Genomic DNA, 57,518 nt, shown 5'->3' with positions numbered 1-57,518 from the left:
CGCCGGGCGATGCCGATGTGAGGGCCGATGTGAAGGCTGACGTGAAAGCCGGTGTAAAGGCTGGCGCGAAGAAGGTCAGGGTTGTGACCCGTGGCGCGCCTGCCGATGCGCCTGCCGATCCCCCTGCCAGCCCAGACGCAGCCCCCGTGACCCCAGGCGCAGCCCCTGTCAGACCGGACGCAGCCCCAGCCGCTGCGCTTACAAAAGGCTCTTCCGGCGCAAAGCAGGCAAAGGCAATTGGGGCGGCAGCAAAGCCCGCAGCCCGCAAGTCTGGTGCCAAAGGCGGCAATCCGGGCGCGGGCAAAGGGGCGAAGAAGCCTGCGGCCAAAGCCGCCCCTTCCCGCCCTACCCCTTCCCGGCCGGGCCTGCCCGTCGGCGCGTCAGATATTTTTGCGACCGTGCCCTTTTCGCTTGCCCGTCACAGCAGCCCGCATGGCCAGGTGACCGCTGTCTCGATGATGAAAGACGAGGGGCCCTTTGTCATCGAATGGGTCGCCCATCACCTGGCGGTCGGCTTCACCGATCTGGTGGTTTACACGAATGACTGCTCGGACGGCACTGATGACATGCTGATCCGGCTGGAAGAGCTGGGCCTGGCCCATCACCGCCGCAACGTGATCCCCGAGGGGCTGCGCCCGCAGCCATCCGCGCTGAACTATGCCGAGGCAGAGCCGGTGGTCTGCGGCTCTGACTGGGTGATGGTGTTTGACGCCGATGAGTTCCTCTCGATCCGTCATGGCGATGGCACGCTGGATGATCTGATCGCCTCGGCGAAGGAACGCGGCGCCAATGGCGTGGTGATCACCTGGCGGATTTTCGGCTCGGGCAATGTCGTCGCCTGGAGCCGCGCCCCGGTATCCGAGCAATATCTGATGGCCGCGCCGCCCGACTGGAACAAGGGCTGGGGGGTCAAGACGCTGTTCAAATATGACCCCGAATATTGGAAGCTGGGCATTCACCGCCCCAAGCTGAAGGCCAAACACGTCAAGACCGACTTCCCCGATACGATCCGCTGGATCAATGGATCGGGCCAGGAGATGCCGGAGTATTTCAAGTTTCGCGGCTGGCGCTCGATCGTGCGCACGGTGGGCTATGACTGGGCGCAGCTGAACCATTACGCGGTGAAATCGGTCGACAGCTATGCGCTGCGCAAGCTGCGCGGCAACGTCAACAACAAGAAAGACAAGTATAATTCCGATTACTGGTCGCTGCAGGACCGCAATGAGGTGCGCGATGAGACGATGCTGCGCTATACCGCGCGGCGCAATGCGATCATCGAACAGCTGCTAAGCGATCCGGTGCTGAACCGCCTGCATTACGCCGCGGTCGGGCGGGCCGAGGCAAGGCTGGATGAGATCCGCCAGACCCCCGCCTATACAGAGCTGGTCGAGGGGCTGGCAAAGGCGGGCCAGGTTTCGATTGGCAATGTGGTGGCCAAACCGCCCCAGGCCCGCGACCCGGCAAAGATCGCCGCCCAGATGTCTGAGGTCGAAAAGGCCCGCAACGACCGGGCCCGCGCGGCGCGCAAGGCCGGATCGGATCCCGATGCCGCACCGCCCCCCGCCCTGCCCTCGGAAACCTATGTCGCCAATGCGGCACCGACGCCGGGCTATAGCGGCGAATGGGTGGGCAATCACGAAATCCTTCTGCCCGCCGATGCCGGGGTCTTCACCACGCCCTCGCTGGCGGCGCTGGCAAAGGGCAAGTTCCAGCGCGGCCTTGCGCGGCGGCTGCCGATGGTTCTGAAAAAAGGCGCAAACCTGCTGGAGATCGGCGCGGGCTGCGGCTTTCTGGGCGCCCATCTGGCGAGGGTGCGCCCCGATCTGCGGCTGCATCTGCAAGAGGACAGCCCCGGCCTGCGTCAGGCGATGCAGCTGATCTGGGCCAGAAACGGCCGGGATGCGGACCGCGTTCTGCAAAACTGGTCGCTGCCCGGCCCTCAGGGCAGCCCGGATGACTGGCCCGCACCCCTCGCGGCAGATGTGCTGATGCTGGGCGATGCCCGGATCACGCCTGCGATGCTGGCGCAGCTGCTGGCGCGCCAGCATCCGGCGCAGATCCTGCTTTACGGCCCATTGCTTGAGACGAACCGGGCACAGCTGGCAGACTATGAACGCCTGCTCAGCGCCGGTTACGCCGCAGAACCTGGCTTTGATTCCGCCCTGACATTGTTCTGGGTCAGGAAATAGAATGCGCGGCGGGCGGGGGGATGCTGCAGGTGAAACTCTGGCAGGTCTTGCGCAGAAATCTCCTTCCCGCCACGTTTAAGCCATAGGATTAGCCCGGACATCCTCTATTATCAAAGACGAAGCCCGGGCCATATGTTCTGGGATGTCTGAAAACGCCGCGCATATTCCTGCGCAAAAAGAAACAAAACCAGGTTGAGGTAACGCCCTTGTCCACCCCCGTTCGTCGCCCCGTCGCCTCTCTCTGGATTGGCCCGCGCCTGCATTACCTGAACCAGCTTTGCCTGCTCAGCCATGTGCGCCACGGCCACCCGACCACGCTTTACTGCACCGAAGAGGTGTCGAATGTGCCCGAAGGGGTCGAGGTGCGCAAAGCGACCGAGATCATGGATATCGACATGAGCATTGTCGAACAGACCTCGGAAAGCTTCCTGTCGAACGTTTTCCGCTACAAGATGATCCAGAAAACCGATGCGGTCTGGATCGATTGCGACGCCTATTGCCACCGCCCCTTCCCCGATGAGATGCAAAACATCTTCGCCGGCCACGGTTTTCGTGGCGCGCTGAACTGCGGCGTCGTCTATATCCCCAAAGATGGCGAGCTGATCCATCAGTTGCTGGATTACTACGACAACCTGCCCGAGGCTCCGGCCTGGTTCAACAAGCAGCAGCGCAAACGGATCGACAAACAGGACCGCTCGCTGCCGCAGGCCGTGCGGATCTACAATGCCGAGCGCACCGCCTTCGGCCCCCAGGCCTTTACGTATTTCGCCCAGCAGACCGGCGATTATGAGAAGGCGCAAACCCCGGATGTGCTTTACCCGGTGCCCTTCCAGCTGAATGATGTCTTCTATGACCCCTATGGAAGGGTCGAGGGCCATTTCACCGATAAAACGCTGTCGGTTCATCTTTACACCAATGGCACCCGCCCCTGGTGGCGCAAGAATGTGCCGCTGGCCGGGTCCTATGCGGCGCGGATGTGCGAAGAGATCGGGCTGAACCCGGCGCTGGCACTGGAGGAATAAGCATGGGCTGCACTGAAAGACGGGGGCGCTGAGCCATGGGGATCAGCATGGTTCCCGGCACGTTTCTCGCGCGCAATGCGGGTCATGTGAAGGATTGCAAACGCGGCCTGATTCTCGGTCGTCAGAAGATGCATCTGCGCCAGCGCCGTCTGACCCGGTTCCTGCAGGTGATGAACGGGATGGGCTTTCCCTTTACCGAAAGCACGCTGACCCAGGAGGACGGCTTTTCAGAGGCCTTCTTCAAGGGTCTCGGCTATCCTGAAATCGAGGCGATGGATTTTACCGATGCCGAAGGGGCGCAGCATGTTCACGACCTGAACCTGCCCTGCCCCAAGGCCTTGCATGGCAAGTTTGATCTGGTGATCGACGGCGGCACCAGTGAGCATATTTTCCACATTGGCACCGCCCTGGACACCTGCCATCAGCTGCTGAAGCCAGGCGGGGTGATGATGTCTTTCGTGGCCTGCGACGGCTGGTTCGGGCATGGGTTCTTCCAGACCGGCCCGGATGTGCCCTGGCGCTACTGGCACCATGCGCGCGGCTATGAGATGCTTGAGGTCTCGATTGTGTCGCGCAAAGAGCCGGGCCGGATCATCCCGATCCACGACCCGACCGGCCAGCCGCGTGGCGGCGAGCGGGCACTCTCGGGCCCGCATATGATCGTCTATGCCTGCCGCAAGCCCCTGAAGGCGCCGCCTTACCGGATGCCGGTTCAGGGCCATTATACCGAGGCCGATCACGTCTGATCCAGGTCCTGCCTGCCAGACGAACATCTGGCAGGCAAACATATGGCTGGCGGGGATTTCTCGGGCGGGGGTCTGCCAGGCGGGGGCCAGTCGGACAGGGGCCAGTCGGGCGGGGACCAGCCGATTTCCGCCGCAGATAAATACGCCGCCGGAACCTCTTCGCCGCCAGGTCGTTGTCTTTGCGATATCAGCAACCAGGAGGCATGTAATGCGCCCGACCCTTATCCTTTCGCTTCTCGCCATCTTTGCGACCAGCGCCTGCAATACCATCGCTGGCGCAGGGCGCGACATGCAGGATGCTGGCCATGCGATCACCAGTGAGGCGCGGAAAACCGAAGCCGATATGTAACGAAAGACGGTTGGCCAGCAGGCCCGGCCCGAAATGCCGCCCGGCCTGAAATGCTACCTGGCCAGAAACGTCAGCTGGCCCGAAACGTCACCCGCAACATCAAAGGGGCCGCGCTGAGTACAGCGCGGCCCCTGAAACTAAACCACGACAGTGCGGGCTTAGTTGTCCATCTTAAGCGCCTGGATGAAGGCGGTCTGCGGAATTTCGACTTTGCCGAATTGCCGCATCTTCTTCTTGCCTTCTTTCTGCTTGTCGAGAAGCTTGCGCTTCCGCGTGGCGTCGCCGCCGTAGCATTTCGCCGTCACGTCCTTGCGCATTGCCGAAAGCGTTTCGCGCGCGATCACCCGGGCGCCGATGGCGGCCTGGATCGGGATCTTGAACATATGGCGCGGGATCAGCTCTTTCAGCTTTTCCACCATCACCCGGCCGCGTGCCTCGGCGCGGTCGCGGTGGACCATCATCGCCAGAGCATCGACCGGCTCTTCGTTCACCATGATCGACATCTTCACGAGGTTGTCCTCGCGGTATTCGTTCAGCTGATAGTCGAAGGACGCATAGCCCTTGGTCACCGATTTCAGCCGGTCGTAGAAGTCGAACACCACCTCGGCCAGCGGCAGGTCATATTCGACCATGGCGCGCGGCCCGGCATAGGTCAGGTTCAGCTGGATGCCGCGGCGGTCCTGGCAGAGCTTGAGAATATCGCCAAGATATTCATCCGGCACCATGATCGTCGCCTTGATACGCGGCTCTTCGATATGGTCGATATAGGTCAGGTCGGGCATATCGGCGGGGTTGTGCAGATCGCGCACCTCGCCGTCTTTCATATGCAGCTTGAACACCACGCTCGGCGCGGTGGTGATCAGATCCAGGTCGAACTCACGCTCCAGCCGCTCACGGATCACTTCCAGGTGCAAAAGCCCCAGGAAGCCGCAGCGGAAGCCGAAGCCAAGTGCCGCCGAGGTTTCCATCTCATAGCTGAACGACGCATCATTCAGCGCGAGTTTCTCAATCGCGTCGCGCAGGGCCTCAAAATCAGCCGCATCAACGGGGAAAAGACCACAGAAGACCACCGGCTGCGCAGGCTTGAAGCCTGGCAGCGGCGTCTCGGTGCCTTTGCGCTCATGGGTGATGGTATCGCCGACGCGGGTGTCACGCACCTGTTTGATCGAGGCGGTGAATACGCCGATCTCGCCCGGGCCGAGTTCGGCGATATCGGTCATTTTCGGCTTCAGAACGGCGAGGCGGTCGATGGGATAGACCGCATTCGTTTGCATCATGCGGATGCGGTCGCCCTTTTTGATCACGCCGTCCATGACGCGGATCATGACGACCACGCCCAGATAGCTGTCATACCAGCTGTCCACCAGCATCGCCTTCAGCGGTGCATCGCGGTCGCCTTTGGGCGGCGGCAGGCGCTGCACGATGGCCTCCAGCACGTCGGGGATACCAAGGCCCGATTTCGCCGAAATCGGAATCGCGTCCGAGGCATCCAGCCCGATCACGTCCTCGATATTGGCCTTCACACGGTCAGGGTCGGCTGCCGGAAGGTCGATCTTGTTCAGCACCGGCACGATCTCATGCCCGGCGTCCAGCGCCTGATAGACGTTTGCCAGCGTCTGCGCCTCAACCCCCTGACTGGCATCAACCACCAGCAGCGAGCCCTCAACCGCGCGCATCGAGCGGCTGACCTCATAGGCAAAGTCAACGTGGCCGGGCGTGTCGATCAGGTTCAGAATATAGGTCTGACCGTCCTTGGCCGGATATTCGATCCGGACCGAGTTCGCCTTGATCGTGATGCCGCGCTCGCGCTCGATATCCATCGAGTCGAGAAGCTGCGCCTTCATATCGCGTTCGGCGACGGTGCCGGTCATCTGGATCAGACGGTCGGCCAGCGTCGACTTGCCGTGGTCGATATGGGCGACGATGGAGAAATTGCGGATGTGATCAAGCTGGGTCATGGCAGTGGGATATAGCGGGATCTGCAAGAGCCGGGAAGAGGGGCAATCAGGCTGGAAGCTGCGTTTTTCGTGGTTTATTCAGACCTGCGGCTGACCAGGATGAAGAAGATGCAAAAACCTCGGGAAAAAGCGCTGCTTTGGGGGCTGGCGGGCGGCGCGGCGCTGCTGGCTCTGGCCGGGGCCTTCGGTGGTGCGCTGACATTTTTCACCTCCGGCACATCCGGCACGCCAAAACGGGTTGAGCTGCTGGCGGGCCTGGATAATGCCGCCCTGCAATCGGGGCACTATGCGCTGATCCTGGGGGATTTCGTTACCGCAAGCGGGCCGCGCCTGATCGAAGATCCCGAAACACTCGCGCAACTGGCGCCCTCGCTTTGGTATAACGACGAAAGCGATGCGGGCAGCTATGTCGGCTCGGCCATTGGCCTGATGATGGGGGCGCCGCCCGTCAAAGAGATCGGCGTTTTGCTGAAAGATGGCAGGACCGAAAAGACCTTCACCTGCCTGTCGATCAACTGCCTGAACTGGCTTTCAGCCGGAGAGGATGCGGGACACTGGGGCATGGGGGGGCTGCGCCAGCAGCTGCCGCCCTCGCAGCCGGTCGAGCTGATGACCAGCCATTTTGAGAATTATGACGCCTATCTGATCGCCCATAAGTCAATCGCCGCCGATCCCACGCGCTGGTTCGCCGAACCGACCAATGACGCGCTGCAGCCCCCGGATGACGGGCGGCGTCAGGTCTATATCACCCTGCCCTCGCAGCTGATCGCGCTGCCAGAGCCTGCGGCCGATTCCCCCCCCGGGCAGCCCCTGAAACTGCCCATCGCCGCCGACCCCAAAGAGGTTGAGGCCCTGCGCCAGCACGCCCAAAGCTGGATTGCCGGGACAGACGGCGAGATTCTCAACCTCTATGTCTCGATGCCGATGCCATTCTGGGTGATTTCAGACGGCAATTATCTGTATGACGAGGATGGCAGCCGCGCCCTGCCCGGGCTTGGCTGGCAGGACAGCACGGTCACGCTGAGCCTGCCCGAGGGGCAGATCCCGGCCCTGCTGGAGAAGATCGATACCAGCTTTGCGGCGCCACCGGATATGCTGCGCCTCTCGGATGCGGTCCATCGCAGCTTTGTCGCCTGGGGGCTGGATGCCGATTGCCTGCCTGGCTGCGGTGGCGTGGATACGGCGCGAATCATCCCCGCGACCGATATCACCGTCTCGCCCGCGCCCAGCTGGACAATCGCCAGCTGGCGGCTTTTGCCCTAGCCCGAATGCGGCAGGACAGGGGCCATTCGGCGGCCCTGCCCCCCGATCCTGGTGCCTGATTTAGGGGCAGATGCCGAAGCATTCCGCTATCCTTAGTGGTCAGGCGGAAAACCCCGCAGGGCCCCTGGCAAAAGCCCGCCTGCAGCGATCTGCGGATTGAAAAAAGAGGCGATTTTTGGCAATATCACTGGCAGAAAAATGACCGACGGGCGGAGGGTCTCCCTGCTCGCGGCACCTGAGGCAGAACATCATGAAACTTATCCCCTCTCTGGCGCTTGTCGCCGGTGTGCTTCTCTCGACAATCTCCACGGCTTCGGCTGGCCCGATTGAATCGGCCTGCATGCGCTCTGACCGCAAGGCGGCAAACCGGGCGCTTTGCGGCTGCATCCAGCAGGTTGCCGATATGACCCTGAAAGGCGGCGATCAGCGTCGCGCCGCGAAATTCTTCCGCGACCCGGATCTGGCCCATACGGTCTGGATCTCGCAAAAGCCCGCAGATGATGCTTTCTGGGATCGCTATAAGCAGTTCGGCTCAATGGCCGAGGCTTATTGCGGCGGCTGAAACTGCCCATGCATATGTGAAAAAGCCGGGCCAATCGCCCGGCTTTTGTCATTCTTGCGCTCGGGTCATCCGCCGGGTCAGCGCCCCTGCCCCGCCAGCCCCGCCGCCAGCAGATCGGCGTGATGGGCCTCGGCCACATCAGGATGCGAGCGCAACCGGCTTTTCAGCTGGTTCAGACCCACGTTGCGAAACAGCGGGTTCAGGGGATCAACACTCAGCCCCCGCTCGCGCGATTTCAGATCATCGGGCAAGGGCAGCACCGGGATCACCGCCTCATAGGGGGCGCCCAGGAAGAAGGCGTAGGAATAGCGCTCGACCCCGGCCGGGGGGGCGACCACGTCATGGATATCGGCGCGCACAAAGCCATTTGTCGCCAGCTCCAGCAACTCGCCAGAGTTGATGACGAAAGTGCCGGGAATGGGCGGCACCTCAAGCCATTCGCCCGCCAGGTTCTGCACCCGCAGGCCCGCCACCTCATCTTGCAACAGGATGGTGATGATGCCGCTGTCCTTATGCGCCCCAACGCCCTGATCGCTTTCGGCGACATCGCGGCCCGGATAGCGGATCAGTTTCAGCAGTTGCGTCGGCTGCGGGTCATAGATCGGGCGGAAAACATCGCTGTCCTGGCCCAGCGACAGCGCAATCGCCTGCAAAAGATCGACGCCCAGATCGGTGACCCGCTTTTGATAGTCCAGCGCCACCGGCTTCAGCTCTGGCAGCGCCTCTGGCCATTGGTTCGGGCCGTGAAGGCGGTTCCAGGCCTCGCCCCCGCCGATGGCTTCACCTTCGGTATTGATGTCGATCTGCTCGCGCCAGTCCTGCTGGCCACGGGTGTGTTCCAGCCCCGCCCGGTTATAGCCGCGAAAATGCGGCGAGCGAACCATCTCAATCGCCAGCTTATCCGCCTGCGGCAGCGCGAAAAACTGCCGCGTCAGGGCCTTCAGCTGCGTGATCAGCGCGTCAGGGATGCCATGGCCGGTCAGGTAGAAAAAGCCGTGGTCATGCAGCACCGCCCGCAGATCGGCGACGAAATCCGCGCGGGCCTCAGGTCCGGCGTGAAAGCGGGAAATATCCAGAACGGGAAGCTGGGTGGTCAATTCTGTTCCTCCTGCGGCGGGGGCTGCCCGCCGGTCTTTCCCCAGACATAAAGGGGCGAGGAAGGGGGGATACCTTCCTCGCCCTGCCGATCCTCTGGCCTGTCTCAGGCCGCAACACGCCCTTGCGAATGGACGCTTGCGGCACTGAGGGCCTGGTCGAGATCGGCAATGATATCCTCGGGATGCTCCAGCCCGATCGAGAGGCGCACATAGCCAGGCGTCACCCCTGCGGCCAGTTGCTCGGCCTCGGTCAGCTGCTGATGGGTGGTCGAAGACGGGTGGATCGCCAGGCTGCGGGCGTCGCCGATATTGGCGACATGGTGGAAAAGCTTCAGCGCGTCGATAAAGGCGCGACCCGCCTCGACGCCGCCTTTCAGCTCGAAGCCGACCAGGGCACCAAAGCCGCCCTGCAGATAGGTGTCAGCGCGGCGGCGGGCCTCATCTGCCTGCAGGCCCGGGAAGATGGTCGTCGTCACCTGCGGGTGCTTTGCCAGGTAATCCGCCACTTTGATCGCGTTTTCATTGTGCTGGCGGATGCGCAGCGGCAGCGTCTCCAGCCCCTGAAGGAAGAGGAAGGCGTTTTGCGGCGCGACCGAGGCACCAATATCGCGCAGCAGTTTCACCCGCGCCCGCAGCACATAGGCAATCGGGCCCAGGGGTTTCGCGGCCTCGGTCCAGATCGCGCCGTGATAGGCGTCATCGGGCTGGGTCAGGAGGGGGAAACGCTCGGGGTGCGCGGCCCAGTCGAAAGTGCCGCCATCGACAATCGCGCCGCCAATCGCCGTGCCATGGCCGCCGATATATTTGGTGGTCGAATAGACGACCACCGCCGCCCCATGCGCCAGCGGCCGCGCCGTCAGGGGCGAGGCGGTATTGTCGAGGATCAGCGGCACGCCGATCTCACGCCCCAAAGCGGCGACCTCGGCAATGGGGAAGACCTCAAGGCGGGGATTGGCCAGGGTCTCGCCAAACCAGGCGCGGGTTTTCGCATCCGTGGCGCGAACAAAGTTCTGCGGGTCAGACTGGCTGACAAAACGCACCTCGATGCCGAATTGCTTCAGCGTCTGCGACAAAAGCGTGACCGTGCCGCCGTAAAGATCGCTTGAGGCGACGATATTGTCGCCCGCCTGCGCCAGATTGGTCAGCGCGAAAAAAGTGGCCGCCTGCCCCGAGGCCAGCGCCAGCGCGGCCGCGCCGCCCTCCAGCTGGGCCAGGCGCGTTTCAAAGGCGTCGGTCGTCGGGTTGCCGATGCGCGAATAGATATTTCCCAGCTCTTCCAGCGCGAAAAGCCGCGCCGCATGGGCGGTGTCGTCGAACTGGAACGAGGTGTTCTGATAGATCGGCACCGCAAGCGAGCCGGTCGCCGGGTCAGTGCGCCAGCTGCCGCCATGCAGGGCCAGCGTTTCAGGGTGCAGGCTGGTGGTCGCCATGATCTCTTCCTTTGCTTGTCGCGGGTCCGTCGCCCTGTGCCGCGATCTGCGGCAAAGCGACGGTTCCCCCTCAGCATCCGGGAAATATCACGATTGTTTCAATCGCCTTTTCAGGGGCGGATAGGGAAAGAGATTTCCTTCCATCACCAGCCAACAGCGCGGCTGATCTTTCGGGCAGCGAATCTGCCCCCGGAACAGACCTGCGAACAGATCTGGCCGCGCCTCAGCCGCGCGACTGTTTCTCGGCAATGCCGGAGACGCCTTCGCGCCGGGCCAGTTCAGCCAGCACATCCTCCAGCGCCACATCGCGCGAGGCCAGCATCACCAGCAGATGGTAAAGCACATCCGCCGTTTCAGAGATCAGCCGCGGATTGTCGCCGCGAATGGCCTCGATGATCGCCTCGACCGCCTCTTCGCCGAACTTCGCGGCGCATTTCTCTGGCCCTTTTGACAGCAGTTTCGCCGTCCAGGAGGTGTCAGGATCCGCCCCTTTGCGGGCATTGATGGTGGCGGCAAGCCGGGTCAGGCTGTCTGCGGCACTGGTCATGGTTCATTCCCCGAAAGCTCTGGCCGCGTCTCTTGCGGCGATAGGCGGCCGTTATTCCAGCCGCATGGCAATGCCGGCGGCCGCCATATGCGCCTTGGCCTCGCCGATCGTATAGGTGCCGAAATGGAAGATCGAGGCTGCCAGCACCGCCGAGGCCCCGCCCTTTTTGATGCCGTCAACCAGGTGATCCAGATTGCCCGCGCCGCCCGAGGCGATCACCGGGATCCCCACCGCATCCGAGATCGCCCGGGTCAGCGGCAGGTTATAGCCATCCTTTGTGCCATCACGGTCCATCGAGGTCAGCAGGATCTCGCCCGCGCCCTTTGCCTCAACCAGGCGGGCAAATTCAACCGCATCAATGCCGGTGGGCTTGCGCCCGCCATGGGTGAAAATCTCCCACTTTCCGGGGCTTACGGTTTTGGCATCAATCGCCACCACGATGCACTGGCTGCCAAAGCGGTCGGCGCTGGCGGCAACGACATCGGGGTCGGCGACAGCGGCCGAGTTGAAGCTGACCTTATCCGCCCCCGCCAGCAGCAATGCCCGCACGTCCTCATGGCTGCGCACGCCGCCGCCGACGGTCAGCGGCACATAGATCTGCTCGGCCGTGCGGGTGACCAGGTCAAACATCGTGCCGCGATTTTCATGCGTGGCATGGATGTCGAGAAAGGTGATCTCATCGGCGCCAGCGCGGTCGTATGCTTTGGCGACCGCCACCGGGTCGCCCGCATCCACCAGGTTGACGAAATTCACGCCCTTGACCACGCGGCCATCGGCAACATCGAGACAGGGGATCAGTCGCGTCTTCAGCATAATTCCCAGGGCCCTTTTCGTGATACCGCCAAGGCCCCGCTTTTTGGCGAAGCCCGCCTCATTCAGCCAAGCGCCTGCAGCGCCGCACTCAGATCAATCGCGCCATCATAAAGCGCCCGCCCCGAGATCGCGCCCGCGATCACGCCGGTGTCACGCAGAGCGATCAGATCCTCCATCCGGCTGACGCCGCCGCTGGCAATCACCGGGATCGAGACCGCCCGGGCCAGCGCCTCTGTCGCCTCGATATTCGGGCCGGCCATGGCACCATCGCGGTCGATATCGGTGTAGATGATGGCGGCAACGCCCGCATCCTCAAAGCTGCGGGCCAGATCGGTGACCTGAACGTCGGTCTCTTCGGCCCAGCCACGGGTGGCAACCAGCCCTTTGCGCGCATCAATTCCGACAGCGACCTTGCCCGGGAAGGCCTGCGCCGCCTCACGCACCAAAGCGGGGTTTTCAACAGCAACCGTGCCCAGGATCACCCGCGAGAGGCCCTTTTCCAGCCAGGTCGCAATCGTCGCCATATCACGGATGCCGCCGCCCAGCTGGGCCGGAACGCCGATCCTGGCCAGGATCGCCTCAACCGCCGCGCCGTTCACCGGCTCTCCGGCAAAGGCGCCGTTCAGATCGACCAGATGCAGGAATTTGGCCCCTGCGGCCTCAAATTTCGCAGCCTGCGCGGCGGGATCATCGCCAAAGACGGTGGCCGCCGACATCTCGCCGCGCAAAAGGCGCACACATTTGCCGTCCTTAAGGTCAATCGCAGGGTAAAGGATCATGGCAAGGCTCCGCTGAATATCGGTCTGCGCCCCTTTGGCATGGAGCGCCCGCAAAGGAAAGATCAACCGCCAGACATGCAGCCCCTCAGGGACGCCAGGTCAGGAAGTTTGCGATGATGCGCAGGCCTGTCGCTGCGCTTTTCTCAGGGTGGAATTGCGTGCCGATGATATTGTCACGGCCAACAATCGCCGTCACAGGCCCGGCGTAATCGACCGATGCGATCAGATCCGGGGCGTTCGCGGTGCGAAACTGCCAGGAGTGGACGAAGTAAGCATGATCACCGCTTTTCACCCCCGTCATAACCGGGTGAGCCTTGTGAATTTGCAGGTCATTCCAGCCCATATGAGGAACCTTCAGCGCCGGATCCTGCGGCGCGATGCGTGTGACCTCGCCGCCGATCCAGTCGAATCCTGCGGTCTCGCCATATTCCAGCCCGCGCGTCGCCAGCATCTGCATCCCGATACAAATGCCAAGGAACGGGCGCCCATTGTGCAGCACCGCCTCTTCTATTGCGGCAAAAAGCCCCGGAACCGCATCCAGCGCACGACGACAGGCCGGGAAGGCCCCATCCCCGGGCAGCACGATGCGCGTCGCCCGCGCAACATCCTCGGGGCGGGCGCTGACAATCACCTCACCCGCGCCGGTTTCCCCCGCCATCCGCTGGAAGGCCTTTTCGGCCGAATGCAGATTTCCGCTGTCATAATCGACAAGGACTGTCAGGCTCATATCCACTCCCACAGGCGCTGCCGGAATTTATCAAAATTCCGGGACGGAGTTTTCAAAAACTCCGGGCAAATTTCTGCACAGAAATTTGCGGCGAGCTTCATTGCGCTCACCGCATTGATCACAGGGCGCCCTTGGTCGAGGGCAGCACACCGTTCATGCGCGGGTCAGGCTCAACCGCTTCCCGCAAAGCCCGCGCCACGGCCTTGAAGGTGGCTTCGGCAATGTGATGGCTATTGATGCCATGCAGGCGGTCAACATGCAGGGTGATCCCGCCATGTGTTGACAGGGCCTGGAAGAATTCCCGCACCAGCTCGGTGTCGAAGGTGCCGATTTTTTCGCTTGGGAAGTCAACATTCCAGACCAGATAGGGACGCGCCGACAGATCCAGCGCAGCCGCGACCTGGGTGTCATCCATCGCCAGCCGGAAATGGCCATAGCGACGGATGCCCTTTTTATCGCCAAGCGCCTGCACCAGGGCCTGGCCGATCGCAATACCGCTGTCCTCGACGGTATGGTGATCATCGACATGCAGATCCCCCTTCGCCCGCAGTTCGATATCGATCAGCGAATGACGGGCCAGCTGGTCGAGCATATGATCGAAAAAGCCGACCCCACTCTGGCAGTCATATTTCCCCGTTCCGTCAAGATTGATCGATACCTCGATTGAGGTCTCGGCGGTCTTGCGGCTTACACTGGCTTTGCGCATTTCATCTGCCTCCGGGCTGTCACGCGAGGCAATACAAGCAGCCCCCGCACACGGCAAGCCTGTCAGTGCCAGCCATAGCGCAATCCCTGGACATCAACGCAAAAAGGGCGCCCAATGGCACCCTTTTGCGAACCGATCTGGAGCGGGCGAGGCGATTCGAACGCCCGACCCTAACCTTGGCAAGGTTATGCTCTACCCCTGAGCTACGCCCGCACCGTTTCGGTGTGCTGCATTTAGGCCAAGCCCCGAACCTTCGCAAGAGGAAAATTGCGTTACCCCGCGAATTTCAGATCGCCATCAGGGCATTGGTCAAAACACCCCCGGAAAGGCAGTATCACCCGCAGGTGGCGCAGCCCGCCACAGACCACGTGTGAGGCCACGCCCCCGGGCGGCGGCTCTTTCAATAGGGGATCTGGCGGGTCGGGAATGTCTCAAGCGTGCCGCCGCCGACAAGATGGTCCAGCAGGGCTGTGCGCTGCGCCGGGGGGGCGCTGTTGACGGCCCGCTCTTCCGCCTCTGTCAGATGACGCCGCTTGAAACCTTGTTTTTTCAGACATTTATCAACGGCCCCCGCCTCGCCACGGGCGCGAATATCATCTTCAGTCATTGCGGTTCCGATCATCCCGACCAGGCCGCCATTGTAAACGATATTGCCGATATAGCTGAACCCGACCGCATCCTTGCCGCCCTGGGGCGCTGTATGGGCGCAAGAGCCAATCGCGCTGCGGGCTGACAGGAAGGATTCGCCGGGCTTGGTGGGAACGGCCATTCGCGGCGCCGGAGCGCAGGCCGCCAGCGCCAGAACTGCCGACAGGGTGACCCCGGAAATCAAAGCTCGTTTCATCAAAAATCTACCCTGCTTTGCCATTCGCAGGGCCCGATTGCCCCGCTAAAAATGCAGCCCCGCCATCGCGCGGCACACAGGCAAGGAAAGACCAGAATACTGGGCGTTTTGCGGGCAGACTTACGGTTTTTCTGGTCAGACCAGACCCTGGCCGCAACTGAAGCAGATTATCCGCGGCATATATGGATATATCGGGGATGCCCGCGCCTTTGATCAGGCGCATGCGCGTCATCGCGCGAATTGCCCATGCGCAGCGGGCTGAACCCGATGCGCATGGAGCGTCACAAAAGCCGGATTACTCCAGCTCGACCAGCAGATCCTTGGCTTCGATCTGCGCGCCGGGGCTGACATGGATCGCCTTCACCACCGCCTCGCGGTCGGCGTGGAGGCCCGTCTCCATCTTCATCGCCTCGATGGTCAGCAGAAGATCCCCTGCCCTGACCTTTTGCCCGACAGTCACCGCCACGCTGGCGACAGATCCGGGCATCGGTGCGCCGATATGGGCAGGATTGCCGTCTGCCGCCTTGGGCCGCGCCGCCGTCTTTGCCTTAACCGAGCGATTCGCCACCCGGATCGTGCGCGGCTGACCGTTGAGCTCAAAGAACACTTTGACCTCGCCCGCGTCATCCACCTCGCCCAGCGTCAGGAAGCGGATCTCCAGCGTCTTGCCGGGATCGATCTCGACGGCGATCTCTTCGCCAGGCTCCATCCCGTAGAAGAAGGCCCGGGTCGGCAGGGTGCGAACGGGCCCGTAAAGACGGTGACGGCCCATGTAATCAAGGAAGACCTTCGGATACATCAGGTAGCCGTTCAGATCCTCATCATCGATCTTCATGCCGCCAAGTTCCGCCGAAAGCTTCGCACGGGTCTCTTCCAGATCGACGGGCGGCAGATGGGCGCCGGGGCGTTCGGTATTGGGCTTTTCGCCTTTCAGCACCTTTTTCAGGATGCCTTCCGGCCAGCCCTGATAGGGCTGCCCCAGATTGCCCTTCAGCATATCGACGACCGAATCGGGGAAGGCCACATCGGTGCCCGGATCCTCGACCTGTTTGCGGGTCAGCCCCTGGGCCACCATCATCAGCGCCATATCACCGACGACCTTGGACGAGGGCGTCACCTTGACGATATCGCCGAACATCTGGTTCGCGTCGGCATAGGCCTGGGCGACCTCGGGCCAGCGTTCTTCGAGACCAAGCGAACGCGCCTGAGCCTTGAGGTTGGTGAACTGGCCCCCGGGCATTTCATGCAGCCAGACCTCAGACGCAGGCGCGGCGGTGCCCGATTCAAAGGCGGTATATTGGGCGCGGACATGCTCCCAATAGTTCGACATTTCGCGCACGGCGGCGATGTCGATGCCGGTGTCGCGGTCGGTATGGCGCAGCGCCTCGACAATGGAACCAAGGCAGGGCTGCGAGGTGCCGCCGGAAAACGCATCCATCGCCGCGTCAATCGCATCGACGCCCGCATCACAGGCCGCCAGCACGGTGGCCGCCGCCGCGCCAGAGGTGTCATGGGTGTGGAAGTGCACCGGCAGGCCGATTTCCTGCTTCAGCGCTTTGATCAGGACGCGGGCAGCGGCAGGTTTCAACAGCCCCGCCATGTCTTTCAGGCCCAGCACATGGGCGCCTGCCGCTTTCAGCTCTTTGGCGCGGTCGAGGTAATATTTCAGATCGTATTTTGAACGATCCGGGTCGAGCATATCGCCCGTATAACAGATCGTGCCCTCGCAAAGCTTGTTCGCCTCCAGCACCGCATCCATGGCGACGCGCATGTTTTCCACCCAGTTCAGGCTGTCAAACACGCGGAACACATCGACCCCGGTCTCGGCCGCCTGTTTGACGAAAGCCTGCACGACATTGTCGGGGTAATTGGTATAGCCAACGCCGTTCGAGGCGCGCAGCAGCATCTGCGTCATCAGGTTCGGCATCGCGGCCCGCAGGTCGCGCAGCCGCTGCCAGGGGCATTCCTGCAAGAAGCGGTAGGCCACGTCAAAGGTCGCCCCACCCCAGCATTCGACCGAGAAGAGCTGCGGCAGATTGGCGGCATAGGCGGGCGCGGCCTTGATCATATCGATCGAGCGCATCCGGGTTGCCAGCAGCGACTGGTGGCCGTCACGCATGGTGGTGTCGGTCAGCAGCACTTGCGTCTGCGCCTTCATCCAGTCGGCAACCGCCTGCGGGCCCTTTTGCTCCAGCAGGTTACGGGTGCCATAGGCGGGCTGGCCAGCCTGCGCGACGGGCGCTTTCGGGGCCTTTGCCTCGGCGGGTTTGGCGCGACCATTGGTTTCGGGGTGACCATTCACGGAAATATCCGCGAGATAGGTCAGGATCTTGGTCGCCCGGTCCTGGCGCTTTTTGAAGTGGAAGAGGTCCGGCGTCGTGTCGATGAACTTCGTCGTGTAAGAGCTGTCGAGGAAGGTCGGGTGCTGCAAGAGGTTGATAACAAACTCGATATTCGTAGCCAGGCCCCGGATACGGAACTCGCGCAGCGCCCGGTCCATCCTGGACAAAGCCTTCTCCGGCGTCTGGGCATGGGCGGTGACCTTGACCAGCAGGCTGTCGTAGTAACGCGTGATTACCCCGCCCGCATAGGCCGTGCCGCCATCAAGCCGGATGCCGTTCCCGGTGGCCGAGCGATAGGCCGTCAGCCGCCCGTAATCGGGGATGAAATTGTTCAGCGGGTCTTCGGTGGTCACCCGGCATTGCAGCGCATGGCCGTTCAGTTTGACCTCGGATTGCGACGCCACGCCCGTCGCCTCGGGCAGCGATTTGCCCTCTTCGATCAGGATCTGGGCCTGGACGATATCGATGCCGGTCACTTCTTCGGTGACGGTGTGCTCGACCTGGACGCGGGGGTTCACCTCAATGAAATAGAACTCCTGGCTGTCCATATCCATCAGGAATTCGACGGTGCCCGCGCATTCGTAATTCACGTGTTTACAGATGCGCCGCGCCATTTCGCAGACCGCTTCGCGCTGTTCCTGCGTCAGGTAGGGCGCCGGGGCGCGTTCCACCACCTTCTGATTGCGGCGCTGGACAGTGCAGTCCCGCTCCCACAGGTGCCAGACATTGCCCTGTTTGTCGCCGAGGATTTGCACCTCGACGTGGCGGGCGCGGAGAATCATCTTCTCAAGATAGCCCTCGCCATTGCCGAAAGCGGCCTCTGCCTCGCGGCGGCCCTCCAGCACTTTGGCCTCAAGCTCTTCCTCGCTGTTGATCGGGCGCATGCCGCGACCGCCGCCGCCCCAGGAGGCTTTCAGCATCAAAGGATAGCCGACCTCTTTCGCCTGTTTGCGAATGACGGCCATGTCATCGCCCAGCACTTCGGTCGCCGGGATCACCGGAACGCCCGCCTCAATCGCCACCTTCCGCGCCGAGGCCTTGTCGCCAAGCGCCCGCATGGTTTCGGCCCGCGGGCCGATGAAGGTGATCCCTGCCGCGTCGCAGGCATCAACAAAATCGGGGTTTTCCGACAAAAGCCCATAGCCCGGATGGATCGCATCCGCGCCCGACAGCCGCGCCACCCGGATGATTTCCGGGATCGACAGATAGGCCCCCACCGGGCTGAGGCCCTGGCCGATCAGATAGGCCTCATCTGCCTTGAAACGGTGCAGCGAGAGCTTGTCCTCTTCGGCATAAACCGCGACGGTCTTTTTGCCCATCTCATTGGCGGCACGCATCGCGCGAATGGCGATCTCACCGCGGTTGGCTATCAGGATCTTGTGGAACTCGGGCATGGCAGACCTCCCCGGAATCTGTTGCTTTGCGGGGCACTGTATTTCTGCTGCAGTGCAGCGCAAGGCCAGAGCGGGAAAAACCTGCAAATTTTGCGAAATATGCAGGCCGGGTTTGCAGCTGCAAACTGGACGCAACCTGCCTCACCAGACGCCATGCCCGCCTGCACCAGTCGATGATGCAGACCGCACCCGGAGACCACCCAGAGTTGTTTCCGGGTGATCCGGCGCAGCACCCCGAGGCGGGCCCCATCCCGCCACCGCCATCAGAGGGCCGCTCCGGCCCCCCAAAAATTCACGGTCACAATGACCGCAGCAATTGGCTCAACGCGGCAATATAATGTATGCCATATGCGCCATTCATGTGAATGCCGTCGCCGGATTGAAAATCGGGATATCGATCATCGCCCCGTTTCGCGCCCTGATTGAATTCAGACTTTGTGAATACACCGCCTGTTACGGTTTCTTCCGGCTGGAAAAAGGCATGCAGCTTATGCATTGCCCGAAATCTCTCGTTTATATACGCTCTGAACCGATCCCTTGCCACAACATCCCTGGGCGTATCAGTCGGCTTAATCGCCAGATATGGCCTGGCAGAAACAATAATATCCGCATCGCTGACGGTTCTGATCTGCCTGTATATCCTGGATGAAATCGTTTTGTTAAAAGGATCAAGCTCATTCAGGACGGCCTGCGAATAAAAAGTCGCCCCTTTTTCAGCATCCATCAGAGCCCGAAAAGCCCCCTCATAGACAAATACCCCATGCACGACAAAGGCATCATAGTCGGAAATAACAATCTCATGGAGACCGCCGGATGAAATCTCGAACGATTTTTTGACGGTATCGGTGGTGGGAACGATTTTCCCATCCAAAAGCGCTGTATCTTCAAGCGTATTTGCGGGTGAAGCAAAGAAGTGCAGATCAAGCCCATCAATGATCTGACGCGATTCCAACTCGTCAATGCCCTGTTTCAGCGCTGCCGCATGGCTATTGCTGATGATACAAACTCTCATTTGTTTTTCTCTTTTCCAAATGCATTCAACAGCTCTTCCTCACAGACAAGAGCCTTGCTGTCTGCCTGGGCCTGCGCCGCAGATTTGATCTCCGCTGCGCCGGATCCCCCGAACTTTCCATTGAGACATGCGAAGAAATTTTTCATCACAAAATCAACGCCCGCATGGTTCACATTGCGCTGATTGGGGTCAAAGAACACCCCTTTGAAAACCGGGCTGTTGATAATTTCATATGATGGAAAATAATCAACAAAATCATGCATCTTGCTGATTTTAGCGGCCACCGCACGCAGGATCGATTTGGATTCCATAGTGGCCACGATAACATTGTTATCCGTATAGGTCGCAGTCAGTGGCACCGGCGACACTGTAACAAGAAACTTCAGGTTTCCATTCACCGAGCGCATCAGATCTATGGCCTGGCTCAGGTTGGACAGTGCCATTTCATAGTCATGATTTACGAACTGGTGATTTTTGGCATCGAATGTGCCGCCTGCAGTTCCAGGGCACATCGGATATTCATATCCCAACCCGCTGTTGACCCAGCTTTCAGTCAGACCAAGCGTAAAGACAAACACATCAGAGCCGGTAATAGAGTCCCGGAATGACTTTATGACCTGTTTGCGTGAAAGCCTCATCTCTTCATCTGAGACGAACCCGGCAGGCTCTATTTTGGGACGGAACGGGTCGACAGATCTGCCCTTGTCGTTCCACACCTCAGCGGGCGGGCTTTCTGCCTCAATCGCCCATTTCACCCATTGCAGCAAAAGCGATGTCGTATAAATATTCGCCGTTCTGGAAGAAAATACATTATAGCCGAACTTCTCCGGGTCAGACAGGCCAACCGGGGGTTTTTCAGTAATATGCCACTGATACCCATTGGCCTTCAGCGCTCTGCCGATATGCTGGGCAAAGCAGGATCCATAAGTCGCAACCTTATCCTCGGGGCGGATCTGGAATTTTGGATCCCACAGCTCGCTGACATCAAACATATGACGGTCAGCGACCGCGCTGCGCCAGAATTTCTTAGCTGGCAATGACGAATAGGGATTGCTCATAACTCTCTCCGGAAACTGCGGGGATCTGGGCTGCCAATATGGTCAGATCTCATTATAAACGTATCAATTACACATCTATTGATACTGCCCTGTAACACTCAGATCCCGATTTTGGGCCGATTCCAATTCTGCCTCTCGTCTTTTGCCAGTCAGGCTGCTTTTGCCATGCGGGCTACCTCTGCTCGGGCCGCAGCCCGCACCGCAAGATGCGACGATAATCTACCGCCAGGCCGGTGGGTTGTCCATGCGCTGCGCAAGAAGGCGCGCATGCCCCCCCCTCTCCCTGTCGCAACTGCCTGGCATTTCAGCAAAGCCCCAGACAGGGCGATAATGCGCCGCATCAGCACAGCGCCCCCTTTGCAACTGAGGCAATCGTGACCGCCCTGGCGTTACCCTGGCAAAACTCTCAGCTTTACTTTCCCGATTAAATTTGTCATCCATTCTGCAAGCCAGACAGCGGTTTCTTTGCGCTTCCGCTGCCCAGTGAGTGCCCATGAGAGGCTACGTGACCGCAATGTGCAGCGATTTCCTGTCCCGCTCTGCCCCACCCCATTGCGGGTGCCTGCAGGCAGGGCTTGTGGATGCATCAGGCGCATGGTCCGGCCCCATTATCCAAAGCTCTTCCGGTTCGGAGTAAACCCTTGAGAAACTTGCGCTTTGCAGCTGCAGCCCTGATGACCACCGCATTGACAGGCCCGGCCTTTGCCGCAGAGCCTGCCGGGGTCGTCGCCCATTACGCAGATCTGGCCGAGGCGGGCTATAGTGACAGCCTCGCCACCGCCCGCGTGCTGCGTGAGTCGCTGGGCAACCTGGTGGCGCAGCCCTCGCAAGAGACGCTGGATGCGGCGCGCTCGGCCTGGCTGGCCTCGCGTGTGCCCTATCAGCAGACCGAGGCCTTCCGTTTCGGCAATGCCATCGTTGACGACTGGGAAGGCCGGGTGAACGCCTGGCCGCTGGATGAGGGTCTGATCGATTACGTCGATGCGGCCAGCTATGGCGAAAGCGAAGAGAACCCGCTGGCGACGCTGAATGTGATCGCCAATCCGAAATTCACCCTCTCGGGCAAAGAGATCGACGCCAGCCAGATCACGCCCGCGCTGATCGCCGATGTGCTGCAAGAGGCCGACGGGATCGAGGCCAATGTCGCCTCGGGCTATCATGCGATTGAGTTTCTGCTCTGGGGCCAGGACCTGAATGGCACCGGCCCCGGCGCCGGCAACCGCCCCTGGACCGATTACGCCACGGGCGATGCCTGCACGGGCGGCAATTGTGACCGCCGCGCGGCCTATCTGCTGGCGGCCTCGGATCTGCTGATCGCCGATCTTGAGGAAATGACCGGCGAATGGGGCGCCGAAGGCGAGGCCCGCAAGGCGGTGACAACTGACCCGCAGGCAGGCCTTATGGCGATCCTGACCGGCATGGGATCCCTGTCCTATGGCGAGCTGGCGGGCGAGCGGATGAAGCTGGGCCTGATGCTTTCAGACCCGGAAGAAGAGCACGACTGCTTCTCTGACAACACCCACAACAGCCATTATTATGATGGGGTTGGCATTCGGAACGTCTATCTGGGCCAATATACCCGCATCGATGGCACCGTGCTGAGCGGCCCCTCGGTCTCGGATCTGGTGGCGGCCAAAGACGCCGCAGTTGACACCCAGCTGAAGGCGGAACTCGACAGCTCGGTTGCGGCGCTGAATGCGATCAAGACCGCCGCCGAAGAGGGCTTTGCCTATGACCAGATGCTGGAGCCGGGCAGTGAAAAGGGCGAGCGGCTGATCATGGGCGCGGTTGATGCGCTGGTGACCCAGACCGCCTCGGTCGAGCGGGCGGTCGGCGTGCTGGGCCTCTCGAAGATCGACTTCGAGGGATCTGACAGCCTCGACAACCCGAACGCCGTTTTCCAGTAAGTGCAGCCCGCCTGAGAAAGAGCCGCCGCCATGATCGTCTGTCACTGTATGAGCATCTCGGATCACGAAATCCGCGCCGCCGTTGACTGGATGCGGGCGGCGGATCCCTCGACGATCATCACGCCGGGCAAGGTCTATCACGCGCTTGGCAAGAAGGCCGATTGCGGCGGATGCATGCCGGTGTTCCTTGACACGATGCGCAGCTGCGACAGTTTTGGCGTGGCCGATGATCCGGCGAAGCCCGCGATCCCGATGCTGAAACGGATGCGGGCACGGCGGCTGGGCTAAGGCCCCCGCCCCGCCCCCGCGCCCCGCCCGAAAAGCCCCCCGGTTTTGCTGATATATCCGGGTGTTTTGGTCGGATTTAGAATTATTCTAAAAAACTTCATTCCCCCCATGGACAAGCGCCCATGGGGGGATTTACCTTTGTTCCATACGCAGCAAGGCGGGCCATGGGCCCCGCGCAACGAATGGGGTCTGCCATGAAGGGCGACAAGAAGGTTATCGAATATCTCAATGCTGGTCTGCGCTCTGAGCTGACCGCCGTCAGCCAGTATTGGCTGCACTATCGTCTGCTCGACGACTGGGGCTATGGCAAACTGGCCGCCAAGGCCCGCGCCGAGTCGATCGAGGAAATGCAGCATGCGGATAAGTTCATCACCCGCATCATCTTCCTCGAAGGCCATCCGAACCTGCAAAAGCTGGACAGCCTGCGCATCGGCCAGAATGTGAAAGAAATCCTTGAGGCCGATCTGGCCGCCGAGCATGGCGCGCGTGACCTCTATATCGAGGCACGCCGCTATTGCGACGAGGCAGGCGATTACGTCAGCCGGGCCCTCTTTGACGAGCTGATCCAGGACGAGGAAGGCCATATCGACTTCCTCGAAACGCAGCTGGGGCTGTATAAAGAGCTGGGCGACAAGAATTATGGCCTGCTCAATGCCTCGCCCGCGAATGAAGCCGAATAAGCGCTGATTTTGCAGTCAGATAAGGGAAAGCGCGGTCCGCCGGGGGCCGCGCTTTTTCATTGGCGGGGCGGATTTCAGGCGCGGCACTATGCGATTGGGGTTTGCGCAGATCACTTGCCCCGGGCATGAACACTGGCGCGGCGGTTGATGGACAGGGGGCTTTGAGATGGCAACAGGCTGGGTGATTGCGCATCCCGACGGGGCGGGATGGCTCTGTCAGATCATTGCGGCCTCGGGCGAGACAGAGGTTGTGGCGGGGCTCAGCCCGGCGCAGGCGGCATCGCTTTTGACAGATGGGCCGCGGATCGGCCTGGTTCTGGGCCATGACGAGGCCCCGCTGGTTGCCCTGCCCTGCGACCCGGTTGCGGCTTTGCGCGGCGCGGTTGCGGTGGATGACGGCGCAGCCTGGCGCGTCCTGCCACGGTTTTCGCAGGAATCACCCCTGATGCTGAGCGCAGGCGAAGAGGTGCTGCTAGTTGGTGCCCTGTCGATTGCGCCGAAATTTGATGGCGCGATGCTGATCCGGGGGCAGGCCCGTGCGCTTTGGGCGCAGATCAGCGCGGGCGAAGTGGTCAGTATTCTGGGCAGCATAGCGCCGGATCTGCGCCGCCAGCTTGCCCCCCAGCTGCCCCCGGGCGTGGTTGTCGCGGATGCGGCGTTTTTGCAGGCCCTGGCCGAGACCTTATCCCGGCCCGAGCGGCTGTCGGCCCATCTGGCCGCCCTGCCCGCGCTGCGGCGGTTGCGCGGGGCGGATGAGGGCCAGATCCGCGCCTCTGTCGCGGGCTGGCTTTTGGGGGCCGAACTGGCAGCGGCCAGGCCCTGGTGGCTGGGCCAGCAGGTGCTTTTGATCACCGATCAGGATGACGGGGCCTCGGCTGCGCTGAAAGAACAGGGGATCACCCCGCATCATTTGCCCATGCAGGCCGCGCTGATGGCCGGGCTGCAGGCCATCGCGCCGCTGAACGCGGCCTGAGTTTCACCGCAGTTCCGGCCTAGCCGCCGACAGGCGCAGAGAGCCGCAAAAAGCCAAACCCATTCGGGCCCAGCCGGATCTGGCTTCTGTCGGGCGCAAACTCTTGCGCGGGGCCGATCTGCGCCCCCTCGGCGGCCAGATCCAGCGTCACCGCGTCGGGGCCAAGGTTGAACAGGCACAAAATGCCGCCCCGTCCTGCCTCGCCCCTGACAAAACCCAGCACCGGATCCGGGGTCTCCAGAAAGCGGGTCTTGCCGTGGATCAGATCATCTTCGCCCCGGCGAAACTGCAGCATCTGGCGGTAGCTTTCCAGCACGCTGCCCTGATGGCGCTCTTGCGAGGCGACATTGCGGGCCAGTTGCGGCGCTTTGACCGGCAGCCAGGGCGTGCCGGTGGTAAAGCCGCCATTGGCGCTGTCATCCCAGACCATCGGCGTGCGGGTATTGTCGCGCCCGACGGGGGCGGGCCAAAACGCAATCCCCTGCGGATCGGTCAGTTCCTCATAGCTGAGCTGGGTATCTGTCTGGCCGATCTCCTCACCCTGCCACAGGCAAATCGAGCCCTCAAAGGCCAGAAGCAGCGCCCCCGCCTGTTTGGCCAGCGCCTCTGGACTGGCGGCATGGGGCAGCCAGCGCGTCACCTGACGCGGCACGTCATGATTGGCAAAGGCCCACATCGGCCAGGCCTGGGGGGCTGCGGAAAAGAAGCCCTCAATCCGGCTGCGAAAGAAATCGGGAGTATAGCTGCGGCCCAGCATCTCAAAGCTATAGCATTGGTGCAGATGGCCGGGGGCAGAGTATTTCCCCATCATCTCAATGGCATGATGGGTCTCTCCGACCTCGCCCACGCTCATCGCGCCATATTCATCCAGCAGGGTTCGGATCCGCGCCAGCCAGGCCAGGTTCTCGGGGCGGTTCTTGTCAAAGAGGTGGTACTGCATGTCATAGGGATTGTCGGCGGGCGTTGAGAGGTCACGCCAGTCGGCCGGATTGTCGCGCAGTTTAAGGTCGTGGAAATAGTAGTTCACGGTATCAAAGCGGAAGCCGTCAACGCCCCGCTCCAGCCAGAAGCGCAGCACGGAAAGCGCCCAGTCCTGCACCGCCGGATTGTGGTAGTTCAGATCCGGCTGACTGCTGAGGAAGTTGTGCATATAGAACTGGCGGCGGCGGCCATCCCAGGTCCAGCCAGGGCCGCCGAATACCGACAGCCAGTTGGTGGGCGGTGTGCCGTCATGGCGCGGATCGGCCCAGACATACCAATCAGCGCGGGGATTGTCGCGCGAGGCACGGCTTTCAGCAAAAAACGGATGCTGGTCTGACGAATGTGAGAGCACCTGGTCGATGATCACCTTCAGCCCCAGCTCATGCGCCCTTGCGATCAGCGCGTCGAAATCCGCAAGGCTGCCGAAAACCGGGTCGATGTCGATATAATCAGAGACATCATAGCCCATATCTTTCATCGGGCTTTTGAACACCGGCGACAGCCAGACCGCATCCACCCCCAGTTCGGCCAGATAGGGCAGACGCGCGGTTATCCCCGGCAGATCACCGATGCCATCGCCGTTCGTGTCCTGAAAACTGCGCGGATAGACCTGATAGGTTACCGCCCCCCGCCACCATTCACTCACATGCGCCCCCTGCCAGATGATGCCCCATCATGGCGCGGTTTTATCCCGATGGCGATGGGGATCACGGGGCGGCGCCACAGGTCGCCGGGCGAGGGCAGTTGTATGCATCACAATTCATCATTTGACGCGATCCGGGGGCTGGCCCAGGGTCGGGCACGCGAAGAGAAGGCACCTTTATGACCCCGAACACTGCCAGCCCGGCAAGGGCCCCCCTGATGACGCCGGTGCTGATCGCCGGCTCTTTCATTCTGATGATCGGCTTTGCGATCCGCGCCTCTTTCGGGGTGTTTCAGATCCCTGTCGCTGCCGAGTTCGGCTGGGCCCGCAGTGAGTTCAGCCTGGCCATTGCCATCCAGAACCTGGCCTGGGGGATCGGGCAGCCGCTGTTCGGGGCGGTGGCCGAGAAATTCGGCGACCGTCGTGCGATCATCCTTGGCGCGCTTCTTTACGCGCTTGGCCTGGTGCTGACGGCGCTTTCAACCGAGCCATGGCAGCATCAATGGCTGGCCATCGTGATCGGCTTTGGCATTGCGGGCACCGGGTTTGGGGTGATTCTGGCCATCGTCGGCCGCGCTGCCGCGCCCGAGCATCGCTCGATGGCGCTTGGGATCGGCACGGCGGCAGGCTCGGCGGGGCAGGTTTTCGGCGCACCCATGGCCGAATTCCTGCTGCAATTCTATTCCTGGCAATGGGTCTTTGTGATTTTTGCCGGGGTGGTTTTGCTGACGCTGTTCGCGTTGCCCTTCATCCGCTCGGCGCATGTGGCCAGCAAGGCCGAGCTGGAGGAAAGCCTCGGCACGGTGCTGAAGCGCGCCTTCAAAGACCCGTCCTATACGCTGATTTTCCTGGGGTTCTTCTCTTGCGGCTATCAGCTGGCCTTTATCACCGCGCATTTCCCGGCCTTCGTGACCGATTTTTGCGGCGCGATAGACCCGTCAGGTTTTCTGGCGATGATCGGAATCACCACGACCTCAGCGCTTGGGGCGGTCTCGATTGCGGTGATCGGGCTTTTCAATATCGTCGGCACGGTCCTGGCGGGCTGGCTGGGCAAAAGATGGAGCAAGAAATACCTGCTTTGCGGCATCTATGTGCTGCGCACGATTGCGGCTGCGGTGTTCTTCCTGCTGCCGATCACGCCGCTCTCGGTGCTGGTCTTTTCAGCGGTGATGGGGTCGCTGTGGCTGGCGACGGTGCCGCTGACATCAGGCCTGGTCGCGCATCTTTGGGGGCTGCGCTATATGGGCACGCTTTACGGATTTGTGTTCCTGTCCCACCAGATCGGCGGTTTCTTGGGCGTCTGGCTGGGCGGGAAGATGTATGATCTGAACGGCAATTACGATCTGGTCTGGTGGATCGGGGTTGGGGTTGGCGCCTTCTCGGCGCTGGTGCATCTGCCGATCCGTGAGCCGAGGCTGAGCCCCCAGGCGGCGTGAGCCGGAACTGAGCCTCAGGCGGCGTGAGCCGACACTAAGCCTCGGGCGGCGTGAGCCGGCACTGAGCCTCGGGCGGCGTGAGCTGTCTCTGAGCCTCGGGCGGCGTGAGCCTGGTCTGACGTAAAAAGGGGGCTGCTCGCCCCCTCGCTGCGATGCAGCTCACCCCCCGGGATATTGTCAGACAGGAGAAAAGGCTGCCGCAGGGGGGGCATCGCCCTGTCACATGACAAGGCGATGCTGCCGATTTTCCGGATAGGGATCAGGCGTTAAAGAGGAAGTGCAGGACGTCGCCGTCCTTCACCTCATAGGTCTTGCCTTCGACCCGGAACTTGCCAGCCTCTTTTGCGCCGGCCTCGCCCTTGCCTGCGATATAGTCTTCATAGCCGATGGTTTCGGCGCGGATGAAGCCCTTCTCGAAATCGCCATGGATCACCCCGGCGGCCTGGGGCGCCAGCATGCCCTTCAGGATCGTCCAGGCGCGGGCCTCTTTCGGGCCGATGGTGAAATAGGTCTGCAGGCCCAAAAGCGCGTAGCCCGCACGGATCAGACGGTCGAGGCCCGCCTCTTGCAGGCCCATTTCCTCAAGGAAGGCCGCCGCATCCTCATCGGGAAGCTGCGCGATTTCCTCTTCGATACGGGCCGAAATCACCACGGTACCCGCCCCCTGCTTTGCCGCCATCTCGGCGACACGGGCGGATTGGCTATTGCCGCTTTCGGCCGAGGTTTCCTCGACATTGCAGACGTAAAGCACGGGTTTGGCGGTCAGCAGTTGCAAAAGGCTCCAGGCGCGGGCGTCATCTTCCGAGACTTTCACCACGCGGGCAGGCTGGCCATCTTCCAGCGCCTTTTGCGCCAGCGCCAGCAGGCGGTCCTGGTCGGCGGCGTCTTTGTCATTGCCTTTGATCTTGCGGGCGAGATTGGCGCGGCGACGCTCGATCGATTCCAGGTCGGCCAGCATCAGCTCGGTCTCGATGGTCTCGGCATCGGCCACGGGGTCAATCCGGCCCTCGACATGGGTGATGTCGCCATCCTCAAAGCAGCGCAGCACATGGGCGATGGCGTCACATTCGCGGATATTGGCCAGGAACTGATTGCCCAGCCCCTCGCCTTTCGAGGCGCCGCGCACGAGGCCTGCGATATCGACAAAGGTCATCCGCGCCGGGATGATCTGCTTTGAACCCGCAATCGCCGCCAGTTTGCCCAGCCGCGCATCGGGGACCGCGACCTCGCCGACGTTCGGCTCGATGGTGCAAAAGGGGAAGTTCGCCGCCTGGGCGGCCGCCGTTTTCGTCAGCGCGTTGAAGAGTGTGGACTTCCCCACATTCGGCAGGCCGACAATTCCCATCTTAAAGCCCATATCGGCCCTCCATAAGCTGCTGGCCGCCAGTTAGACGGTTGCGGGCGCGGGATCAAGGAAGATGCCGGGGATGGGGCGGTTGCGGTGGCATAATCCGCGCTTTCGCGGCGGTGGGCTGGCGGTGGGCTGATGCAAAACTGGCATCAGAGACATCCGGACATGCAAGGACAGGCGCGTCTTGCGTCTATATCTGCATCTGATTTCATCAGGGAAGAAAGTGGCGCGGTTGACGGGGCTCGAACCCGCGACCCCCGGCGTGACAGGCCGGTACTCTAACCGACTGAGCTACAACCGCGCTGGCGCAACGGATCAGCAGGAAAACAAGTGGCGCGGTTGACGGGGCTCGAACCCGCGACCCCCGGCGTGACAGGCCGGTACTCTAACCGACTGAGCTACAACCGCGCTTTTGGTCTCTTGTTTTCCCGGCGAACCGGGCGTGGGGGCTAGATAGCGGGGGGATCGCCCCCCGTCAAGCGCCACAATGCGGAATTTTCACATCCTTTTTACGCGCCACCCAAACCCGGTTAATTTGCCCCTGTAATCGGCCCCATAGTTCCCCCCGACAAGGATGTATCGGGGGGCGTTATTGGGGGTGCTATCGGGCCCGGTTCTCCGCTCAGGTGTCGGGGGCGGGGATGAACTCGTGATTGTCATCGGGCGGCAGGCTGAAACGGCCATGCGCCCAGTCGCCCGCCCGCCAGGCCTCTTTCGCGGCGGCGATGCGGTCTTTCGACGAGGCGACGAAATTCCACCAGATATAACGCGGCCCATCCATCGTCGCGCCGCCCAGCAGCATCAGCCGCGCCCCCGCTTCGCCCGCTTTGACCGATACCTGGTCACCGGGGCGGAACACCAGCATCCGGCCCGCCTCATAGCTTTGGCCGCCCGAGATCACCGAGCCGGTCAGGATATAGACGCCGCGATCTTCATGATTGTCGGGCAAGGGGATGGAAGCGCCGGGCTGCAGGATGGCATCGGCGTAGAAAACCTCTGACGGCATCGCCAGCGGCATCCGCGCGCCCCAGGCCTCGCCGAGGATCAGCCGCACCTGTTTGCCCTCGCCCTCCAGTTCGGGCAGCTCGGGTTTGCCGACATGAATAAAGGCGGCGGGATCATCCTCGCGGTCTTTGGGGACTGCAAGCCAGGTCTGCAGGCCGAACATCGTCAGCGGGGCCTTGCGGGCCTCGCCATCGGTGCGCTCGGAATGGGTGATGCCATGACCCGCCATCATCCAGTTGACCGCGCCCGGCTCGATCCACTGGTCGGTGCCAAGACTGTCACGGTGATGCAGCTTGCCCTTCATCAGATAGGTCACGGTGCCCAGCCCGATATGGGGGTGCGGGCGGACGTCTATCCCCTGCCCTGTCAGGAATTCTGCCGGGCCCATCTGGTCGAAAAAGATAAAAGGGCCAACCATTTGCCGCTGCACCGAGGGCAAAGCGCGGCGCACCTCAAATCCGCCCAGATCACGGGCGCGCGGCACGATCACCGTCTCGATCGTGTCAACCTGGTCACCGATCGGAATCGAGGGATCGAGGGCGGGGTTCCAACTCATGCTATTCTCCCTGGCGAGACCCGGCCCCGATGCATCCGATGATCGGGCGGGCTTGCTGCTATGGCATGAAGCTAACCGCAATCCCGGCGGATTTCATCCTTTGCAACCTGCGTCGCGCCTGTTCAGAAATGCACAGACCCGCCTGGCCTGCCCTGCCGCCCCACAGATCAGCCCCGGACCAGCCCCCCGGACCAGCCCCGAAAATCAGCTGGCCTGACCGGATGCCACAGGGGGCTGCACCTCTTCAAAGAAGGTCCAGGTATTCTGGAACCCGGGCTGCGACGCGCCGAGGCGTGCCCGGCTCTGATCGTTGCGCGAAAACACCGAATGGCTGTGTTTTACCCGCAAAAGCAGCTCTTCGAGAATGGGCCCCGCCACCGGATCCATCTGCGCATAGCTCAGCGCCAGCGCATTGGTGTTCAGCAAAAGATCCGTGCCGCCCAGGGTATAGCGGTCCATGCCGCGAAAGCCGCTTTTCGTCTGCGGCTCGGGCCCGGCATAGGTCGCATCCGCGTCGATGCCCTCAATGGCCCGCTCGCCCTCATAGATCTTCATCATATTGGCGTAGAAATAGCCGATGCCGCCGATCAGCCGCTGCGCCTCATTGCGGCCGTGGTCGAGGAAGGTCTGCAGGTTGGAAATCAGCCAGCGGGTGCTGAATTCGGCCACCAGGTTTTGCCCCTCTTCGCGCCAGATCCGATGGAAAAGGTCGCGGGCCTTCTCGGTCAGCTGCGTGTCGCGGCGCAGATAAGAGATGCAAAGCGCAGTGGTCCAGGCCAGCTCGCTGCGGCCGCGCAGGTGATAGCGCAGGATCCCGGCCTGGTCGCGCATATCGGCCCGCCCGGCGGCAGGCATCTGCGCGTCATCGGGCAGGCTGCGCGCCCCCATTGCCGCCAGATCGACAGCCGGATCGGGCAGCATATCGGCAACGTCGGTATGGGTACCAACCCGCTCTGCCGCCCGCTTTGACAGCGCCTCAAGGCCCGGGGCGGTGCCGCCTGGCGCGGGGGGCCATTGCGGATTACGCCCTTCCGGGACAACAGGCGCGTTTTCTGTTGCCGTCGCCGCCGCCGCCAGCAGACGCTCTTTGTAGACCGGCAGCAGTTTCGGGATATCGGCAAAGCGGTTCAACCGCTCGAATCGGCGCAGCATCGCCGGCGGCAATGAGGTGTTGCGGGCCTTTGCGCTGGTATCAAACCCCTGCGGCAAGGCGGTGAAACCCGCATAGGACAAGAGCCGGGTGACGCCATGTTCGGGCTCTTTCCGATAATCCTCGACGAAAAAGCTGTCCGGGAAATTTTCCTGAACCTTGCCCAGAATATCATCCCAGGAAAACCCCTGCACCGCTGCGGCGAATGTCTCAAAGCTTGAGAATTTGTTGCGATAGCGCAGATGCTGGGCATAGCAGCTTTGCAGCCACTCGGTCTCATCACGGCGAAAGAACACGAAAACCGGGCGATGGCGGGCGAAGATCCGCGACATGATGCGGATGTTTTTAACCAGCGTCGGATAGATCTGGGTCGCATTGCGCCGCCCGAACATATCGCCGGCGAAATCCTCCTGCGAGAGGATGGTGACCGGGGCTGTGCTGCGGGCGATCTGATCCTCGATCAGCGACAAAAGCCCTTTGGCAGAGTCGAAATCCCTGGATTCAACGGCTTTTCCGGCTTTTGAGGGCAGCTCGCCTGCCAGGGTAACGACCCCGGCCGATTTCAGCAGCGCCGCATTCTGATGCAGCATGCCCTGGATCGAGGTCGAGCCGGTCTTATGCGGACCGATATGGATGATCAGCGAAGGCTGACCGGCGGGAAAATCTGCCACGATACACACAACCAATGCGGAACTGGTTACAACAGGACGGCCCGCCCAGGCGCGCCGCAGAAACAGGATACAAACGGCTTCGGGCCGCGATTCGCGCCCAAAGTTAACAAAAGGTTAATACGAATCCGCCTGGTGCAGAATACAAGAATTGGTCACTGGTTAATTCAGCCGCTGGCTGCGCCGCAATTCTCGCCTGGATTGGCCCACTTGCGAAGGCGTGGAAACAATGCCTAATCAAAGCCGGGCCTCATCCAGACCAGGCCCCGAACCAGGCCCCGCGCGGCGCCTGCAGCAAACCAGAGGGACCATGGCATACGATTTCATCATCATCGGCGGTGGCATTGCAGGCATTTCCCTTGCGGCGCGGCTGGCGGAAAAAGCGGCCGGGCGGGTGCTGGTTCTTGAGCAGGAAGAGAGCCTCGCGCATCATGCCTCGGGCCGCTCTGCCGCGCTATACGAGCCGAATTACGGGCATCCGGCGGTGGTCGGGCTGTCAAAGGCGTCAGAGGCCTGGTTTCGCGGCCAGCCTGGCATCCTCAGCCCGCGCGGGCTGTTGATGGTGGCCGGCGAGGCCGAGGCCCAGGCCTTTCATCACGACCGCGAGACGATGGAGATGCAGCAGATCCCCCCCGATGAGGCGCGGCAGATGGTGCCGATCCTGCGCGGGGAGCGGGTCACACTGGCGGCGCTTTCAACGGCGGCCGAGGATATCGACACCGATCTTTTGCTGCAGAACTTCGCCCGTGAGGCCCGGGCTGCGGGCACAGAGATCCGCGTAAAGACCAGGGTCAGCCAGATCAACCGCGTCCCCGAAGGCTGGCATGTCAGCTGGCCAGGTGGCGAGGCTGAGGGCCGCATCCTGATCAATGCCGCCGGGGCCTGGGTGGATCAGGTGGCGGCCCTGGCGGGGGTCTCCTCGCCCGGATTTGCGCCGCTGCGCCGTTCGATGGCGCGAATCCCGGCGCCTGAGGGCCTGGATGTCAGCAAATGGCCGATGGTTTTTGGCCCTGCGGAAAGCTGGTATATGAAGCCCGATGCCGGGGCGCTGATCGTTTCCCCCGCCGAAGAGGATGCGGTTGACGCGCCCCATGACGCCTGGGCCGATGACATGGTTCTGGCCGAAGGCCTTGCCCGCTATGAGGAATTCGTGACCGAGCCCGTTACCCGCCTGCTGGCGAACTGGGCCGGGCTGCGCACCTTCGCGCCCGACCGGGTGCCGGTGATCGGCTTTGCGCCGGGGGATGCGGGCTTCTTCTGGCTGGCAGGCCAGGGGGGCTATGGGTTCCAGACCGCACCAGCCGCCAGCCGTCTTGCCGCTGATCTTTTGCTGGGTCAGACACCCGATCTGGCGCAGCCGCTGGTCGCGGCGCTTTCGCCGGATCGCTTTCTCTGAGGCGCAAACGACTTGCGGCAAAAAGGCACGCAGGCCAGGCATTGCCCAGGTGACAGCAGGGCCAGGATCGGCGACGATCCGGCGCATGAAACGCACCATGATCAGCCTTGCCCTCAGCCTGACCCTTGCCGCCTGTGGCGGCCAGGTCTCTCGTGAAAAACCTGCGGCCCGCCCCGCTGGCCCCATGGCCGCGACAGTGGTTGCGGCCCCCAATTTCGGCGACGCAAAGCCGATTGAAAACTGGGGCGGCCGCCCGCCGCAGGCCTATGCCGTGCACGGGATTGACGTGGCCCGTTATCAGACCGGGGTCGACTGGGCGACGGCACGCGCGAATGGGGTGAATTTCGCTTTCATCAAAGCGACCGAGGGCGGTGACCGCGTCGATCCGATGTTTGAGGATCACTGGCGCGGCGCAGGCCAGGCGGGCGTGCGCCGTGGGGCCTATCACTTCTATTACCATTGCCGGTCCGCCGCCGAACAGGCCCGCTGGTTCATCCGCCATGTGCCCAAAGTTCCAGGCGGCTTGCCGCCGGTGCTGGATATGGAATGGACACCGTTCTCGCCCACCTGCACAACGCGGCGCGAGGCCTCGGTCATCCGTGAGGATGCGCGGATATTCATCGACATCCTGACCCGCCATTACCGCCAGAAACCGATTCTCTACACCTCGATTGACTTCTTTGAGGACAATCAGATGTGGAAGGTCTCAGGTGCCGATTTCTGGCTGCGCGCCGTCGCCAAACATCCGCAGGATCTCTACAACGGCCAGCATTGGCTGTTCTGGCAATACACCTCGACGGGGCTGGTGCCGGGGATCCCGGGTCAGGTCGATATCAATGTATTCGAGGGCAATGCCAGTCAGTGGAACGCCTGGCTGGCCGCGCGCGCGCCGTAACCTTGTGAGGCGGGGGCCAGCCCCCGCACCCCCGGGATACTTAAGGACAGATGAAAAGGCCGCCCAGATCTTACGGGGCGGCCCTTTGGGTTTTCATCTGTCTGAAAATATCCCGGGGCCCGGGGCAGAGCCCCGGACGCCAGTCACAAGGCTCAACCGTCGACGCGGATGCGCATATTGGTCGGGTCGTGGGGGCTGTCCTCGACCACGACAGCATCCCACTCTTTCAACAACATTTTCACCTTCAGCTTTGTGCCGACCTCAGCCAGATCGGGGCGGACATAGCCCATCCCGATCTGTTTTCCGAAGACCACCGACCAACCACCCGAGGTCAGGCGGCCCACCTTCTCGCCATTGAGCAAGATAGCCTCTTTGCCCCAGGGATCGGTATCCGAGGGGCCGTCGATCAGCACCGTCACGCACTTGGCACGAATCCCGGTGTCGAGCATCGCCTGTTTGCCGCGGAAGTCTTTCTCCAGATCGACAAAGCGATCCAGCGCGGCCTCAAGCGGAGTGGCATCACGGCCAAGTTCGGTGCCGAAAGCGCGGTAGCTCTTCTCCTGGCGCAGCCAGTTCTGGGCGCGGGCGCCGACCGGGGTGAGGCCGTGCTTTTTGCCCGCCTCGATCAGCAGATCCCAGAGGTAGCGGCCAAATTCGATCGGGTAGTGCAGCTCCCAGCCGAGCTCGCCGGTATAGGCCACACGGATCGCGCGGACCGGGCACATGCCCAACTCGATGTCGCGGTAGGAAAGCCAGGGGAAGCGCTTGTTCGAGAGCACCGTTTCCGGGGTCGCGTCTTTCACAACTTCATTGAGAATCGCGCGGGCGGTCGGGCCTGCCAGGGCAAAGACACCCCATTGCGTGGTGATGTCATGGATGTCGAGGTGGCCGCCGCCCCCGGCGATGAAATCCTCGGCCGCTTTGTGCAGGAAGTCGGCGTCATAGGCGGTCCAGGCGCCGGCGGAGATCAGGTAATACTCGTTCTCAGAGAGCCGCACGATGGTGTATTCGGTGCGGGTGGTCCCGGCCTCGGTCAGCGCATAGGTCAGATTGATGCGGCCAACTTTCGGCAGCTTGTTGCAGGTGAAGTGGTCAAGGAAGGCGGTCGCACCCGGGCCGCGCACCAGGTGCTTGGTGAAGGCCGAGGCGTCGATGATGCCGCAGGTCTCGCGCACGGCTTTCGCCTCGCGTTCGGCATATTCCCACCAGGCGCCGCGGCGGAAGCTGCGGGAGTTGTGGTCGAAATCGGCGGGGGCATCCAGGGGGCCGTAGTAATTCGGGCGCTCCCATCCGTTCACCTGGCCCATTTGCGCGCCAAGCGCCAGCTGGCGGTCATAGGCGGGGGCGGTGCGCAGGGGGCGGGCCGCTTCGCGCTCTTCATCGGGGTGGTGAAGGATGAAGACATGCTCATAGCATTCCTCATTCTTCTTCACCGCATATTCGGTGGTCATCCAGGACCCGTAGCGTTTGGGATCAAGGGACGCCATGTCGATCTCGGCCTCGCCATTGACCATCATCTGCGCGAGGTAATAGCCGGTGCCGCCTGCTGCCGTGATCCCGAAGGAAAAGCCCTCGGCCAGCCACATATTGCGCAGGCCAGGGGCCGGGCCGACCAGCGGGTTGCCGTCAGGCGTGTAGCAGATCGGGCCGTTGAAATCGTCTTTCAGACCAACCACTTCTGAGGTCGGCAGGCGGTGGATCATCGACATATATTCCGCCTCGATCCGTTCAAGATCCAGCGGGAAGAGGTCAGCGCGGAAGCTGTCGGGCACGCCGTAGGGGAAGCGGGCGGGCGCGCCGCGCTCATAGGGGCCAAGGATCCAGCCGCCGCGCTCTTCGCGGACATACCATTTCGCATCGGCATCGCGCAGGACCGGGTGTTCCGGGTTACCGGCCTCGCGCCATTTGACCAGCGCGGGGTCTGGCTCGGTCACGATGAACTGATGCTCGACCGGGATTGCCGGGATCTTGATGCCCAGAAGGCGCGCCGTGCGCTGCGAGTGGTTGCCGGTTGCGGTGACGACATGCTCGGCGTGGATCTCATATTTCTCTTCGGTCGGCACCAGATTGCCGCCGACATCGGCCATTTTGGTGACGGAAACGACCCATTCCGAGCCTGTCCAGCGATAGCCATCAACCTGGATCTTGCGCTCGATCGTCACGCCCAGCTGACGCGCCCCTTTGGCCATGGCCTGGGTCACATCGGCGGGATTGATATAGCCGTCCTGCGGATGGAAGAGCGCGCCGATCAGATCCTCGGTATTCAGCAGCGGCCAGCGCTCTTTCATCTGCGCGGGGCTGAGGAATTCATGGTAAACCCCCGCCGTTTCCGCGACCGAGGAATAGAGCATATACTCATCCATCCGGTCTTTGGTCTGCGCCATGCGCAGGTTGCCGCAGACCGAAAAGCCTGCGTTCAGACCCGTCTCAGCCTCAAGCCCTTTGTAGAAATCGACCGAGTATTTGTGGATATGCGTGGTGGCATAGCCCATGTTGAACAAAGGCAACAGCCCCGCCGCATGCCAGGTCGAGCCAGAGGTCAGCTCGTCGCGCTCGACCAGCATCGTCTCCCATCCGGCTTTCTGCAGGTGATAGGCGATTGAGGTGCCTACGGCACCGCCGCCGACGACAAGGGCTTTGACATGGGTTTTCATCAGGGCTTCTCCGGCGGAGTGATTTGGCAGGGCAATTGTGCAGGGTGACTGACGCGGGATCTGCCGCAGCCTGTCGCTTGCCAACCTTTGTGCCAGAGACAGGCCGCGCAGGGCTACGCCGCGCGACCGATAGCGTCAAAAAACGACATGGGCGCAAATCCTTTGCAAACAGCCTGCCAGCCCTGGTCGCCAGGCTTTGGTCTCGCGGACCAAGCGGTCAGGCAGAGCAGAGGGGCAGCGCGGGCATCACTCTGCCACGCGCGGGATCACGCCACAAACTTTGCGCCCGCCAACCTCTTCGCAGCCGCTGTTAAAACCAGTGCTGCCATTGGTTTTCAATGTGCTGCGACCCGAGTCGTCGCCGATACCGCGCCGGATGCCGACGCCGGGGGCCTGGTCTTCTGCGCCCTCGCCATTTTTGGCGGCGGCAGCGGCGGCCTCATCCCTGGCATTTTTGACGATGGCGGCCCGCAGTTCTGCGATCCGCGCCTCTTCACGTGCAAAGCCCTCTTGCGCCTCGGCCAGTGCAAGCGCGGCCTCGGCCTCGCCCGCCCCGGCTGCAGCATCAGTTGCGGCGGGATCGGTCAGCAGCGCCACCTTCTGCCCGGCAACCGCCACCTCGCCCATGCCGGAAATCGGGCTGACCAGCAGCGCATTCAGCCCCGCAACATTCAGCGTCGAAAGGAAATCGCGCAACTCCTGGTCGCTCATCGTTTTCGGGGCCACCAGCCGCAGCGTGATCTGCTGCCCAAGATCGGCCAGCAGCAGACGCGCGGGCACCTCTGGCGATACCGTCACCTCATTGATCGCAAGTCCGGCGATATTCAGCAGCGGCTTTTGCGCGATCCGGGCCAGCGCTTCCTGGCGCAGGGCCAGCGTCTCAAGCCCGTCAGGCGTGGTGAAAAACGTATCGTCGAGGCGCGACAGGCCAAGGATAACCACCCCTTTGGGGCCGCCCCAGCCGCTGCGCAACTCGCTCAGCTGACCCGGGGGCACCTTGCCGTCAACCTCAAGCGGCTCTGGCAGCAGTTTTGGCAAAAGCAGATCAAGGCCGCTCTCTTCCGTCAGGGCCGCAACATCGGCATTGCTCAGGGTGCGGGTCGTCCAGCCATCCGGCGTCGCGGGCAGCAGCGTCTCAAAGCCGGTTTCACTTTTGGTAAAGCTGCCCAGCCAGCCCAGGGCATATTTGCCAAAACTGTCCTCGGGCAGGCCAAGGGCGGTATTGGTCTCATTGGCCTTTGTATGGGCGAACCAGAGCCAGGCGATAAAGGCAGCCGCTGGCAGCACGACGCCGACGAGGAAGTTGATGACCCGCATAGATATCTCTTGTGAACAGCCAGACACCAATCGCCTGGCCGCATAAGATTAAGCGGCAATTTGGGCAGGTCTCGGGCAAAGCTGCGGCAGCATTCGGGGATCTGACCCAGGGATCTGAAAGGGATCAGGTGAAATCTGCCCCACCCAATTGCCCAATCACCCCCGGCTGCGGCCGAAAACCAGCCCCAGCACGGCGAAAATCCCCGCCGCCGCCACGATGACCGAGGGCCCGGCCGGCGTGTCCTGCCAAAGCGACAGCTGCAGCCCCAGCACCACCGAGATCACAGAGATCAGCACCGCCAGCAGCGCCATCGCCTCTGGCCCGCGGGAAAGCCAGCGCGCCGCCGCCGCCGGGATGATCAGCATCGCCGCGATCAGCAATGCGCCCACCAGCTTCAGCGCCACGGCCACCACCACCGCCAGCGCGATCACCAGTACCAGCCGCTCGCGGGCGGGGTTCAGGCCCGACGACTGCGCCAGATCCTCATTCAGCGTCGCCGTCAGCAGCGCCTGCCAGCGCCAGGCGATCAGCGCCGCCACCAGCCCGGCGCCGATCCAGATCCACATCAGATCCCCGCGCCCGACCGCAAGAATATCGCCGAAAAGCCAGACCGAGAGATCACTGCGCACCGTCGGGAAATAGCTGACCGCCACCAGGCCAAAGGCCAGCGCCGAATGCGACAGCACGCCCAGGGTGGTATCCATCGCCCAGCCGCGCGTCGCCAGCCCCGCCACCGTCGCCGCCATCGCCAGCGCCACAACCAGCGTGCCCAGCGTGACCGGCAGATCCATCGCCAGCGCCAGCGCCACACCCAGGATCGCGGCATGCGCGGTCGCATCGCCGAAATAAGCCATGCGCCGCCAGATCACGAAACAGCCCAAAGGCCCCGTCGCCAGCGAAAGCCCCGCCCCCGCCAGCGTGGCGCGGGTCACCAGATCGTCAAACATGCGGGGCGCCTTTATGGTCGTGGTGGTCGTGATGATGGTGGTCATGGCTGCAGTTGTGATCCTGCGGGCCGGCGTGTTCATGGTCGTGATCATGGCGATAGAGCGCCAGCGCCCCTTTGGTGCCCAGCCCGAACAGCGCCCGGTATTCCGGCGCGCCCGAGACCACCTGCGGCGTGCCCTGGCAACAGATATGACCGTTCAGACAAATGACCCGGTCGCTGGCGGCCATGACCACATGCAGATCATGGCTGACCATCAGGACCGCAGCCCCGGTCTCGGCCCGGACCTCTTCGATCAGACGGTAGAACGCGGCCTCGCCGGGTTGGTCCAGGCCCTGGGTGGGCTCGTCCAGGATCAGCAGCTGCGGCTCGGCGAGCAAGGCGCGGGCCAGCAGCGCCCGCTGCATCTGCCCGCCCGAAAGCGCCGCCATCTGCAAAGCGCCCTTGCCCTCCAGCCCGACCCGCGCCAGCGCCCTGGCGGCCTGCGCGTCACTGACCCGCATCGGCAGCGACAGGAACCGCCGCAGGCTTAGCGGCATGGTGCGCTCGATCATCAGCTTTTGCGGCACATAGCCGATGCGCAGACCCGGCGCACGGCGGACCTCGCCATGGGTCAGGGCCAGGATCCCCAAAAGCGCGCGCAGCAGCGTTGATTTGCCAGAGCCATTCGGCCCGAGGATGGTCACGATCTCGCCCGGCGCGATAGAAAGCGCGACGTTGTGCAGGATCTCTGTGCCAGCCAGCCGGACGCAGATGTTCTGCGCCTGCAAAAGGGGGGTGTTCATGCGCCTGCCCCGGTTGCTGACCCGGCTTTTTCCGCCTGCAGGCAGGCCGGGCAAAGGCCAAGCGCCTCAACGGTCGAGCGCTCGATCACAAAGCCCAGATCCGCCGCCGCACTGTCGAGCGCGGCGCGAACCGGCTCGGCCGGGGCCTCGGCCACGCTGTTGCAGCTGCGGCAGATCAGGAAGGCGGGGGCATGGGCCTCGCCCGGGTGCATGCAGGCGGCGAAAGCGTTCAGGCGGCGAATGCGATGGGCAAGCCCTTGTTCCACAAGGAATTCAAGCGCCCGATAGGCGACCGGGGGCTGATTGCCGAACCCCTCAGCCGCGAGGCGTTTCAACACATCATAGGCCCCCATGGCGCGATGCTCTTCCAGCAGGATCTCAAGCACGCGGCGGCGCACCGGGGTCAGCCGCGCCCCGCTGGCCCCTGCCAGCTGATCGGCCCGCACCAGCACATCGCGGGCGCAGTGGTCGTGGTCATGGCGGGCAAAGGCCGCAGCGGGAACGTGACAGCCCGGGCAGTCGGAATCATGCGCATGTGCCATGCTGGCCTCTTGACGTGTTATGATATCACATAATATAGGTCACTCGCTCTTCAGGCGAAAGACCCTTGCAATGCGTTATATCATATCCTTCACCGGGACCAGATCTCAAAACGACACCCAGCGGGGGGGCGGGGCTTTGCGCCCGCGCCGCAGCGTTGTCACCGCCCGCTCGGCCATCGGGGGGCTGACATTTGCCGCGCTGATGGGCAGCGCGGCCCTGGCCGAGGTGCCGGATGTGGTCACCGATGTGCCGCCCGTGCATGCGCTGGTTTCGCAGGTGATGGGCGATCTGGGGCAGCCGCAGCTTTTGCTGGAGCCGGGCGCGTCCGAGCATCACTTTCAGCTGCGCCCCTCACAGGCGGTGGCGCTGAGCGAGGCGGATCTGGTGGTGATGATCGGACCAGAGCTGACGCCCTGGATCGAAAAGCCACTGGCCTTGCGCCCGGCTGGCAGCCCGGTGCTGGCGCTTTTGCAGGCACAGGGCACCCATCTGCAGAACTATGCCGAAAATGCTGCGCATGATCACGGGGACGATCACGGGCACGATGACCATAACCATGACCATGACCATGACCATGACCATGACCATGACCATGACCATGACCATGACCATGACCATGACCATGACGGCCACGATCATGCGCATGACAAGGACGAAAGCCATGCCGCAGATAAGGCAGGCCATGATCATGACCACAGCGACCACGACCACGACCACGACGAAGATGACGGCCACGATCACGCCAGCCATGACGACCATCACGGCCATGATCACAGCGGCACTGACCCGCATGCCTGGCTTGACCCCGAGAATGCCCGTCTCTGGCTGCTGGCAATCGCGGCAGAGCTGTCGCGCCTCGATCCGGAAAACGCCGCCACCTATGCCGCCAATGCCGAGGCTGGCCGCCAAAAAATCAGCGCCGCCGACCAGCAGGCCCGCGCCCTGCTGGCCCCGGTCGCAGATCGGCCCTTTGTCAGCTTCCACGATGCCTATGGCTATTTTGTCGCCCATTACGGCCTGACCTCAGCCGGGGCGATCTCTCCCGGGGATGCCAGCACGCCCGGCGCAAGGCACCTGACAGAGCTGCAGGCGCAGGTTGCGGCAGGCAAGATCGTCTGCCTCTTCCCCGAGGCAGGTCAGGATCCGAAACTGGCCGAACGGGTCGCGGAAAACAGCGGTGTCAAAATCGGCGCAGCGCTGGATCCGGTCGGCACCCTGATACGGCCGGGCCCGGATCTTTATGAGACCCTGCTGCGCGAGACGGCGCAAAACCTGGCCGACTGCCTGGCCCCTGTTGCCCCCTGAGCGCCCGTCTGCAGATCAGACGGCCAGATCAGGCGGCCAGATCAGGCAATCAGAAAAAACACGCCGGACCCCAGGGCCCGGCGTGTTTTTGTCTTCTGTGATGGAAAAAGGTGACGCCGCAGACCTGGGTGTCGGACCAGAGTGCCAGACTTGGATATCAGACCTGGGTATCAGACCAGGACCTCAGACCAGGCCCGCCGCGCGGAACAGCGCTTTGACGTCGGTCTCGGGGCGGGCGCCGAAATGGCTGATCACCTCGGCGGCGGCCACGCAGCCCATCCGCGCCGACAGCTCAAGCGAGGCATTGGTGGCCAGCCCGTAAAGGAAACCCGCCGCGAACTGATCGCCCGCCCCCGTCGCATCAACCGGCACGATGCGGGTGACAGGCACCACCTCGCGCTGATCGCCCCGGATCACGATCACCTCAGCATCCGAGCGCGTGCACACGACCAGCCCCGCATCACGCCCCGCCTGGGCCAGCGCATCATCCAGATCGGTCTGATAAAGCGAGGCCCATTCGTGCTCATTCCCGATCACATAATCGAGGTCTTTGACCAGGCCGCGAAAGCTGTCGCGGTGACGGTCAACGCAGAAGGGATCGGAAAGCGCGATCCCGGCCTTGCCGCCCGCCTGACGGGTCAGTTTCGCGGCGCGCTCAAAGGCGGCCTTGCCCTGATCCTTGTCGTAAAGATAGCCCTCAAGGAACAGGATCCCCGCCGCGCCCGCGACATCATCAGCGACATCGTCGGGCCCCAGCTCGGATGAGATGCCCAGGTAGGTGTTCATCGAGCGCTCGCCATCGGGCGAGACGAAAATCATCGAGCGCGAGGTCGGCAGCTCGCCCCCCGCGACCGGCGGATTGACGAAATCGGTGCCGCCCTCAGCCATGGTTTTCGCGTAAAACTGCCCAAGCGCATCATCGCGCACCCGCCCGATGAAAGCGGTGGAAAGGCCAAGGCTGCCCAGCCCCGCAATCGTATTGGCGACCGAGCCGCCAGGAGCCTCACGGCGGTTTTCCATCGCGTCATAGAGGAACTCGCCGCGCTCGCGCTCGACCAGCTGCATGATGCCTTTTTCGATCCCGGTGCGGGCAAGGAAGGCATCGTCGCTGGAGGAAAGCACGTCGACGATCGCATTGCCGATCCCCACAACCTGGTAATTCTTCATGACCTGTCCTTATGTCACCGGCCAGAAGGCCCGTCATTGCGCTGTGCATCGCGGGCGCTGATCGCGCCACAAAATCACCCAGTGGGATAGGGCAAGCGGGCCCGAAATAAAACCCCCGCCGCGTAGCCGATGGTATAAGGGGCGGACGGTATAAGGGGCTGCCGGAAAAAGACGGTGGGCAGGCAAGGGATGCGGGCGGGCAAGGGATGCGTCTGGGATGGGCGGACGGGGGCTACAGAATTATCCCTGCGCGGCGCTGACCGCGCGGCAGTTTGTCTGCACCGAAGCCAAAGCAGGGCCAAAATCCTCCGCGCCCATCCCGGTTTCCCCCCCGGATCCGGCGAGGATCTCATAGCTTGCCATGTGAAAGACGACCGTTCCTGCGGTCTCGCGCAGTTTCTCCTGCTGCGCATAGGGGGTTGGGTCGGTAAGGAACACCTCATGCCCCAGCCCCTCAGACTGCACATCGCCCGCCTCGGCTGCCGCGGCAAAACCCGCGCGGATCAGCGCCAGACGCTCGCGCACCGGGTCAGGGATCAGCACCGCTGCCGCGCCAGGCTCTGTCGCCCGCCGGATCGCCGCTTCTGTCGCCATGCCGAAATAGACGCCGTAATGGCCGACCAGATTGTCTGACAGCAAGAGGCCGGATTCGCAGGTGGTGACCTCGACCAGCAGATCCTGATCGGCATGGGCCCAGGTGGTATTGATCGCCCCGCTCCCGGATGTCAGCGTGCCGGTCTGGACAAAGCCCCGCGCCGCAAGGGCGGCGGCAAGGTCAGCGTAAAGCATCGGCTCGCCCGCGGGGGCGCCGAAGGCCTCAAAGATCCGGCCCATCGCCTTTGTGCCGGGCGCAGACAGATCCGGGCGCGGCGCGGTTGAAAGCGCATTTGTCAGCGGGCCGCGCATCAGACCGGGCAAAAGGCCGATCAGCAAGGCCGCCGTGCCAGCACCAAACAGCCAGCGCCGGGAATTCATCGCCTTCGTCATTCTCGTCCCCTGATGTGAACCGGCGCGACGCGCCCCCTGCCCCCTTTGCGCAAAGGGCGTGAAAGGCACTCGGGCGAAAGCTTACGACCGCGCGGGCCGGGCCTGCAAGCGGGCGGCAGATCAGATGGCAGACCTGGCGGGGGATCAGGCGGTCTTTTCCTCGTAAAGGCACCATTCGCTGATCGGGCAGATCGCGCATTTGGGCTTGCGGGCGATGCAGATATAGCGGCCATGCAGGATCAGCCAGTGATGGGCATGCTGCTGAAACTCGGCCGGGACATTGTCCTCAATGGCGCGTTCAACGGCCGCCTCGTCACGGCCCGGGCAGATGCCGCTGCGGTTGCCGATCCGAAAGATATGGGTATCGACGGCCTGGGCGGGGATGTGGAACCACATGTTCAGAACCACATTGGCCGTCTTGCGCCCGACGCCTGGCAGGGTGATCAGCGCGGCGCGCGATGAGGGCACCTCGCCGCCGTATTCATCGATCAGGCGCTGGCTGAGCTTGATGACATTCTTCGCCTTGTTGCGGTAAAGGCCGATGGTTTTGATATGCTCAATCAACGCCTCTTCGCCAAGCGCCAGCATCTTCGCGGGCGTGTCCGCGATGGCAAACAGCGCATGCGTGGCACGGTTCACGCCCTTGTCGGTGGCCTGGGCCGACAGCGCAACCGCGACCAGCAGCGTGAAAGCATTGGTGTGATCGAGTTCGCCCTTCGGCTCTGCCTCCGTTTCACGGAAGCGGCTGAATATGGCGTGCATGGCTGGATAATCGAGCTGGCGGGTCATAGCGCCGTTCTGCCATGGCGCCCGCATCAGAGACAAGCCTTTCACAACAGGGCGGCCTGCACGCCCCGCCCCCGCTGATCGGCGCCAGATACTTAGCGCCAGCCATTCTGCGCAGCTATTCTGCGACATACACTCAACGCCAGTCACCCGGAGCCAGGCACTAATCACCAGACACAAAGATGTGTCATCGGCAGGAGGCCGCGCATCCGCCAGCGATACCGCAGCCCCCTGTCACCAGGGGCGCGGCAATGATATAAGCCGGGGTTAAGCCCTGGAATGATCCGGGCGGGACCTCTGTCAGACAAGAGTATGATCATGACCAGGATTTCCATTCTTCTCGCATCCGTCGCAGCCATTGCCCTTTCGGGCTGCGTCGATCCCAATGCCTATCCCGACAACCCCAATGCCCGCAAACAGCAGGGCGCCGTTCTGGGTGGTCTGGTCGGCGCGGCGGCCGGTGCCAGCTCGGGCGGGGACAACCGTCTGGCCAAGGCGGCTGTCGGCGGCGTGATCGGGGCGCTGGCGGGCGGTGCCATCGGGGCCACGCTGGACCAGCAGGCGGCCGAGCTGCGCTCGCAGATGTCGCCGGGCGTCAATGTCACCAACCACGGCGATTATCTGCTGGTGAACATGCCGCAGGATCTGCTGTTTGCAACCGACAGCGCCACGCTTTCGGGCTCGCTGATGGGGGATCTGGGGGCGGTTGCGCAAAGCCTGATCCGCTATCCGAACAGCCAGATCCAGATCATCGGCCATACCGACTCGGATGGGGCTGCAGCCTACAACCTGGACCTCTCGCAGCGCCGCGCCAATTCGGTGGCCACTGTGCTGCGCAACAATGGCGTGCCCGCAGGCCGTATCTCGGCGATTGGCCGTGGCGAGGATGCGCCGGTGGCCTCGAACCTGACGCCCCAGGGCAAGGCGCAAAACCGCCGCGTCGAGATCTATATCCGCCCGACCAACTAAAGCCCCAGGCCAGCCAAAGGCCGCAGGCAACCGCGCCTTCAGGCGCTGCAGACAGCAAAAGGGCCGGGAAATTTCCCGGCCCTTTTTCATTACAGCTTGTGCAGAGCAGGCCTCAGCGCACCTTCAGCGTCGCAAGGCCGATCATCGCCAGGATCAGCGAGATGATCCAGAAACGGATGACGATCTGCGGCTCGGCCCAGCCCTTTTTCTCAAAATGGTGGTGGATCGGGGCCATCAGGAAGATCCGCTTTTTGGTCTTTTTGTAATAAAGCACCTGGATGATCACGCTGAGCGCCTCGACCACGAACAGGCCGCCGACGATGGCCAGCACGATCTCATGTTTGGTGCAGACGGCCATTGCGCCAAGCGCGCCGCCGAGCGCCAGCGACCCGGTATCGCCCATGAACACGGCTGCAGGCGGCGCGTTATACCACAGGAAGCCAAGGCCACCGCCGATCAGCGCCGAGGCGAAGATCACCAGCTCTGCCGTGCCCGGCACAGCATGAACGCCCAGGTAATTCGCCATGGTCGAGGTGCCGACCGCGTAAGAGATCACCCCAATGGTGCCTGCCGCGATCATCACCGGCATGATCGCCAGCCCGTCCAGCCCGTCGGTCAGATTGACCGCATTGGCGGCGCCGACGATCACGATCATACCAAAGGGCACGAAGAAAATGCCCAGGTTCAGCAGCGCATCCTTGAAGAAGGGGAAGGCCAGCTGATTGGTCAGCCCCTCGGGGTGATAGCGGGCGGCAAAATAGGCCGCGAGGCCCGCGATGATCAGCCCCAGCACGAAACGGATGCGCGACGAGACCCCTTTGGTGTTTTGTTTGGTGACCTTGGCATAGTCATCGGCGAAACCGATCAGACCAAAGGCCAGCGTCACCAAAAGCACGATCCAGACGTAAGCATTGTCCAGCCGCGCCCACAAAAGCGTCGAGAAAGTCAGCGCCGAGAGGATCAGAAGCCCCCCCATCGTCGGCGTGCCCGCCTTGGCGAAATGGCTTTGCGGGCCATCATCGCGGATCGGCTGGCCCTTGCCCTGTTTGCGGCGCAAAAGGTTGATCAGCGGGCGGCCGAACAGGAAGCCGAAGATCAGCGCCGTGCCAAAGGCCATGCCCGCACGGAAGGTGATATAGCGGAACAGATTGAAGAAATCGCCACCGTCAGAGAGCTCGGTCAGCCAGAAAAGCATTCACTCGGTTCCTTCGCTTGTCACGCGGGGCGTGCCCAATTTGCGCAATGCCTCGGCAACAAGGCTGACTTTCGATCCTTTGGAGCCCTTGACCAGCACGGTGTCACCGGGGTCCATCAGGCTGCGGGCATGGCCCGCCAACTCGCCCGCCGTTTCCACCCATTCGCCGCGCTGCGCAAGGGGAAGTGCGTTGTAAAGTTCCCGCATGCGCGGACCGACGCAATGGATCAGCGTGACGGCGCTCAGCCCGGGATGGTCTGCGATGGCGGCATGCAGTGCCAGTTCCTGATCGCCCAGCTCCAGCATATCGCCCAGCACCGCGATGCGCCGCCCGGCCCCGATGCGGCCGATGCCGTCAACGGGCTGCGCCCGGATCAGCATGTCGAGGCTGGCCGCCAGTGAGGCGGGGTTGGCGTTGAAACTGTCGTCAATCAGATCGAAGAAGGTCTCTTCGACCGTGTCGAGCTCGATCCGCTCGCGGGTGCCGCGCCCGGATGGCGGGCGCCAGCGGCCCAGGTCATGGGAGGCCAGCACCGGATCAGCGCCAAGGGCGGCAACCGAGGCCAGGGCGCCAAGCGCGTTTCGCGCGAAATGCGCCCCGGAAGAGGCGATGCGGAAGAGGCTGATCTGGCCGTCATGGCTGGCGCGCACCACGGTGATCTCTTCGCCGGGGCGGATCTCATCGAGGTGCCAGTCAGCCGAGGGGGCTGCGCCAAAGCCCAGGATCTTTGCGCCTTTGGCAAGCGCCGCCTCTTGCAGGATCGGCGAGGTCTCAAGGTCGAGGTTGATCACGGCGGTGCCGCCAGGTTCCAGCCCCTCAAATATCGCGGCTTTCTCATGGGCGATGCCTTCGATCGAGCCGAAGGCCGCCATATGGGCCGGGGCAACCGTGGTGATCAGCGCCACATGGGGGCGGGTCAGACGCGCAAGCGGCGCGATCTCGCCGGGGTTCGACATGCCGATCTCAATCACCGCGAAATCGGTGTCTTTGGGCATGCGCGCAAGCGTCAGCGGCACGCCCCAGTGGTTATTATAGCTGGCCTCGGCGGCATGGGTGCTGCCCTGCCCTGCCAGCATGACGCGCAGCATTTCCTTGGTCGAGGTCTTGCCGACCGAGCCTGTCACCGCGACCAGCTTCGCCCTTGTGCGGGCACGGGCGGCAATGGCCAGCGCCTCAAGCGCCTGCAGCACGTCAGGGACGACCAGCAGCGGCGCATCCGGGGCAAGGCCTGCCGGGATCTGGCTGACCAGCGCCGCGCCTGCGCCCTTTTGCAGCGCCTGGGCCACGAATTCATGCCCGTCGCGGATGTCTTTGAGGGCGACGAACAGATCGCCGGGCTGCAGCGTGCGGGTGTCGATTGAGACGCCGGTTGCGGCCCAGTCACCATGGACCGTGCCACCCGTGGCCAGGGCTGCGTCTTTTGCGCTCCAGAGCGGGGTCATGGCCGGGCCTCCTTTGATGGGCGGTGAAGGGGGGCTGCCTGCCCCCCGTCTGCTGCGCAGACACCCCCCGGGGATATTTTTGGACAGATGAAAGGGGCAGTGGCGCGCATCCGATCTGGCCTTCAGATCAGGCCATCAAGGGCTGCGACGGCGACCGAGGCCTGTTCGACATCGTCAAAGGGATAGACCTCGCCCCTGATGATCTGACCGGATTCGTGGCCTTTTCCGGCGATCAGCAGCGCGTCGCCGGGCTGGAGCGCGTCGACGGCGCGCAAAATCGCCTCGGCGCGGTCGCCGACCTCATTGGCCTCGGGGCAGGCCCGGAGGATTTCGGCGCGGATCGCGGCGGGGTCTTCGGAGCGGGGATTGTCGTCAGTGACGAAGAGGACATCGGCGTAGTCCTGGGCAGCCTGGCCCATCAGCGGGCGTTTGGCGCGGTCGCGGTCGCCGCCGGCGCCAAAGACGATGATCAGGCGGCCCATCACATGTGGGCGCAGGCTTTTGAGCGCGGTGGCGATGGCGTCGGGCGTATGGGCGTAATCGACATAGACGGGGGCGCCGTTTTTGCGGGTGGCGGCAAGCTCCATCCGGCCGCGCACGCCTTTGAGGCTGGAGAGGGTTTCCATCACCCGCTCTGGCCGTTCGCCGCAGGCGATGACGAGGCCTGCGGCCAGCGCCACGTTTTCAGCCTGGAAAGAGCCTGTCAGGTTCAGGCGGGCCTGGAAGGGTTTGCCCTGCCATTCAAGGCGCAGCTCCTGGCCCGTCGCATCGGGGCGGGTGGCTTTGATGGTGAGGTCGGGCTTTGTGCCCGCATTGCCCCGGCCCACGCTGAGGACAGGCAGGCCGCGATCCAGCGCACGTTCGGCCATTTCCGGGCCATAAGCGCCGTCGAGATTGATCACCGCCACCGCATCATCGGGCAAAAGCCGGGTGAAAAGCGCTGCTTTGGCCTCAAAATAGGCCTCCATCGTGTGATGGTAGTCGAGGTGATCCTGGGTCAGGTTGGTGAAGCCCGCCGCTTTCAGCCGCACACCGTCCAAGCGGCGCTGGTCGAGGCCATGGGAAGAGGCCTCCATCACCGCATGGGTGATGCCGTCCCGGGCAGCCTCGGCCAGCATGGCATGCAGGGTGACCGGATCGGGGGTGGTATGGGCGGATGGGGCGTTCCAGTCGCCCTCGACCCCGGTGGTGCCGATATTGATCGCGCCGTGGCCAAGCGCCTGCCAGATCTGGCGGGTGAAGGTCGAGACGCTGGTTTTGCCATTGGTGCCGGTGACGGCGGCCATCACGGCAGGCTGCGCGCCCGACCAGAGTGCGGCGGCGCGGGCGAGCGCCTCGCGCGACTCATCCACCACGATCAGGGCGATGTCTTTCAGGCCGATGGCCGCAGTGCCGATCAGCGCGCCCTCTGGGTCGGTCAGGATGGCGGTTGCGCCCTTTTCCAGCGCGGTTTCGATGAAATCCGCGCCATGGCGCAGGCTGCCGGGCAGCGCCGCAAAGAGGAAGCCGGGCTTTACCGCCCGGCTGTCTGCCGTCAGGCCACTCAGCTGCGGATCACGCCCCTGCCTTGCCTTCAGCCCAAGTTCCGAGAGCCGCTTTTCGCCCGCCATACTATCACCCGTTCAGTTCGCCGCGGCTGTTAGCGCAGTTCCGGTGATGGGATCAACCAGCGGCCGCACGTCCAGCAGCGGCGCGATGCGACGGATCATCTCGGCCGCGACTGGCACAGAGGTCCAGCCGGCGGTGCGCAGGGGTTTTGGCCCGGAATTGTCCGAGGGTTCATCCAGCGTCACGATCACCACATAGCGCGGGTTCGAGGCCGGGAAGGTCGAGGCGAAGGTATTGATCACCTTGTCTTTATAATAGCCGCCGGATTTCTTGGGCTTATCGGCGGTGCCGGTTTTGCCCGCGACCTCATAGCCCTTCACCTCGGCCAGGCTTGCGGTGCCATGGGTCACGACCGAGCGCAGCATCGCCACCGAATCTTTGGCCACTTTCTCGCTCATCACCCGCACGCCAGAGGCCGGGCCGGTCTGTTTGATCAGCGTCGGCTTCACATAGATGCCGCCATTGGCGATCGAGGCATAGGCGGCCGCCAGGTGCATCGGGCTGGCCGACATGCCATGGCCGTAAGAGGTGGTGATGGTCACAATCTCGGGCCAGCGGCGGGGGATCAGCGGTTTCGCGCCGGGGGCCTCGATCAGCTCGACCGGGGTCGGATCAAAAAAGCCGAGCGATTTCAGGAAGGCCTGCTGGCGCTGCGGCCCGATCATCAGCGCGATATTGGCGGTGCCGACGTTCGAGGATTTCTCGATCACGCCGCGCACGGACAGCATCGGCCCGTAGTTTTTGCCCTGAAATTCCTTGATCTTATGCTTGCCCCAGCTCATGGGCGCATTGGCGTTGACCATGGTGTCGGGGGTCACCAGACCCAGCTCCATCGCCTGGGCGGCGGCGAAGATCTTGAAGGCGGACCCCAATTCATAGACGCCCTGCACCGCGCGGTTGAACAGCGGGCTGTCTGAGGGTTCGTCATCCTTGCCGACCAGCGGCACGGGGCGATCATTGGGGTCAAAGGTCGGCGCCGAGGCCAGAGCGATGATCTCGCCCGTGCGCACATCCATCACAATCGCCGCGCCGCCACGGGCGTTCAGCATGGTGATCCCGGCGGAAAGCACCTCTTCCACCGTGGCCTGGACCGTCAGATCCAGCGACAGCTCCAGCGGTTTCCCGGCCTGAGCCGGATCGCGCAGCCGCGCATCCATCGCCTTTTCGATACCGGCGGTGCCAATCACCTCGGCGGAATGAACGCCCTCGGCCCCGAAGGAATAGCCGCCCAGCACATGCGCGGCCAGGGTGCCATTGGGGTAAAGCCGCATCTCGCGCGGGCCAAACAACAGGCCCGGATCGCCGATCTCATGGACGGCCTGCATCTGCTCGGGGCTGAGGATCTTGCGCACCCAGAGGAAGCGGCGGCCATCGGTAAAGCGGCGCTCCAGGTCATCGGCCTTCAGATCGGGGAAGATCGCCGCCAGTTTTCGCGCCGAGCCCTTGGGGTCAACCATGTCACGCGGATGCGCATAAAGCGCCGAAGTGGTCATATTGGTCGCAAGGATGCGGCCATTTCTGTCGGTGATATCAGCGCGTTGGGCTACAATCTCTGCACCGGGTGCCGAGGCGACAGGCTCGACCGGCTCGGACGCGGCCAGATGGCCCATCCGCACGCCGATCGTCATATAGGCGCAGCCAAATACCAGGGCCAGAAGCCCCAGCCGGGCCGAGGCGCGGGGCTGGCCTTTGTCGCGGATCACCTCATGACGCTGGGCGAGATTTTCGCGCTCGATCAGGTCGGGGTTCTCGCCTTTCTGGCGGGCGTCAAGAATGCGGGCAAGCGGGCGAAGCGGAATACGCATGGATCAAAGCCCCTCTTCGCTGCTGGCGATCACCGCCTGAACCGCACCGATTTGGCCTGCCAGACCTGCCCCCAGACCTGCTGCCAGACCTTCGGGCGCATCAATCGCGGGAACTGCGGGCGGCGGATAGGCAACCCCTGCCGTGGCCCCGAACTGGCCCGGATCCATCGGCAAAAGCGGCACGCGCTCAAAGTTCAGCGAGACCAGCTCACGCAGGCGCTCGGGGCGGTTCAGCCAGGCCCATTCAGCCTTTTGCACCGAAAGCCCCTCACGCAGGCCCGCGATTTCACGCTGCAGGCTGCGAACCTCGCGCAGCACCTCCTGGGTGGCGTAATTCTCGCGGTAGGCCCAGAAGCCAAGCGCGATCACAGCAAGAAAGGTGAAAACGTAAAGCACGGGGCGCATGTCAGGACCGTCCTTTCTTCACAAACCGGGGAATGCCCAAAGCCTGCGGATCGGCAGGCAGGGGCGCGGCATCGGTGCGGATGCCGATACGAAGTTTCGCCGAACGCGAGCGCGGGTTTTCCGCAAGCTCTGCCTCATCGGGGCCGACGGCCTTTTTCGAGATCAGCCGGAAACGCGGCGTCACGCTGTCACGCGCGGGCGCATAGCGGTTGGCGGCAGGCTCTGCCCCCGAGGCCAGCTGGAAAAATCGCTTGGCGATGCGGTCTTCAAGGCTGTGGAAGGTGACAACCGCCAGCTTGCCGCCGGGCTTCAGGATGCGTTCAGCCGCAGCAAGGCCCTCAGCCAGCTGATCAAACTCGGCATTCACCGCGATGCGGATCGCCTGAAAGCTGCGGGTCGCAGGGTGGCTTTCGCCGAATTTCGGGCGCGGCAGCTGTTTGGCGACTACCTCGGCCAGCTGCAGCGTGGTGGTGAAGGGCTGCACCAGCCGCGCCGCCACAATCGCCCGCGCGATGCGGCGCGAAGCGCGCTCTTCGCCGTAATTGTAAAGGATGTCAGCGATCAGCTCTTCGGGGGCGGTATTGACCAGATCCGCCGCCGAGGGGCCGGACTGGCTCATCCGCATGTCAAGCGGGCCGTCTTTCTGGAAGGAAAAGCCGCGCCCCGCCTCATCCAGCTGCATCGACGAGACGCCCAGATCCAGCACGACGCCATCGGCAGACTGGCCCGCCAGCGTGTCGAGATCGGAAAACGTGCCCATCGCCAGGCTGATCCGGCCGCCAAATTCCGGCAGCCAGGCCGCCGCCATCTGATGCGCCAGCGGGTCACGGTCAATGCCCAGCACCCGATCAGCACCCGCGCCGATCAGGCCCTTTGCATAGCCCCCTGCCCCGAAAGTGCCATCGATCCAAAACCCCTCAACCGGGGCGACGCCTGCCAGCAGCGGCCTCAGCAGCACCGGGATATGCGGCGCGTTCTCCGCCATTCTCAAGCCTCATCATGCGGCAAAAGCGAGAGCAGGTCCGCGCCTTCCGGCAGGTCGAGATCAATCTCTTCCTGAGCCGCCATTTCCGCATCGTAATTCTCACGCAGCCAGATCTGGAAGGTGTCCAGCGCACCCGCGAAACAGGCCTCGCCCGCGTCGGTCAGGCCGATCCGCTCGCGCACTTTGGCGGGCAGCACGAGGCGCCCGTCATCATCAACCTCAACCGTTTGCGAAAGGGTGATATAGTTGCGCTCCAGGAGCTTACGCTGCGGCGTGCCGGGCGCGAGCCTGCGGATCTTGCCCTCCATCACCGCCATTTCGGCCATGGAATAGCATTCGACATATTTCTGGCCGGGCTTACCGCCATAGACCATCACAACCCGCGGCCGCGAGGACCCAACACCCGCATCACCAGCCTCCAGAACACGGCGAAAAGGCGCCGGGATCGAGACCCGCGCCTTAGCATCTACCTTCTGGTAGAATTCGCCTCTGAATGCCTCAGCCATTGCTTTGTGCCGGCCCTTTGTTGCGTCTGTCCCTGAACCCTGCGGTCCGCTTGTCTTTTGGCCCGTCGGCCGAATTCTTATGGTCCAGAAATGAAATGGGCGGATCGGACTGCTGCCACTGTCCGATCCGCCTCTGTCCCATCGCTGGGCGTCCAGCTACGCGCGCCACCTGGGGGAGATGTCTGCTCGCTCGCGCGCCGGATCTCTGTCGTCTGATGAAGGCGGTTGCCTGTATGAGCTGCCTTTTTTCGCCTTTGTTCGGGGTCTTCGTCCGCCCCTGACGTTCTTTTTTGCCCGCTTCATCTTCCGTGCACCCAACATGCCTGGGATTTCATGGTCTGACAAGGGAAATGTTGGGCGGCACCGGCAATATCTTGTTTGCCCAACGGCCGAAAAACAGGATCTGGTAGGCCTCTCGGGCGATCACAACACCATATCTATGGATCACGGCGCCGAGAGAGCCGATATATTGAAAGACCCAACTGATCCCATGCCATCCCGGTCGTGTGAATTTTTTCGCCAGGCCGGGCCTGTTTTCCGGGATGAGTCAAGGCCATCCGGCCAACAATGTCTGTTTTACAATGTATCACCACGCCAAAACTCTCGCCTGAGGCGAAAATGGCACTTCGATTCCATGAGATTCCATGCCGAATGATTCGCGCCATCCCGGCCCACCGCTGGCCCATCCCATCCCGGACCCATCCCGTCCCATCCCATCCCGGGCAGAGCTGTCCGCCCTGCCCGACCCAGGCCGGGCCAGATCGGGCCAGATCGGCCCATCCGAACCGCGCCGCGCCACAGATGCGGCGACAAATGAAAAGCCCGCCGCAATAGCGACGGGCTTTTACTGAACCGATCCCCGGTCGAACAGATATCAACCTGTGCAAAGCAACCTGCGGTCAGACCCCTGAACAGAGTGTCAGCCGGGCGGCTTTCACCTGGCCTTAAGCCATGCCGCCCTGGATCAGACGCTGCGCCAGCTTTGCATAGGCCTCGGCCAGAGGGCCGTCGCCTGCGGCAATCGGCGTGCCATCGTCGCCCGCGATCCGCACATCCAGCGCCAGCGGCAGCTCTCCAAGGAACGGCACTCCAAGGCGCTGCGCCTCCTGGGCCACGCCGCCATGGCCGAAGATATGCGCCTCATGGCCGCAATTCGGGCAGACATAGGTCGACATATTCTCGATCAGCCCCAGGATCGGGGTTTTCAGCTTGTTGAACATGTCGATCGCCTTCAGCGCGTCGATCAGCGCCACATCCTGCGGCGTCGAGACGACCAGCGCCCCCGTCAGCTGCACCCGCTGCGACAGCGACAGCTGCACATCGCCAGTGCCGGGCGGCAGGTCGATCAGCAGAATATCCAGCTCGCCCCAGGCCACCTGCGACAAAAGCTGCTGGATCGCCCCCATCAGCATCGGGCCGCGCCAGATCACCGCCTCGCCCTCTTTCATCAGAAGGCCCATCGACATCATGGTGACGCCATGGGCACGAAGCGGCTCGATGATCTTGCCGTCGATGCTGGAGGGGCGCTTTGACACCCCCATCATCCGCGCCTGGCTGGGGCCATATATATCGGCATCCAAAAGCCCGACGCGCCGCCCCTGTTTCGCCAGCGCCACCGCAAGGTTCGAGCTGACGGTCGATTTGCCAACGCCCCCCTTGCCCGAGCCGATGGCGATAATGCGGTCGATCCCCGACAATTTCTGCGCGCCCCCCTGCTGCGGCGTCGGATGGCCGCCGATCTTCAGGCTGGGCGGGGGCACATGCCCCTCTCCGGATGAGCGTTTGATCTGTGGCGGATCCCCGGCAGGTGCCGCTGCGCGGGCGGGCGCCTTGGGCGCCGGGCCATGCGCGGTCATCACGATCTGCACCGCGGTCACGCCCGGCAAGGCCTTCAGCTGTGCCTCGGCCGCCGCCTGCACCGGGGCCAGCGCCCTCGCGTGATCGGCCGATTCCGCCTCGATCACAAAGCGCACCACGCCCGCCTCAACCACCAGCGCACGAATCAAATCGCGCGAGACAAGGCTGCCCCCATCCGGCAGGGCAATGCCTGCAAGAGTATTCGTCACCGTTTCGCGCGTGGCTGTCATCACGTCCCCCGAGAGTTTGCCGCCACAGACTCGGTAGTTTTTAAGGAAAGGGCAAGGGTTGGAGAATGAACTGTTCGCAGACTGCCCAAAGATTAACCATTTCTGTTTATATCAATGACATAGCTGTGAAAACAGCCATGCGATTGCTGCATGGCAGCATTGTTTGGTCGTCTATTGTGCAAGCGCAGAAAAGCCCGCATGTTAGCGACAACAGACAGGAACATATCGGCAGACTGAAACGCCGGACCTGACGCAGAGGCTTGAAGAACATGGCATATGTAAACACTTCCCGCGCCGCCATTGCCCGCCCTTCGCTGATCGGCGACGTGGTTGAGGCCATCCGCAACGCAGTCGCACGGCGCAAACTTTACCTGCGCACCCTGGAAGAGCTGCGCGCTCTTTCCGACCGCGATCTCTCGGATCTGGGCATGTCGCGCTCGATGATTAACGAAGTCGCCCGCGAAGCGGCTTACGGCAAATAAGTTTCTCGCACCGGGCTCTCTCCTCCTCCCTGAGCCCGGGGTGAAGACGGCGCCACCGTCCTCCTCCCAGGTGGCGCCACTTTATAGCGGATGCGAATGGCATCCCTCTTATTCGGTGGCCCTCTCCTCCTCCCTGGGCCTTCGAACCAGCGGCGACCCCCCTCCTCCTCCCTGGGGTCGCCGCATCAGATACCGGTCAGGATCTTCTCTGGATCAGGACCTCACGGCTTCGGCGCCCCTCTCCTCCTCCCTGGGGTGGCCGGAATGCGCGGCAGCTCCGCTCCTCCTCCCAGGAGCTGTCGCGCGCTAACCATCTGGGCAAGACCGCAAGGTTGGTTGCCCGACCAGTTCGGCGGCGCTCTCCTCCTCCCTTGCGCCACCGGAACATGCGGCGGTTCCTCTCCTCCTCCCTCGGAACCGCCGCCCTCCCCCCTCTTCATTTCGCATCTGAATGGCGTTGCTCAGCATCGGCGTTGTTGCAGAATCCCCCCGCGAGCAGGATTCACACGAGGAATCCATAGGGCTAATGGTCTGCGATGACGCGACCTGCCCCTACCCGCTATCGGACGACGAACTGGAAGAGTTACAACGATGCCCTGAAGCGGCGTGGTTCCTTGTTGATCTGGTTGGACAAGGACATGACGTGGTTTGCGCCGAAGGCCGGTGGCAATGGCCGACCGGCTGTGTTCAGCGATGCCGCGATCCAGTTTTGCCTGATGGTGAAGGTTCTGTTCGGGCTGCCGCTTCGACAAATCGAGCCAGGTTCCGCCACTGG

The 57,518-nt window shown here is 62.9% G+C and carries 49 protein-coding genes and 3 tRNA genes (1 of these 52 running past the window's edge); 17 read left to right on the top strand and 35 right to left on the bottom strand.

The window, feature by feature from the left end:
• From HOY34_RS08300 to HOY34_RS08285, 4 genes are all read left to right on the top strand, one after another.
• A protein-coding gene (locus HOY34_RS08300) for a glycosyltransferase family 2 protein (protein WP_253944323.1) crosses the window boundary here: on the top strand, positions 1 to 2,189 show its 3' portion. 88 nt of this gene lie to the left of the window's left edge; 2,189 of the gene's 2,277 nt are visible here — the last part of the coding sequence; its start codon lies off the left edge, out of view; it ends in the stop codon at positions 2,187 to 2,189.
• A 206-nt stretch (positions 2,190 to 2,395) separates the two neighbouring features.
• Entirely contained in the window at positions 2,396 to 3,211 is an 816-nt protein-coding gene (locus tag HOY34_RS08295; protein WP_172361758.1) for a hypothetical protein, read from the top strand.
• Between the two features lie 35 nt (positions 3,212 to 3,246).
• Complete coding sequence (locus HOY34_RS08290; RefSeq protein ID WP_172361756.1) at positions 3,247 to 3,957, top strand: class I SAM-dependent methyltransferase; 711 nt, start codon at positions 3,247 to 3,249, stop codon at positions 3,955 to 3,957.
• A gap of 208 nt (positions 3,958 to 4,165) precedes the next feature.
• On the top strand, positions 4,166 to 4,306 hold the full coding sequence (locus HOY34_RS08285) for an entericidin A/B family lipoprotein (RefSeq protein WP_172361754.1): 141 nt from the start codon (positions 4,166 to 4,168) through the stop codon (positions 4,304 to 4,306).
• Between the two features lie 158 nt (positions 4,307 to 4,464).
• Here HOY34_RS08285 and lepA read toward each other — a convergent pair whose 3' ends face one another.
• Positions 4,465 to 6,264, bottom strand: coding sequence for a translation elongation factor 4 (lepA, locus tag HOY34_RS08280; protein ID WP_172361752.1), 1,800 nt, complete (start codon positions 6,262 to 6,264; stop codon positions 4,465 to 4,467).
• A 108-nt stretch (positions 6,265 to 6,372) separates the two neighbouring features.
• On the opposite strand from lepA, the gene HOY34_RS08275 reads away from it, so the two are divergent.
• Entirely contained in the window at positions 6,373 to 7,527 is a 1,155-nt protein-coding gene (locus tag HOY34_RS08275) for a hypothetical protein (RefSeq protein WP_172361750.1), read from the top strand.
• Positions 7,528 to 7,777: 250 nt separating this feature from the next.
• Positions 7,778 to 8,089 (top strand): hypothetical protein, encoded by a 312-nt coding sequence (locus HOY34_RS08270; protein ID WP_172361748.1) that lies wholly within the window; start codon positions 7,778 to 7,780, stop codon positions 8,087 to 8,089.
• Between the two features lie 77 nt (positions 8,090 to 8,166).
• Here HOY34_RS08270 and HOY34_RS08265 read toward each other — a convergent pair whose 3' ends face one another.
• The 12 genes from HOY34_RS08265 to HOY34_RS08210 all read right to left on the bottom strand — a co-directional run bounded on the left by HOY34_RS08265 (position 8,167) and on the right by HOY34_RS08210 (position 20,838).
• Positions 8,167 to 9,186 carry an isopenicillin N synthase family dioxygenase gene (locus HOY34_RS08265; RefSeq protein WP_172361746.1) on the bottom strand — a complete coding sequence of 340 codons (1,020 nt, stop codon included), beginning with the start codon at positions 9,184 to 9,186 and terminating at the stop codon, positions 8,167 to 8,169.
• A 104-nt stretch (positions 9,187 to 9,290) separates the two neighbouring features.
• Positions 9,291 to 10,616 carry an O-acetylhomoserine aminocarboxypropyltransferase/cysteine synthase family protein gene (locus HOY34_RS08260; protein ID WP_172361744.1) on the bottom strand — a complete coding sequence of 442 codons (1,326 nt, stop codon included), beginning with the start codon at positions 10,614 to 10,616 and terminating at the stop codon, positions 9,291 to 9,293.
• 223 nt (positions 10,617 to 10,839) lie between these two features.
• Positions 10,840 to 11,163 carry a phosphoribosyl-ATP diphosphatase gene (locus HOY34_RS08255; protein ID WP_172361742.1) on the bottom strand — a complete coding sequence of 108 codons (324 nt, stop codon included), beginning with the start codon at positions 11,161 to 11,163 and terminating at the stop codon, positions 10,840 to 10,842.
• Positions 11,164 to 11,214: 51 nt separating this feature from the next.
• Entirely contained in the window at positions 11,215 to 11,976 is a 762-nt protein-coding gene (gene hisF / locus HOY34_RS08250; protein ID WP_172361740.1) for an imidazole glycerol phosphate synthase subunit HisF, read from the bottom strand.
• Between the two features lie 62 nt (positions 11,977 to 12,038).
• A complete protein-coding gene (hisA, locus tag HOY34_RS08245; RefSeq protein WP_172361738.1) occupies positions 12,039 to 12,755 on the bottom strand; it encodes a 1-(5-phosphoribosyl)-5-[(5-phosphoribosylamino)methylideneamino]imidazole-4-carboxamide isomerase in 717 nt (238 codons plus the stop codon).
• An 85-nt stretch (positions 12,756 to 12,840) separates the two neighbouring features.
• A complete protein-coding gene (gene hisH / locus HOY34_RS08240) occupies positions 12,841 to 13,482 on the bottom strand; it encodes an imidazole glycerol phosphate synthase subunit HisH (protein ID WP_172361736.1) in 642 nt (213 codons plus the stop codon).
• Between the two features lie 118 nt (positions 13,483 to 13,600).
• Positions 13,601 to 14,188, bottom strand: a complete 588-nt coding sequence (hisB, locus tag HOY34_RS08235) for an imidazoleglycerol-phosphate dehydratase HisB (RefSeq protein ID WP_172361734.1) — start codon at positions 14,186 to 14,188, stop codon at positions 13,601 to 13,603.
• Between the two features lie 138 nt (positions 14,189 to 14,326).
• Positions 14,327 to 14,401, bottom strand: a tRNA-Gly gene (locus HOY34_RS08230).
• A gap of 187 nt (positions 14,402 to 14,588) precedes the next feature.
• On the bottom strand, positions 14,589 to 15,032 hold the full coding sequence (locus tag HOY34_RS08225; protein ID WP_172361732.1) for a hypothetical protein: 444 nt from the start codon (positions 15,030 to 15,032) through the stop codon (positions 14,589 to 14,591).
• Between the two features lie 295 nt (positions 15,033 to 15,327).
• Complete coding sequence (locus HOY34_RS08220) at positions 15,328 to 18,768, bottom strand: pyruvate carboxylase (RefSeq protein WP_172361730.1); 3,441 nt, start codon at positions 18,766 to 18,768, stop codon at positions 15,328 to 15,330.
• A gap of 298 nt (positions 18,769 to 19,066) precedes the next feature.
• Positions 19,067 to 19,780: a hypothetical protein gene (locus tag HOY34_RS08215; protein ID WP_172361728.1), complete on the bottom strand. Its 714-nt coding sequence runs from the start codon at positions 19,778 to 19,780 to the stop codon at positions 19,067 to 19,069.
• Entirely contained in the window at positions 19,777 to 20,838 is a 1,062-nt protein-coding gene (locus tag HOY34_RS08210; protein WP_172361726.1) for a GSCFA domain-containing protein, read from the bottom strand. The genes HOY34_RS08215 and HOY34_RS08210 overlap by 4 nt, the downstream gene beginning before the upstream one ends.
• Before the next feature lie 650 nt (positions 20,839 to 21,488).
• Between HOY34_RS08210 and HOY34_RS08205 the strand changes: the two genes are divergently transcribed.
• The 4 genes from HOY34_RS08205 to HOY34_RS08190 all read left to right on the top strand — a co-directional run bounded on the left by HOY34_RS08205 (position 21,489) and on the right by HOY34_RS08190 (position 24,686).
• Complete coding sequence (locus HOY34_RS08205; protein ID WP_436645176.1) at positions 21,489 to 22,745, top strand: imelysin family protein; 1,257 nt, start codon at positions 21,489 to 21,491, stop codon at positions 22,743 to 22,745.
• A 30-nt stretch (positions 22,746 to 22,775) separates the two neighbouring features.
• Positions 22,776 to 23,033 carry a (2Fe-2S)-binding protein gene (locus HOY34_RS08200; RefSeq protein WP_172361722.1) on the top strand — a complete coding sequence of 86 codons (258 nt, stop codon included), beginning with the start codon at positions 22,776 to 22,778 and terminating at the stop codon, positions 23,031 to 23,033.
• A 194-nt stretch (positions 23,034 to 23,227) separates the two neighbouring features.
• Complete coding sequence (bfr, locus tag HOY34_RS08195; RefSeq protein WP_172361720.1) at positions 23,228 to 23,713, top strand: bacterioferritin; 486 nt, start codon at positions 23,228 to 23,230, stop codon at positions 23,711 to 23,713.
• Positions 23,714 to 23,879: 166 nt separating this feature from the next.
• A complete protein-coding gene (locus HOY34_RS08190; RefSeq protein WP_172361718.1) occupies positions 23,880 to 24,686 on the top strand; it encodes a 2-dehydro-3-deoxygalactonokinase in 807 nt (268 codons plus the stop codon).
• Between the two features lie 19 nt (positions 24,687 to 24,705).
• On the opposite strand, the gene HOY34_RS08185 is transcribed toward HOY34_RS08190, so the two are convergent.
• On the bottom strand, positions 24,706 to 26,313 hold the full coding sequence (locus tag HOY34_RS08185) for an alpha-amylase family glycosyl hydrolase (RefSeq protein WP_172361716.1): 1,608 nt from the start codon (positions 26,311 to 26,313) through the stop codon (positions 24,706 to 24,708).
• A 176-nt stretch (positions 26,314 to 26,489) separates the two neighbouring features.
• Here HOY34_RS08185 and HOY34_RS08180 point away from each other — a divergent pair, with 176 nt between their 5' ends.
• A complete protein-coding gene (locus tag HOY34_RS08180; protein WP_172361714.1) occupies positions 26,490 to 27,746 on the top strand; it encodes an MFS transporter in 1,257 nt (418 codons plus the stop codon).
• 259 nt (positions 27,747 to 28,005) lie between these two features.
• On the opposite strand, the gene ychF is transcribed toward HOY34_RS08180, so the two are convergent.
• The 5 genes from ychF to HOY34_RS08155 form a co-directional block, all read right to left on the bottom strand.
• Complete coding sequence (gene ychF, locus HOY34_RS08175) at positions 28,006 to 29,103, bottom strand: redox-regulated ATPase YchF (RefSeq protein WP_172361712.1); 1,098 nt, start codon at positions 29,101 to 29,103, stop codon at positions 28,006 to 28,008.
• A gap of 218 nt (positions 29,104 to 29,321) precedes the next feature.
• Positions 29,322 to 29,398: transfer RNA gene (locus HOY34_RS08170), tRNA-Asp, on the bottom strand.
• 30 nt (positions 29,399 to 29,428) lie between these two features.
• Positions 29,429 to 29,505 (bottom strand) — tRNA-Asp (locus tag HOY34_RS08165).
• A 214-nt stretch (positions 29,506 to 29,719) separates the two neighbouring features.
• The gene (locus HOY34_RS08160) at positions 29,720 to 30,658 is read right to left on the bottom strand and encodes a pirin family protein (RefSeq protein ID WP_172361710.1); all 939 of its coding nucleotides are present in this window, start codon (positions 30,656 to 30,658) and stop codon (positions 29,720 to 29,722) included.
• Positions 30,659 to 30,862: 204 nt separating this feature from the next.
• Positions 30,863 to 32,479, bottom strand: coding sequence for a hypothetical protein (locus HOY34_RS08155; protein WP_172361708.1), 1,617 nt, complete (start codon positions 32,477 to 32,479; stop codon positions 30,863 to 30,865).
• A gap of 307 nt (positions 32,480 to 32,786) precedes the next feature.
• Between HOY34_RS08155 and HOY34_RS08150 the strand changes: the two genes are divergently transcribed.
• Complete coding sequence (locus tag HOY34_RS08150) at positions 32,787 to 33,872, top strand: NAD(P)/FAD-dependent oxidoreductase (RefSeq protein WP_172361706.1); 1,086 nt, start codon at positions 32,787 to 32,789, stop codon at positions 33,870 to 33,872.
• An 85-nt stretch (positions 33,873 to 33,957) separates the two neighbouring features.
• A complete protein-coding gene (locus HOY34_RS08145) occupies positions 33,958 to 34,767 on the top strand; it encodes a glycoside hydrolase family 25 protein (RefSeq protein WP_172361704.1) in 810 nt (269 codons plus the stop codon).
• Between the two features lie 152 nt (positions 34,768 to 34,919).
• Here HOY34_RS08145 and HOY34_RS08140 read toward each other — a convergent pair whose 3' ends face one another.
• The 5 genes from HOY34_RS08140 to HOY34_RS08120 all read right to left on the bottom strand — a co-directional run bounded on the left by HOY34_RS08140 (position 34,920) and on the right by HOY34_RS08120 (position 41,012).
• The gene (locus HOY34_RS08140; protein WP_172361702.1) at positions 34,920 to 37,421 is read right to left on the bottom strand and encodes a GcvT family protein; all 2,502 of its coding nucleotides are present in this window, start codon (positions 37,419 to 37,421) and stop codon (positions 34,920 to 34,922) included.
• A gap of 246 nt (positions 37,422 to 37,667) precedes the next feature.
• The gene (locus tag HOY34_RS08135) at positions 37,668 to 38,738 is read right to left on the bottom strand and encodes a hypothetical protein (RefSeq protein ID WP_172361700.1); all 1,071 of its coding nucleotides are present in this window, start codon (positions 38,736 to 38,738) and stop codon (positions 37,668 to 37,670) included.
• Between the two features lie 156 nt (positions 38,739 to 38,894).
• The gene (locus HOY34_RS08130; protein WP_172362047.1) at positions 38,895 to 39,686 is read right to left on the bottom strand and encodes an iron chelate uptake ABC transporter family permease subunit; all 792 of its coding nucleotides are present in this window, start codon (positions 39,684 to 39,686) and stop codon (positions 38,895 to 38,897) included.
• Entirely contained in the window at positions 39,679 to 40,470 is a 792-nt protein-coding gene (locus HOY34_RS08125) for an ATP-binding cassette domain-containing protein (RefSeq protein ID WP_172361699.1), read from the bottom strand. Before HOY34_RS08125 ends, HOY34_RS08130 begins: the two co-directional genes overlap by 8 nt.
• Positions 40,467 to 41,012, bottom strand: coding sequence for a transcriptional repressor (locus HOY34_RS08120; protein ID WP_172361697.1), 546 nt, complete (start codon positions 41,010 to 41,012; stop codon positions 40,467 to 40,469). The genes HOY34_RS08125 and HOY34_RS08120 overlap by 4 nt, the downstream gene beginning before the upstream one ends.
• 70 nt (positions 41,013 to 41,082) lie before the next feature.
• On the opposite strand from HOY34_RS08120, the gene HOY34_RS08115 reads away from it, so the two are divergent.
• Positions 41,083 to 42,318 (top strand): zinc ABC transporter substrate-binding protein, encoded by a 1,236-nt coding sequence (locus tag HOY34_RS08115; RefSeq protein WP_172361695.1) that lies wholly within the window; start codon positions 41,083 to 41,085, stop codon positions 42,316 to 42,318.
• 183 nt (positions 42,319 to 42,501) lie between these two features.
• On the opposite strand, the gene HOY34_RS08110 is transcribed toward HOY34_RS08115, so the two are convergent.
• The 3 genes from HOY34_RS08110 to nth all read right to left on the bottom strand — a co-directional run bounded on the left by HOY34_RS08110 (position 42,502) and on the right by nth (position 45,261).
• Complete coding sequence (locus tag HOY34_RS08110) at positions 42,502 to 43,485, bottom strand: adenosine kinase (protein WP_172361693.1); 984 nt, start codon at positions 43,483 to 43,485, stop codon at positions 42,502 to 42,504.
• A 240-nt stretch (positions 43,486 to 43,725) separates the two neighbouring features.
• Positions 43,726 to 44,472 (bottom strand): hypothetical protein, encoded by a 747-nt coding sequence (locus HOY34_RS08105; RefSeq protein ID WP_172361691.1) that lies wholly within the window; start codon positions 44,470 to 44,472, stop codon positions 43,726 to 43,728.
• A 144-nt stretch (positions 44,473 to 44,616) separates the two neighbouring features.
• Entirely contained in the window at positions 44,617 to 45,261 is a 645-nt protein-coding gene (gene nth / locus HOY34_RS08100) for an endonuclease III (protein ID WP_172361689.1), read from the bottom strand.
• 309 nt (positions 45,262 to 45,570) lie between these two features.
• On the opposite strand from nth, the gene HOY34_RS08095 reads away from it, so the two are divergent.
• Positions 45,571 to 46,227 (top strand): YiaD family glycine zipper/OmpA-like lipoprotein, encoded by a 657-nt coding sequence (locus tag HOY34_RS08095; protein WP_172361687.1) that lies wholly within the window; start codon positions 45,571 to 45,573, stop codon positions 46,225 to 46,227.
• A 112-nt stretch (positions 46,228 to 46,339) separates the two neighbouring features.
• On the opposite strand, the gene mraY is transcribed toward HOY34_RS08095, so the two are convergent.
• The 8 genes from mraY to HOY34_RS08055 form a co-directional block, all read right to left on the bottom strand.
• Positions 46,340 to 47,422 carry a phospho-N-acetylmuramoyl-pentapeptide-transferase gene (mraY, locus tag HOY34_RS08090; protein WP_172361685.1) on the bottom strand — a complete coding sequence of 361 codons (1,083 nt, stop codon included), beginning with the start codon at positions 47,420 to 47,422 and terminating at the stop codon, positions 46,340 to 46,342.
• Positions 47,423 to 48,865 (bottom strand): UDP-N-acetylmuramoyl-tripeptide--D-alanyl-D-alanine ligase, encoded by a 1,443-nt coding sequence (locus HOY34_RS08085; RefSeq protein ID WP_172361683.1) that lies wholly within the window; start codon positions 48,863 to 48,865, stop codon positions 47,423 to 47,425. It lies immediately after the preceding gene.
• Between the two features lie 122 nt (positions 48,866 to 48,987).
• Positions 48,988 to 50,475: a UDP-N-acetylmuramoyl-L-alanyl-D-glutamate--2,6-diaminopimelate ligase gene (locus HOY34_RS08080; protein ID WP_172361681.1), complete on the bottom strand. Its 1,488-nt coding sequence runs from the start codon at positions 50,473 to 50,475 to the stop codon at positions 48,988 to 48,990.
• A gap of 12 nt (positions 50,476 to 50,487) precedes the next feature.
• Positions 50,488 to 52,278, bottom strand: coding sequence for a peptidoglycan D,D-transpeptidase FtsI family protein (locus HOY34_RS08075; protein ID WP_172361679.1), 1,791 nt, complete (start codon positions 52,276 to 52,278; stop codon positions 50,488 to 50,490).
• A 3-nt stretch (positions 52,279 to 52,281) separates the two neighbouring features.
• Positions 52,282 to 52,683 (bottom strand): cell division protein FtsL, encoded by a 402-nt coding sequence (ftsL, locus tag HOY34_RS08070; protein WP_172361678.1) that lies wholly within the window; start codon positions 52,681 to 52,683, stop codon positions 52,282 to 52,284.
• Position 52,684: 1 nt separating this feature from the next.
• Positions 52,685 to 53,668: a 16S rRNA (cytosine(1402)-N(4))-methyltransferase RsmH gene (rsmH, locus tag HOY34_RS08065; RefSeq protein WP_172361676.1), complete on the bottom strand. Its 984-nt coding sequence runs from the start codon at positions 53,666 to 53,668 to the stop codon at positions 52,685 to 52,687.
• Between the two features lie 2 nt (positions 53,669 to 53,670).
• Positions 53,671 to 54,174, bottom strand: coding sequence for a division/cell wall cluster transcriptional repressor MraZ (gene mraZ, locus HOY34_RS08060; RefSeq protein WP_172361674.1), 504 nt, complete (start codon positions 54,172 to 54,174; stop codon positions 53,671 to 53,673).
• Positions 54,175 to 55,118: 944 nt separating this feature from the next.
• Positions 55,119 to 56,261, bottom strand: a complete 1,143-nt coding sequence (locus tag HOY34_RS08055; protein WP_172361672.1) for an Mrp/NBP35 family ATP-binding protein — start codon at positions 56,259 to 56,261, stop codon at positions 55,119 to 55,121.
• Between the two features lie 269 nt (positions 56,262 to 56,530).
• Between HOY34_RS08055 and HOY34_RS08050 the strand changes: the two genes are divergently transcribed.
• The gene (locus HOY34_RS08050; RefSeq protein WP_172361670.1) at positions 56,531 to 56,743 is read left to right on the top strand and encodes a DUF1127 domain-containing protein; all 213 of its coding nucleotides are present in this window, start codon (positions 56,531 to 56,533) and stop codon (positions 56,741 to 56,743) included.
• 536 nt (positions 56,744 to 57,279) lie between these two features.
• On the top strand, positions 57,280 to 57,518 hold a 239-nt coding region (locus tag HOY34_RS08045; RefSeq protein WP_172361668.1), incomplete at its 3' end, for a transposase.

It is taken from the genome of Pseudogemmobacter hezensis (genome assembly GCF_013155295.1).
In the GTDB taxonomy this organism is placed as follows: domain Bacteria; phylum Pseudomonadota; class Alphaproteobacteria; order Rhodobacterales; family Rhodobacteraceae; genus Pseudogemmobacter; species Pseudogemmobacter hezensis.
Note: the sequence above shows the minus strand (reverse complement) of the source record. Positions and strands in the feature narration are given on the sequence as shown.

Coding starts and splice junctions, on each gene's coding strand:
- HOY34_RS08290 (WP_172361756.1), top strand. CDS start 3,247: ATGGGGATCAGCATGGTTCCCGGCACGTTTCTCGCGCGCAATGCGGGT.
- HOY34_RS08285 (WP_172361754.1), top strand. CDS start 4,166: ATGCGCCCGACCCTTATCCTTTCGCTTCTCGCCATCTTTGCGACCAGC.
- lepA (WP_172361752.1), bottom strand. CDS start 6,264: ATGACCCAGCTTGATCACATCCGCAATTTCTCCATCGTCGCCCATATC.
- HOY34_RS08275 (WP_172361750.1), top strand. CDS start 6,373: ATGCAAAAACCTCGGGAAAAAGCGCTGCTTTGGGGGCTGGCGGGCGGC.
- HOY34_RS08270 (WP_172361748.1), top strand. CDS start 7,778: ATGAAACTTATCCCCTCTCTGGCGCTTGTCGCCGGTGTGCTTCTCTCG.
- HOY34_RS08260 (WP_172361744.1), bottom strand. CDS start 10,616: ATGGCGACCACCAGCCTGCACCCTGAAACGCTGGCCCTGCATGGCGGC.
- HOY34_RS08255 (WP_172361742.1), bottom strand. CDS start 11,163: ATGACCAGTGCCGCAGACAGCCTGACCCGGCTTGCCGCCACCATCAAT.
- hisF (WP_172361740.1), bottom strand. CDS start 11,976: ATGCTGAAGACGCGACTGATCCCCTGTCTCGATGTTGCCGATGGCCGC.
- hisA (WP_172361738.1), bottom strand. CDS start 12,755: ATGATCCTTTACCCTGCGATTGACCTTAAGGACGGCAAATGTGTGCGC.
- hisH (WP_172361736.1), bottom strand. CDS start 13,482: ATGAGCCTGACAGTCCTTGTCGATTATGACAGCGGAAATCTGCATTCG.
- hisB (WP_172361734.1), bottom strand. CDS start 14,188: ATGCGCAAAGCCAGTGTAAGCCGCAAGACCGCCGAGACCTCAATCGAG.
- HOY34_RS08225 (WP_172361732.1), bottom strand. CDS start 15,032: ATGAAACGAGCTTTGATTTCCGGGGTCACCCTGTCGGCAGTTCTGGCG.
- HOY34_RS08220 (WP_172361730.1), bottom strand. CDS start 18,768: ATGCCCGAGTTCCACAAGATCCTGATAGCCAACCGCGGTGAGATCGCC.
- HOY34_RS08215 (WP_172361728.1), bottom strand. CDS start 19,780: ATGAGAGTTTGTATCATCAGCAATAGCCATGCGGCAGCGCTGAAACAG.
- HOY34_RS08210 (WP_172361726.1), bottom strand. CDS start 20,838: ATGAGCAATCCCTATTCGTCATTGCCAGCTAAGAAATTCTGGCGCAGC.
- HOY34_RS08200 (WP_172361722.1), top strand. CDS start 22,776: ATGATCGTCTGTCACTGTATGAGCATCTCGGATCACGAAATCCGCGCC.
- bfr (WP_172361720.1), top strand. CDS start 23,228: ATGAAGGGCGACAAGAAGGTTATCGAATATCTCAATGCTGGTCTGCGC.
- HOY34_RS08190 (WP_172361718.1), top strand. CDS start 23,880: ATGGCAACAGGCTGGGTGATTGCGCATCCCGACGGGGCGGGATGGCTC.
- HOY34_RS08180 (WP_172361714.1), top strand. CDS start 26,490: ATGACCCCGAACACTGCCAGCCCGGCAAGGGCCCCCCTGATGACGCCG.
- ychF (WP_172361712.1), bottom strand. CDS start 29,103: ATGGGCTTTAAGATGGGAATTGTCGGCCTGCCGAATGTGGGGAAGTCC.
- HOY34_RS08160 (WP_172361710.1), bottom strand. CDS start 30,658: ATGAGTTGGAACCCCGCCCTCGATCCCTCGATTCCGATCGGTGACCAG.
- HOY34_RS08150 (WP_172361706.1), top strand. CDS start 32,787: ATGGCATACGATTTCATCATCATCGGCGGTGGCATTGCAGGCATTTCC.
- HOY34_RS08145 (WP_172361704.1), top strand. CDS start 33,958: ATGAAACGCACCATGATCAGCCTTGCCCTCAGCCTGACCCTTGCCGCC.
- HOY34_RS08140 (WP_172361702.1), bottom strand. CDS start 37,421: ATGAAAACCCATGTCAAAGCCCTTGTCGTCGGCGGCGGTGCCGTAGGC.
- HOY34_RS08135 (WP_172361700.1), bottom strand. CDS start 38,738: ATGCGGGTCATCAACTTCCTCGTCGGCGTCGTGCTGCCAGCGGCTGCC.
- HOY34_RS08130 (WP_172362047.1), bottom strand. CDS start 39,686: ATGTTTGACGATCTGGTGACCCGCGCCACGCTGGCGGGGGCGGGGCTT.
- HOY34_RS08125 (WP_172361699.1), bottom strand. CDS start 40,470: ATGAACACCCCCCTTTTGCAGGCGCAGAACATCTGCGTCCGGCTGGCT.
- HOY34_RS08120 (WP_172361697.1), bottom strand. CDS start 41,012: ATGGCACATGCGCATGATTCCGACTGCCCGGGCTGTCACGTTCCCGCT.
- HOY34_RS08115 (WP_172361695.1), top strand. CDS start 41,083: ATGCGTTATATCATATCCTTCACCGGGACCAGATCTCAAAACGACACC.
- HOY34_RS08110 (WP_172361693.1), bottom strand. CDS start 43,485: ATGAAGAATTACCAGGTTGTGGGGATCGGCAATGCGATCGTCGACGTG.
- HOY34_RS08105 (WP_172361691.1), bottom strand. CDS start 44,472: ATGACGAAGGCGATGAATTCCCGGCGCTGGCTGTTTGGTGCTGGCACG.
- nth (WP_172361689.1), bottom strand. CDS start 45,261: ATGACCCGCCAGCTCGATTATCCAGCCATGCACGCCATATTCAGCCGC.
- HOY34_RS08095 (WP_172361687.1), top strand. CDS start 45,571: ATGATCATGACCAGGATTTCCATTCTTCTCGCATCCGTCGCAGCCATT.
- mraY (WP_172361685.1), bottom strand. CDS start 47,422: ATGCTTTTCTGGCTGACCGAGCTCTCTGACGGTGGCGATTTCTTCAAT.
- HOY34_RS08085 (WP_172361683.1), bottom strand. CDS start 48,865: ATGACCCCGCTCTGGAGCGCAAAAGACGCAGCCCTGGCCACGGGTGGC.
- HOY34_RS08080 (WP_172361681.1), bottom strand. CDS start 50,475: ATGGCGGGCGAAAAGCGGCTCTCGGAACTTGGGCTGAAGGCAAGGCAG.
- HOY34_RS08075 (WP_172361679.1), bottom strand. CDS start 52,278: ATGCGTATTCCGCTTCGCCCGCTTGCCCGCATTCTTGACGCCCGCCAG.
- ftsL (WP_172361678.1), bottom strand. CDS start 52,683: ATGCGCCCCGTGCTTTACGTTTTCACCTTTCTTGCTGTGATCGCGCTT.
- rsmH (WP_172361676.1), bottom strand. CDS start 53,668: ATGGCGGAGAACGCGCCGCATATCCCGGTGCTGCTGAGGCCGCTGCTG.
- mraZ (WP_172361674.1), bottom strand. CDS start 54,174: ATGGCTGAGGCATTCAGAGGCGAATTCTACCAGAAGGTAGATGCTAAG.
- HOY34_RS08055 (WP_172361672.1), bottom strand. CDS start 56,261: ATGACAGCCACGCGCGAAACGGTGACGAATACTCTTGCAGGCATTGCC.
- HOY34_RS08050 (WP_172361670.1), top strand. CDS start 56,531: ATGGCATATGTAAACACTTCCCGCGCCGCCATTGCCCGCCCTTCGCTG.